Raw genomic sequence first — 57,671 nt, forward strand, 5'->3', positions numbered from 1 at the left:
AAATTGTACACTTTTCTTACCAGAGTAGAATGTTAATTTTTGCCCGTTGATATCCTTTAAATTAATTGTAATAGGCTGAGTAGTTCCCGCCTCTTGGGTAACATTACCCATCAAAGAAAATTTTAAATCTGGATTATTATTGATTTGGAAACCAATACTTTGGCCTCTGATCTCATTTTTTCCTTTCAAATTTGACGAAATCCGTATGTAATCCTCTTCTCCCAGATACATTAGTCTTCCAGTTAGATTGGCTACACCCTTTACAAAATCATCTGAACTATTGAGTACAGAGCCTCCAGACAATCCAGTAAGTTTCCCTTTAAATTCACCCATTATTCCTAGCTCAATAGATTGCCCTGAAACAGAAGCATCAAAGTCTTGAACAATATTTCCATATAAATCCAAAACAGTCAATGTATTAATCCCTGTAAATGCTTTTCCAATTATTTGAGGATAAGTGATATCGACCTGAATACTAGCTACTGAACTTGGCTTAACGTCTATCCATAATCCTTCACTAGTTGAAATAGTACCATCGGTAACTTGGACATTGACCTTCTCTGCTCGATACAAATACAGATCAAGTACCGTCTCACCTTTGATGAATTTTATCTTTAAAGATTCATTGAAATTATTCGACTGATCTCCATACAGCCCATTACTATTTACATTGGGATTGTAAGCAGTATTAGGAGACTGACTCGCACCCGAAAAAACTAAATTGACATCAGCATATCCACCTTTAAAATTCGTATCCAATAAACCATTTTCATCTACTGCTCTAATTTTAATAGTCTGAAAAGTTCCTGCTATTTGTAACCCATTCCCAACAATTTCAAAATGGGTTGCCGCTAATGCCGTGGACGAAGGAGATAAGCTGGTACTTTTTGAAAAAGCAGAAATGGAAATTAGACACAAGCCCATTAGCCATCTTCCAGCAAGGCTGGAGAAAATAGCCATTTTTGCCAATGCATAGCAAAAGCTAATCTTCCGATTGTTAATAATTTTATTAGTGGCAAACATCCATCAAACGATTCTACTCGCTGGTACTTAATTTCAGGATTCTGGTAGCAGATACTCTCTTGTTTGGAATAAATTGAATCCCTTTATCGGGTATCTAGGATATACCAAACCCTGAAAACAATAAATATTCCTTGTGACTCAAATGAATTAATGGCAATTTCATTTTACCATTATTTCAGGACCAGGCTGAAAAAAAATGAACCTATAAATTCCAAAAGAATTTATCTAGAATAGCCGAAAAAATGCATGAAAAGTGGCCCAAAGGGGCTTGAGTTTTAGAACACATGGTATAAATTTTTAGTGGTTAGCGCTTTTTAGCAAGGCTAAACTAGAAAATACAAGCCTTTCTTCCAAGTAAATTTCAATAAAATTTGTACTCATTTATTTGGAGTGGCAGTAAAATTCTTAATAAGTCCCGATTTGCATAAAAACATTTTTTTTATACCTTTGGCACATGATTATGCATTCAACTACTTATTACTATGCTTATTATTACGCAGGATATTCATCCTGCCAATAGGCTATTGTAGGTATAGATTTAATTTAAACTTATTATGAGCCGGCCCCAAGTCGGTTTTTTTGTTTTATGAGCTTTCACATTTCTCCCGCTTCTCGATTAGAGGTAGTCAAGGAATACTACTTTTCTACCAAGCTAAAGCAAATAGCTGCCTTAAAAGCCTCAGGTATCCCTGTGCTAAATCTTGGCATAGGCAGCCCCGATCTAGCTCCTTCCGATGCCACCATCCAGGCATTGGTAGAAAGCGCCCAGAAAAAAGAAAATCATGCCTACCAAGCCTACCAAGGAATTCCAGCATTGCGTACGGCATTTGCTAATTTTTATCAGAAGCATTATCAGGTAAACTTAGACCCTAATGGGGAGATCCTCCCTTTAATCGGCTCTAAAGAGGGTATCATGCACATCGCCATGGCTTACTTGGAAAAAGGGGATATTACCCTTATACCCAATCCTGGATATCCTACCTATCAAGCCGCATGCGCGCTTACCGGCGCGGAGGTGCAAAGCTATGAGCTTACTGAGGCGAATGGTTGGCTGCCAGATTTGGTGGAATTGGCCAAACGCGATTTATCCCGGGTTAAAATCATGTGGGTCAACTACCCTCATATGCCTACGGGCGCCCAAGCCAATGTAGCTTTTTTTGAGAAACTCCGCGATTTCGCTCTGACTCATTCCATCTTATTGGTCAATGACAACCCATATAGCTTTATCTTGAATCAACATCCCAATAGCATGCTGAGTATTCCTGGCATGAAGGAAGTGGCGATTGAACTCAATTCCCTTTCCAAATCCCACAATATGGCTGGATGGCGCATTGGGGCAGTGCTGGGCCAACAAAAATTCCTTGCTCCCATTTTGACATTCAAATCAAATATGGACTCTGGTATGTTTTTACCGCTCCAAGAAGCAGCTGTAAAGGCATTGGAGTCAAATGAAGTGTGGTTTGCTCAACAAAACAAGATCTACGCTGCCCGACAAAAAGTCGTATTTCAATTAATGGATTTATTGGAATGCAGCTATGACCCAAATCAAAGCGGCATGTTCGTTTGGGCGAAAGTACCGAGTAAATACAAAGATGGCTACGAACTTTCCGACAAAATTTTGGACGAAAATGCCGTATTTATCACCCCTGGAGGCATATTTGGAAGTCAAGGAAATGCTTATATCCGTATTTCACTCTGTGCTCCCATTTCCCTTTTTGAAACCGCTATTCAACGTATAAAAACTCAATCGAATGGAATCTAATAAAGTAGTTGGCATATTAGGTATTGGATTAATTGGAGGATCCATGGCCTTGGGTCTCCGACAAAGTGGATGGGCTAAAGAGTGCATCGGCATAAATACCAATCGTCCAAACCAGAAAAGGGCTTTGGAATTGGGCTTAATCGATCGTCTATTGCCTATGAAAGAGGCTTTGGAAGTGATCGATGTATTGATTTTAGCTACACCTGTGGACAATTTGGTGGAACAATTACCTCAAGTGTTAGACCAATTCAATGATAAACAGATTGTGATTGAAGTTGGATCTACCAAAAGCCCCATCTATGAGGCTTTGAAAAACCATCCTAAAAGAAAGCAGTTTGTTTCTACCCACCCCATGGCTGGAACAGAGTTCTCCGGTCCGGAAGCTGCTATTGAAGGTTTGTTCATCGGTAAGCGCTGCGTGATTTGCGATGCTGAATTGAGTGATGCTGAGGCTGAAAAAACCATTGAAAGTCTGTATCAAGATGGCCTTCAAATGAACTTGATTTACATGGATTCCATCAGTCATGATGTTCACACGGCATATATTTCACATATTTCACATATTTGTTCTTTTGCTTTAGCCAATACGGTTTTGGAAAAGGAAAAAGATGAAAAGCGCATTTTTGAATTGGCCTCCACGGGTTTTGAGTCTACCGTTCGTTTGGCTAAATCATCCCCAGAAACATGGATTCAGATATTTCATCAAAACCAAGAAAACCTCTTGGATGTGCTAGATGAATACATCAATACCCTCCTAAAATATAAAGGTTTAATGCTCTCTGGTAGTTATGAAAAACTCAAGGAAGAGTTGGCCAAGGCCAATGACATAGGCCGAATTCTTAACCGCAAATAAACATAAAAGCTCCAGACATCTTTCGACATCTGGAGCATGTTTGTATTGCTGATGAAAGCGTAATTAAATGTAAAACGTTTATAAAAAAACCGATTAATTCACCGATTAATTGCCTTTAGGCGCTCGGTAAGCAAAAGGTTTCCAGGTATTATTTTGTGAATTAATGTCTGGGAAAACATGATCTGGATCTATCGTCACAGACTTAATCGGTAAAGTCGTATTGGTTTTAAATTCCCAAGTTCCGCCTCTTTGCCAAATTTCTACCGGGAAGGTATAGCGCTCCTTTTTACCATCAGCCAACTCCACTTCAACGATACCCGGCATAATCATCTTATCTAAATTTTTAATCGTAATGATGGCTCCATTGGCAGGGTTTTGGTCGATGTAAACCACTTCACTGACACTTTGATCCAATTTCCACAATTCAAAAAACCATTGTTTCCAAAACCAACCTAAATCCTCCCCAGCACCATCTTCCATGGCATGGAAAAAGTCATAAGGCGTAGGATGCTTGAATGCCCAATTTTTAATGTAATTTTTGAAAGCAAAATCAAAACGATCTGGCCCTAAAATATGCTCACGCAAAATCTTTAATCCAAAACCAGGTTTGTTATAAGCTTCCCAGCCTAAATTTCTAGGTTGAACCACGTCCGGAATCGTCATAATAGGATCCGCCGTCTCCCTAAACATAGGTTTAGCAATTTGATGCATATCAAACTTCCTATTTTTATACTCCCCATTGTTAAAGGCATCAGTCGAATAGAAATTGATGAAGGTATTAAATCCTTCATCCATCCATGGGAATTTACGCTCGTTGGTTCCCACAATCATCGGAAACCAGTTGTGTCCAAACTCATGGTCAGTAACTCCCCACAAAGCGGCTGTTTGATCTTTAAAACCACAAAATATGATTCCAGGATATTCCATACCAGACACAATTCCCGCTACGTTAGTGGCAGTTGGGTAGGTATACTCATATAGCCATTTAGAATAGTACTCAATGGAAGCCTTCACGTATTCCGTCGATCTTGCCCAAGAATTCTTCCCGTCAGATTCTACCGGATAAACAGAAACTGCCATGGACTTTTTACCACTAGGTAAATTAATTTTGGCAGCATCCATGATAAAGGATTTGGAAGTGGCAAATGCCACATCACGTGCATTTAAACATTTAAACTTCCATGTCAAACGATCCTTAGCTGGTCGAGATGCAGGATTGGTCACTTCATCTGCCCCACGAATAATCACTGTGGTTTCTGAGTTGGCTGCCGAATTCCAACGCTTTAATTGCTCGGCAGTAAATACCTCAGAAGGGTTAATAAGTTCCCCGGAACCCACAACAATATGCGAAGCAGGCACATTGATGGAATATTCAAAATTGCCATATTCCAAATAAAATTCACCTGCCCCTAAATAGGGCAATACGTTCCATCCCTCGATATCATCATACACACACATACGAGGGAACCATTGGGCCACCTGGAATATCATGCCATTCTTTGTGTCCTGCAATCCCATGCGGTCAGAGGCATTTTGTGGAGAAGTAAATGAATAGACAATTTTAATCTTAGCAATACCTGTTTTTTCAGGCATAGCTTGCGCCAGACGAATCTGCATGCGGGTATCCTCCACGATAAATGGTGTCGCTTTCCCATCTACCCATACACTTTCTATCTTGTAACCTCCATCAAAACCTACGTTGCCAAAGCGCCCGCCAGAGATAGGAGTTGTTTTCCCTCCTCTTGACTGCGTATTGAAAGAATTCTGATCTAATTGCAACCAAAGAAAATTCAGCTTATCTGGGGAATTATTTTTGTAGGTAATCTCTACCTCACCAGAAATCTTTCTTGCCTCCTCATCTAAAGTTGCCAGAATCTTATAATCGGCTGAATTTTGCCAATAAGATGGGCCGGGAATTCCCGTTCCTGAGCGGTAAGGGGAATTTGACTGGTAGTTCCAAAGAGGATGGAACAAATCATAAGCACTATAAGAAGATTTCGTTTGTGCCCATGCAGTCCATGAGCAAGTCGATAATAGGAATGTTAAAACGAATAGTTTTTTCATATTTTTCATAGATTCTTAGGACTCAAATACGGTTAATACTTCTGTATCTAATAAGCGCTTATTTAAACCTAGCGCCTTAGGAACTTCATAGTGATAGAAGAATTTCATCGTATGTAATTTATCCTCATAAAATTCCTTTTCTGCCGCAGCCAAGGACTTGTCTAATGCCTGAGATGCTGCTGTTCCTTGCTTTAACCATTGCCAAGCCACTACCACCAAGCCAAATAATTCCATATATAAAGTGGAATCAGCTAGGAACTCTTCGGCCTTTCCTTCCGCCGCTATTTTTAATTTATGCTGGGTTACCTTAGCTAGTTTGGCCACTTCTTGCTCTAATTCTTCCGCATAGCGTTGAATCGCGGGTTGCTGTTTTGCCGAACTAATATCTTTTTGAATCAAATCCACCAAAAGCTTCAAGGCTTTACCTTGATTAGCTGGCACTTCTCTTCCCAACAAGGTTAAACCATGTATACCTGTAGTACCTTCATAGATGGACATAATCCGTACATCGCGAGCCATTTGCTCTAGTGGAAAGTCCTCGGTATAGCCATAACCACCTAATACTTGAACACCCTGATTTACGGCTTGTAGACCCATTTCAGCGGGATATGTTTTTGCTACAGGCGTCATTAAATTTAATAGTGTATGGTAATTGGAGGCCTCTTCGCCATTGAGGCATTTGGAATAATCCTCCCAAATAAAACATTGGAACAATAATCCCATGGCACCTTCCACAATGGCCTTTTGGAAGTACAACATACGCTGCACATCTGGGTGGTTCTTGATTAAAGTAGGTGGAGTCTCCGGATCTTTATTGCTTAACTTACGCCCCTGAGAACGCTCATGGGCATACTGCTTGGAGAAATGATACGCTGCCGATGCTATGTAAGCTCCTCCCATACCCACTCCTAAACGAGCCTCATTCATCATTTGGAACATGTAGGCTAATCCTTTATTAGGCTCACCTACTAAGTAGCCGATGGAATCACCTTTATCTCCAAAAGATAAATGCAAGGCTGGCGTTCCCTTTTGACCCATTTTATGATATAGACCCAAGGATACTACTTCATTGGAAACCCATTGCCCATTTTCTTTCCTGCGCTTGGGAACTACAAAAAGTGAAATTCCCTTAGTTCCTTTTGGTGCTCCCTCCAAACGCGCCAGCACCAAGTGAATGATATTTTCAGAGAAATGATTATCACCTCCTGATATAAAAATCTTTTGTCCTTTGATGGAATAAGTCCCATTTCCTAAATCCTTCGCTTGGGTAGAAACATCGTTCAAGGAACTTCCTGCCTGCGGCTCTGTCAAACACATGGTGCCTGTCCATTTGCCATTCAGCATATTAGGAACATAGGCTTGTTTCAATTCTTCTGAACCAAAGGAAGCAATCAAGTGTGCAGCTCCGTTGGTTAAACCCGTAAACATGACGATGGAATTACTCGCTGCCCCACGGATGAACTCATGGGCTCCAGCTACAGTACTTGGCAATTGCTGCCCCCCTTTTTCATAAGAAAATGTCACCCCTATCATACCTGATTCCCCCATTTCCTTCACATAAGCTTCCGTAGAGGGATGTACGTGCACCGTGCCATCAATCAATTCGGCAGGCTTTCTATCTGTATCTACAAAATGTGGCCGCAAATAACGCTCGGCAATGGATTCCGCAGAATCCAGCACCATGTCAAACATATCTGGAGTATAATCTGCGAAATAAGGGTAAGAACACAATGAACCGTAGTCCAATACTTCTTTCAAAATAAAGTCGAGATTCCGACGATCATATTCTTTTGCCATATTGCTAAAAATTAGGAATCCAAAAATGCAGAAAAAAAATATATTATGCAAGCATACTATTTCTGAATTTAAAATAGAAGAATTCCGATAAGCCCAATGGTTGTTTTTTAGCAATTTATAATATCCCTTTGATATTCAAATTGATGGATTCCGGTAAAATGAGGATTGATCAATGAATAAATAAATTCTTGGCTGGACTTACTTGTTCCAAAGAAATAACTGAGCGGGGGCATTGTTTTTGGCCAAAACGAGCAAGGTTCCTTGCTTGGCCGATTTAACTTTAGCCATGCCTCTGACTTGACCCAAGGTCTTAAAACCTGAATCTTTAGATTTCATGGCCTCAAATTTTCCTTTCCCTTTGCCCAATAGCAAGAGGCCATAACTGGCATCCAACCTGCCCCATTCAGGTAAGTTGTCAAAGAAATTTCCAGCCAATAAAATATCCAGCTGTCCATCTTGATTAAAATCTCCCGTCTCGATTGCCCTCACTGGGGAAAATTGGGCCTCTACAGGCATAGGTACTAGCCTGAATTTTCCTTTACCGTCGTTAATCATAAAGGATGATTCGGTGCTTGTTATTTGTTTGCTAATCATATCTTGACGCTGATCTGCATCAAACAAATCTTCTATGGTTTTATTGGCGTAATCCTTATACTTGATAAATTTCTTCTTAATGGAAGGCAAAGCACGCTGAATTTCTCCCTTTAGTACCATTGGGTAGGTATTCCCATCCTCGGTAACGCATGATATAATTTGTTCATAGGTTCCATTTTTGTCGAAATCATTCACATGCAAATAGGCCGGATGCTGAACGGAAGCCTTAATCTTGGAATTCAGACCTAGATTCCCCAAAATCAAATCCTGGTCACCATCTCCATCCAGATCAGCTACCTTGATGGTATTCCATAAACCGGCAGAGCCAGCTATATCAGTTTGCAAAGCCAATTGTTTTCCCCGAATGTTTTTAAATACTTGGATGGGACCCCAATCCTGGGCGATAACCAAATCTAACCATTGGTCTGCGTCCACATCCACCCAGGCGGCATCCGTCACCATACCCATTTCTTTCAATTGGGGCATAATCTTGCTACCTGAATTGCTGAAAGCCCCTCTTCCGTCATTCAAAAACAAATGACTAGTGGGATTTAAGCCATACTTGGTGGAAATTAAGCGCGACCCGACAAACAAATCCAAATCTCCGTCCTGATCAAAATCCCCCACGGCTACGGATGATCCATTCTCAAAAATGGAGGGAAATCTGTTATCTCGTTTAAATTGGCCTTTGCCATCGTTCATATAAAGTACATCACGTAATTCAGGTGCTTGAATAGGAAATTCATTACTTCCTGTCACGACAAACAAATCCAGATCACCATCCTTATCGGCATCGAAAAACAAAGCATCTGTATTCTCTGATGCCTTATCCAATACAAAATCAGCTTGCTTAGATTCTTTAAAAGCACCTGTAGGCAACTGAACAAACAATTTTTTCTCTTGTCCTGCTGCACCTCCCAAATAGATATCATCTAAGCCGTCCCCATTGACATCACCTACCGCCAAAGCAGGCCCCAAAGTAGAATATTTTTGCTTCAATAATACATCGCGGTCATAATCATTGAACACACTTTCTTGATGCTGGTAATTCAATTTTCCTGCACTTACATCGGTAAATAATCTTTCCTGTTTTTCGGGTTGCTGCATCCATTTTCCCTGAGCTGATGCTTGATCCAATTCCAACAATTGGTCTATTTTAGGCTGTTTAATCACTTGATAGCTATCATCTGGCCAAACGATTTTCAAGGAGTCTACCTTGACTTCATTCCCCAATCCAAAAATCAATTGATGATCACAGGAAGACTGAAAACCACGATTGGGCATTTGCTGTAAGACCTGAATCTTACCTGCTTGATACATGGTGAGGGTGGCTCCTATTCCATGAATATTTTTAGCTTTCCCCTTCAAGGAAATACGCAAATAATGATGCTTTAAATTCTCCGAGGTCTTATTCTTAAATACTGACAGTGGAGCATTCACATTATTGACCACCAAATCTACATCCCCGTCATTGTCCAAATCCCCATAAGCCGAGCCATTGGAAAAACCAGGCCCCTCCAATCCCCAAGCTTTAACCTGATTGACAAACTTTAAATTGCCTTGATTCTGAAAGGCATAATTGGGAATAGGGACAGAAGATATTTTATCCGTAAATTCCTTGTAATCAAACTTCTTTCCATTGAGCATTTGCTGCATGGTATTTCTATCTCCCAAGAAATCCACAAAATCCTGATCCGTCAAATCCTTGGCAATGCCATTGGCCACAAAAATATCCTTCTTGCCATCATTGTCCATGTCAAATATCAGGGCTCCCCAACTCCAGTCGGTGGCATGAACACCTGCCAACTGCCCCACTTCACTAAAGGTCCCATCTCCATTGTTGAGATGCAGGTTGTTTCTCATGTATTGATACCAAAAACCTTGTTTCAGTTTCAATTCCATCAAGTTATGCCCTTCAAAAACACTGGTGGTTTTCAATCGCATATCATCACCCGGAAGCATGTCAGTTACAAAAATATCCAGGTTACCGTCATCGTTGATATCTGCCACATCAGCCCCCATAGAACTCATGCTGATATGAGGCATGGACTTTTCCAAGTCCTCTTTAAATGTCCCATTTTGCTGGTTGATGTAAAGGTAATCCCTCTCATGAAAGTCATTGGAAATATAGATATCTGGCCAATTATCATGATTGACATCGCCAATGGTAATACCAAGTCCAAAGCCTATCAAACTCCCATAAATACCTGCCTGCTCTGATACGTCTGAAAACTGTATTTTTGATCCCTGACTATCATTTCTAAAAAGCTTGTCCCCACCCAATTTATCTCGCTGTTCGCGGAAATTCATGTAGCCCAATTTACCCACAGAAATAAAGCTGTTATTAAGTAAGTACATATCCAAATCCCCATCACGGTCATAATCAAAAAATGCCGCATGGGTAGAATAGCCTCCATCGACCAATCCGGCCTCCTGGGCTATTTCCTTAAAGTGAGGAACTCCATTTGTAATGCCTTGATTTAAATATAATTGATTCCCTCGCTGGTCTCTGGATCCCGAATTACAGACATAAATATCCATGAGTCCATCTGCATTTACATCTGCAAAAGTTACTCCGGTAGACCAAAATTTTTTACTAGTAATTCCTGCCTGTTGAGAAATATCCTCAAACTGCATTTGTCCCTTATTCAGGTATAATTTATTATCCTCAAAATTGGAGGTCACAAACAAGTCCGAAAGGCCATCGTTATTTACATCGCCTATGGCAACTCCGCCTCCATTGTAAAAATTTCTGTAATTAAAAATATTGAAACTTTCAGTATCTAAGCTACGGTTGACAAAATCAATTCCCGTGGCTGAGGCTGGCAATTCCTCAAACAAGGTATCTTGATTTTTGGTGCAAGATTCGAGGGACAAAAAAATAAGAAACAAGCCTAGAATGCGATACATAAATCTACAGACAATACCTTTTTAAATCCTATGGAACTGGATCATATCCACTTCCTCCCCAGGGATGACAACGTGAAATCCTTTTAGCGGCAAGTTTAGTTCCTTTCCAAATTCCATACTTGATCAAAGCCTGCTTAGCATATTCAGAACAAGTGGGGCTGTACCGACAGGCATTGGGTAAAAATGGGGAAATCATTCCTTGATACATGCGAAGCAGTAACAACATGAAATACTTGATCAGATTCGAAATTATTCCCATTTGATTAAATGATACACCAAATTACGCCTTTTTCATTCAATTTTATAGGTTTTTATACGATTTGAGTTGAATTAACTGCACATTTCTACTATATTGTGTAGCATAAAAAGACATTACATTCATGAAATTGAATCTTCCTAAATCCATCTTTTTATTCGCCCTAAGTGCATTTATTGGGATAGTGTCTTGTTCTCATCAACCCGGACACCTGTTTGAGTTCAGTTCTGCCGCAGAAAAAAGAAATGATAGCATAGCTGCCTTATATAACCCAACAGTGGCTCAACAGAAGGCTGTTAAGTTAGATACCTTCTTTCAAAAGCTTCATTCCAAAACAGGTTTTAATGGAGTAGTGCTCATTTCTCAATACGGAAAAATTATCTATAAGAAAGCATTTGGATTTGCCAATTACTTCACGAAAAACCCCTTAACCACACAGACTCACTTTCAGTTGGCTTCAGTTTCCAAGCAGTTTACTGCCGTGGCCATCATGCAACTGAAAGAGAAAAACTTATTGAATTACGATGACCCTATTTACAAGCATATTCCGAACTTCCCCTATGATTCTAGCATCACTATACGTAGCTTGTTGACCCACCGATCGGGTTTACCCAATTATGCTTATTGTTTAGATAAATATTACGACAAAAAAAATCCGCTTACTAACAAGATGGTGGTAGATATGATGATTCGTTTTAAACCGAGGATTGATTATCGACCGAATGCGAAGTTTAGTTACAACAATACGAACTATTTACTTCTAGCACATATTGTAGAACGTTTAAGCGGGGAGGATTTCCGAGCCTATTTAAAAAAGCACATTTTTGAGCCAGCAGGTATGAGTAATACCTTTGTATATGACCCTCTACATCCAGAGATGTTAAAAACAGCAGCCACTGGATATTCTCCAAGGCGCGGCCAACCAGCAGTCGTGGGCTTTGATCATTTGGATGGAGTGGTTGGTGACAAAGGAATTTATTCCACGGTAGAAGACATGCACCGCTGGGATATGGCCTTAAATGACGAATCTATTGTAAAATTTAATACCTTAGAGGAGGCATTTTCACCTCAGCATCGTACACCAAACATCTTGCCGAAGAACTATGGGTTTGGTTGGCGTTTAACTCAATTGGATAATGGAGAATGGTTAACATACCACACAGGTTGGTGGCATGGTTTTAAAAATTATTATTTGCACAATGCCAAGGACAATTCGGCCATCATCATTTTAGGTAATATGGCCAATCATTCTTTGGGTAGAGTAAATATCGTGCAATCAATCCTTTACCCAGAAAAAACAGCCTTATTTATGAAAGGTGAAGCGCTTCCCATGGAATTTACAGGAGGAATATAATTTAATATAATTGATATGAAACTCAAAACTACTTTAATCACCTGTTTGGCCTTCCTGTGTTTAAGCACGATGGTATGGGCTCAAGATGATGATGCCATCAAAAGCACCGTCAATGCCTATTTGGACGGTATCACAAAAGGTGATACGGCTTTATTGGGAAAGGCCTTCCATCCCACGGCTATTTTGCGCACATTTAATAATAACACCGGAAAGATTCAAGATTTCCCTGTTAGAAACTTTATTAGAAATACGCCAGCGGGTGGAGCCAAAGCTAGCACTAAATTAATTTCCTATGCCTATGCAGGAATTTCTGCCACGGCTACGGTAGAATTAGAATTCCAAGATTTCAAGTACATCGACTTATTGAGCTTGTTGAAAGTGAATGATGAATGGAAAATCGTTTGCCGAGTGTTTAGTCGAGTAGACAACGATGTTCAACTTAAAAGTTCTGCAGGAGCAAGCACCAAGGCCCCTGCAGCTGCTGGCAAGAAAGTGGTTAAGCCTAAAAAAGATGATGGCTGGTAAAATGCCAAAAATGTGTACAAATAAAAAGGGTCTGACAATGTCAGACCCTTTTTTATGATGTTTAGGTATTCCTACCAGTAAATTGGACCCTTGCCTAAATACTTTTCTACGATTGGCTCGTAATAAGGTTTTAACTCTTGGTAATCTGGAACCTTAGGAGATTTGGTATACAAATCATATTTATTGAAGTCTTTAATCCATTCTAAATATTTTTCGTCCTCAGCATTCATAAACTGCTTATACGCACCACCTGTATGCCATGGGTAGAATGAATGGTAACGAATCATGACCATACCCTCGTGAGGAATTTTATTGTCTTTATGATTTTTCAAAACTTGGTACAGATACTCATCATGTCCCCAAGCCAACTCCAAATTATCTAATCCACAACCAGGAGAATAAATACCTAAATCTGTATTGTATAAATCCACTAAAGAATCTGGATTCAAAGAATTAAATTCTGGATAAACACATGAATCTGGGAATTTGCATCCAACGGCAAATACATCACCTACTAAACCCCACTGCTCTGCTTGAGAAGTTCCGTCCTCATCGCTTCCGAATAGATACATCGCTTTTCCCAAATCATGAATTAAACCTACCAATTGCATCCAATCTGGACGTCCTTCGGCACGTAAACCCTCTGCTGTTTGCAATAGATGAATGACATTAGGAAGATTCAGGTCTGGATCACTTACGTCAACCAAAGCATTTAAACGCTCCATCATTTCCCATAAATCCATCGGACGCTCGAAAGTTAAATACTTCTTCTTCATCCTTTGAACATAATCGTAAGTCTGACGGGAACGCATCTTTCTGTAATGCTCCTTTACGGCAGCCGTAATGTCTCCTTGCTCATAATTTCTAAATTCGCTCTTCTCCTTGGCAATTGTAGTTTCCATAGTGCTATTCATAATTTGGTGACCCAAATTACAAACTAAGATGTTAAAAATAAAATTAGGGATGTATAACTGATAAAATTATTGCAGAGATTAACATAAGTAATCCAAGTATAAAAAATACGTTTGGGCTCAATACAGGCACAGATTGATCATTTAAAGAGGCCTCATAGGGTTTTTCAGACAAATAACGAACAGGAATTTCCTGACCAATCTCATAATTTTTCATAATGCCTCTTTCCGCTTCCCGACGGAACTCCAAGCCATTTACTTGATATGAAACAATAGGAAAATAAATAGGAAAACGACCGGCGTGATCACCACGGGCATATCTACGAGAAATTTCTACTACACGGCCATAGGTTAATTTACTGTGCTCTATCCATTCTTTACGCTTTTTGTAAAGTCGGCCACCTACTAGCAAAAGTACCAAAGCTATCAAAGTAAACAAGGCCATGAACAAGGTAGTTGACCCCTGAAAATTTCCCGTTGGCCTAGCTGAAATCAAAAAGATGAAGTTTAATTCCATTTGATAATGTACAATAAAATGTATTTTAAAGCTCGATTATTGGCCAAACTAACAATAAAAATGACTGAAAATCAAATACTTAGTCCTTCCGAAGCAAATGCCTTTCATTTCAATTTTTAAGCATTTTTTAGCCTTTTTTTATTCAAATTGAATTTCGAGGTTTAATTTTCTTGATTTGGAAGCAAAAAAATGAAAAATAGACCTTAGGGAAGTTTAAATTTATCTAAATCATGTCCAAAAAATATTTTTTAAAGGAGATAAAATTCATTCAAATTTGTATTTTTGGCACACTCAAAAACAGCTAACAATGAAAAACAGCACTCGAATCCAACTGATGGTAATGATGTTCCTTATGTTCTTTTCATGGGGGTCATGGTATGGTCAAATGAGTAAATACCTTTTAACCACGCTACATGCCACGGGAGATCAAGTAGGTAATGCCTACACTACCTTTTCCATTGCCTGCATTGTGGCTCCATTTTTTGTAGGTTTGATAGCTGACCGTTTTTTCTCCGCCCAAAAAGTCATGGGAGTTTTAAACATTTTAGGTGGAATTATTTTGTATTTCTTGAGTCAAAATAATGATCCTGAAACATTTTTCTGGTATATCCTGGCCTATACGCTTAGCTTTGCGCCCAACTTGGCTCTATCCAATTCGATTGCCATGAATCAAATGAACAATCCAGAGAAAGAGTTTCCGAGTATACGAGTAACGGGAACGGTGGCTTGGATAGTGGTAACCAACATCATCGGTTTTTTTGCCTTAGGAGATCAGGTTGCTATCTTCCAAATTTCCATGATTAGCTCGTTTATACTAGGTATATATGCTTTTTTCTTACCAGATACTCCACCTAAAGCTGATAAAAATGCTTCGATTGGACAAATCATTGGATTAGATGCTTTACAATTATTCAAGGATCGTTCTTTCTTGATATTCTTTATTTCTTCCATCTTGATTTGTATTCCATTGTCTTTTTATTATGCCATGGCCAATCCTTCCCTGACGGATTCTCACATGCAAAATGTGGAAAACAAAATGTCATTTGGGCAGGCTTCAGAGGTTATATTCATGCTGTTAATCCCTCTCGCCTTCAGTCGTTTGGGTGTCAAAAAAATGTTAATTGTTGGGCTTATTGCTTGGGTAATTCGTTTCCTTTGCTTTGGATATGGAGATGGTATTGACACAGAATGGATTTTATTTATTGGTATTATTTTACACGGGGTTTGCTATGATTTCTTCTTCGTCACTGGACAAATTTACACTGATCAAAAAGCGGGTGAGAAAGTAAAAAATGCTGCGCAGGGTTTAATTACCTTGGCTACTTATGGTGTTGGAATGGGGATTGGCTCAAAACTATCGGGTATTGTTTTAGACCACTATACAACTGATGGGGTGCATGATTGGCAAGCCGTTTGGATGGTTCCTGCGGCCATTGCAGGACTCGTTTTAGTATTGTTTATCTTATTCTTTAGCGATAAAAAGGATGAAAAACTAGCTTAGGTATTTTTAACTTTCCGAATCATCCAAAATAAGAGTAATGGACTGAGGCGCTTGACAAATAAACCAAGAGCCTCCAGTTTTCCACCGATAAAGAATTCTTTCTTTTTAGCAAATACTGCCTGAACTATACCTTGGGCGGTAACATCGGGATCTAAACCTTTGGCTTGATTGGGGTCCATTTTACCGTATGCCTCACCATCTTCATTCATAGCGTTTAAAGAAATATTGGTTTTGATATAACCGGGCAAAACGGTACAGACATGAATTCCCAAGTCTTGAGTTTCAGCACGAACAGCATCAAAAAATCCAATCAAGGCATGTTTTGATGCTGCATAGGCCCCTCTTCTGGGAGTACTGATACGCCCCGCAACCGAAGCTATAGGCACAAATATGCCTGAGGATTGCTTTTTAAATACCGGAAGTAATTTCTGAGTAAGTGCGACAATGGAGAAAAAATTGATTTCAAATAGAGTTCTATAAACTTCTAATTTTGTGTTTTCGACCATAGATCGCTGGCTGACACCGGCGTTTAAAACCATCACATCTATCCTTCCATAGCTAGCCAATACCTTTTCCAACATGGATTCATGAACTTCCAAATCTGTCATGTCAAAAGGCAAGACTAAAACTGAACCAGCTTGCTGAAGACAACCAGTGGCCACCCTCTGTAATTCAGACTCCCTTCTTGCAGACAAAACCAAATGAGCACCCTCTTCAGCGAAAGCTTTGGCTAAAGATTCACCAATGCCAGAAGAGGCACCAGTTATCCAAACAACTTGTTGGGAAAATTTCATGATTAAGAAGCGTAGAAGATTTGTTTACTCTCTAATTCTCGGAAAAAGTCAGCCATGGGATTAACCTCAAGGCGAAGCAACTTTTGCCAAAGCCGAATGGCCTTGGTCATCAAACCGCTTTCAATTAAAAACCCATCATGTCCATATAAGGAGTCAATGACTTGAAAAGAAGCCCCAGGTATATGTTTAGCTAAATATTCCTGCTCTACAATTGGGAAAAGAGCATCTGATTTAATTCCAATCACAAGGGTTCTAGCTTTAATAGATTTCAATGCTCTCACCACTCCCCCCCGATTTCTTCCCACATCCTGGGAGTCCATCATGTTGGACAACACATAATAGGAATAAGCATTGAATCTAGCTGCCAATTTCTCGCCTTGGTATCTTTGATAAGAAATAGCCCGCAAGGCTTCGCCCGTCGTATTTTCTTGTCGGGCTTGAGTTACCTGATAGGTTTCATAATTTCGATAGGAAATCAATGCTGTGGCACGTGCTGCCTTCATCCCCTCTATTCCAGCACGAGGCTGCGATTCCTTCCAAGTGGGATCCACTTCAATGGACATTCTTTGGGATTCATTGAAGGCAATCCCCCAAGGAGAATGCACGGCATTGGTTGCAATTAATATCAAGTTTTCAATTAAATCTGGTTGCATAATGGCCCATTCCAAGGCCTGTTGCCCACCCAAAGAACCTCCAATGCAGGTTTTGATTTTATTGATACCTAAATCCTTTCGGAGTAATTCGAAACTTTGAATCACATCCCGAATAGTCACATGCGGAAAGCTGTGGTAATAAGGTTCACCCGTCAGAGGATTAACAGATAACGGTCCTGTGGAACCATAATGTGAACCTAAAATATTGCAGCAGATGATAAAATGATTTTCGGGATTAAACAATTTACCCAATCCTACCAAACCTTGCCACCAATCAGATACTTCATAACTTCCGGTAAAGGCATGACATACCCAAACGACATTATCCTTTTGGGCATTTAATTTACCAAGGGTCTCATATGCTAGTTGGATAGAAGGTAGCTCCCCGCCCATTTCAAGGGCAAAAGATTGGGAAGAATGAAATACTTTGAACTCTGCTTGCATGTAACATTCGTTTATATTTCCCTAAACAGGCATTTGCCCGGGGTAGGAATTAGCACCTTAGTTTTTCAACTGGTTGCCAGAAGTTCATTGAGCCTAGTCTCTCCCTTCTTCTTTATAAATCAATGCTGCCTTTGAGATTGATTCTGGACTGCAAAGTAAAGAATGAAATAGAATAAATCCAAAAGCCAAGTAGAATTGTCAACTTGAATTCAGGTATTGGCAAATTAGGATGCTCTGGGGTTTATTTAGTTCGGATTCTTTTGGCGGAGGAAGTTCAGGAAGTAAGCACCCGGTGGGTAGTTCAGGTGATGTGGGTTGACGCAGTAGGTTTCAGGCAAGGGCGCGCGAAGGGGACAAGGCAGGGGGCGGACTGGGCAGGGGGCAGGGAAGATTTGTCAACTTTCAAAAAGTTGACAAATCTAAATCTAAATTACCTTTTCGAATCACCTCTTCTAATCTATTAATTGATAATTACTAACGAGAAGTTGATACTAGAGTAATTCTTTGTTTGAAGAGATACGATAATTATAAGACATAATGCAGATATTTGCACCATGCTTAAACTCATCAGCTTTTACGGGGGGCTAGGTCTCATACTTTGGGGAATACATCAAAGTAGCTGGGCTAGTTGGCTGCATCCAGATATAGCATTCATTTGGGCCTTTTTTTTCTTTTTGGCTTATTTTAGTCATGCATTGCATCAAATAGGTTGGAAAAATGATCGAGAAAAATTCATCCCATTTCACATGGCCTCTTTAGCCATACGTTTCATCGCAAGTCTATTGTTTATTGGTGTTTTTGGATATACAGGTACTCCAGAAATGATACTTTTTGTAGGCAATTTTTTTGTACTCTATTTATGTTGTACAAATTTTGAAATAATTGGTTTGCTTCGTAACTTGCGACGTTTTTAGAAAAGCCTTAGGTAAAAAGCCCCTAAAATTCTTTTCTACATCCAGCTAATCAGCGAATTAGCCCCATTAATCAAAGAAATTAAAGAAAAAGCGAGCATTAAGATGTCGGGTAAGTCCATTTTCAAAAAAGTGTATTTTTCAAATATAATCCTCGGATTATTCATTTCCCTTTTCAGTTTCTCCGCTTGGGCTAATGAGCCTGCTGCTGCAGAAGCTACTGAGCATGCTCCTCAACAAGAAGAGAAGTTTGATGCGGGTAAAATGATTTTACATCACATTGCGGATGAACATGAATGGCATTTTTTCACTATCGGTCATTTCCACGCCACTGTACCGCTCCCTTGCATCGTATATAGAGAATCAGCTGGTTTACAGGTATTTTCTTCTTCCAATTTCAAAAATGAGCACCACGAAGAGGTGTCCTACCAAGGCTTAAAATTAGAGCATGGTAAAATTCATGCGGAGAATGGAGAAAAAGTTTATGATATTTCCATCACTAAAAACGTAGCTTCTTTACTTATTTCGGCTGTTTTATTGTTGACCATATTCATTGGAATTGGTAAAACATACAAGGAAAATCCTCACCGCGCACCGAAAGGCATTCAATCTTTATTTGAGCCTATCATCATTTTTGTTCGCGATGAAATTGCCAAAAACAATATTGGAGAAAAACACTACCGCCGATTCATGCCTTATTTATTGACAGTATTCTTCTTTATCTGGTTCAATAATATGTTAGGTTTAATTCCTGGTGGAGCTAACGTAACGGGAAATATCGCCGTGACAGCTATTTTGGCCATCATTGCGTTCTTTGTTACCAACTTAAATGGCAAAGCCACTTATTGGACACACGTTTTTGCCATGCCAGGTGTTCCCAAATGGATGTTGATCATCATGACTCCCGTGGAGATCGTAGGTGTGTTCATGAAGCCATTTTCTCTCATGGTTCGTTTGTTTGCTAACATGACTGCGGGTCACATTATCCTATTGAGCTTAGTTTCCTTAATTTTCATTTTTGAAAATGCAGCGCTAGGAATTGCCGTGGTACCGTTCTCCTTATTTATGAACGTGATTGAATTGATTGTTGCTTTCATTCAAGCCTTTATCTTCACCATGTTGGTATCTACTTACATTGGTGCGGCTATTGAAGAGCATCATCACTAGAATTTGTATTTTAATTTTTATTCATAAACCCAATTAGTATGTCTCTTTTATCAATTTTAATGGAAGTTTCTGTAGGAACTGGTCTTGCAGGTGTTGGAGCTGGTTTAGCTGCCGTTGGTGCTGGTTTAGGTATCGGTAACATTGGTGGTTCTGCTATGGAATCTATCGCTCGTCAGCCAGAAGCATCCGGAAAAATCCAAGGTGCGATGTTGATCGTAGCTGCTTTCGTGGAGGCGGTTGCTCTTTTCGCTGCAGTAATTTGTTTATTGGTTACTTTAAAGTAATCTCAAACAGGGTCTGGCCTAGGGTTAGCCTAGGCATTTGATTCACCTAATTTCAAACGCAATTTGATCGCAATAGGCATCAAGTTGCGTTTTTAGAAGATTTTAACATCTTAATTATACACGAGTATGGAGTTAATCACCCCAGAGTTTGGACTTATTTTTTGGCAAGTTCTAGTATTTGGAATTTTGTTCTTTCTTCTAGCAAAATTTGCTTGGAAGCCTATTATTCAATCTTTGCATGAGCGTGAAGAGTCGATTGACCAAGCCATCAAACTTTCTGAAGAAACTAAGAAAGAAATGGCTGAGCTTAAAGCTGGAAACGAACAGTTATTAGTATCTGCCCGTGCTGAGCGTGATGCATTAATTAAGCAAGCGAAGGAATCTGCAGATGCCATGATTGCTCAAGCTAAGTTAGACGCTCAAGCAGCTGCCAATCAAGAAATTGAAAAAGCTCGGACGGCTTTTGAACAAGAGAAAGTAGCTGCAGTAGCTGCTATCCGTAAGGAAGCCGCTAGCCTATCGCTTGACCTAGCAGAGAAAGTATTAAAAAGCCAATTGAAAGACAAAGCTGCTCAGGAAAAATTAGTATCTGAGTGGATTGCTGATGTCACTTTAAAATAAGAAGCAACACCTTAAATTTGATCAAATGTCTGAGTTAATTGTTGCCCATCGTTACGCTAAATCTTTGCTAGATTTAGCCATTGAAAAGAAAGTGGTGGAAAATGTTTACCAAGATATGGTAAACTTCCGCGAAACTTGCAAGGGCAGTAAGGAATTGGTTTTAGCGTTTAGGAGCCCTATTATCAAACATGGAACTAAAATGACTATCCTGAGTAAATTATTCAAGGATAAATTCCATGAAGTATCTTACTCCATTTTCGAAATCATAACTCGTAAAAACAGAGAAGAATACTTACCCGCTATTGCAAAACAATTCATTGAATTATATACCAACTACAAAGGAATCCAGAAGGCAGAAGTTATTACTCCATCTGCTTTGACGGAGGAACAACGTAACAAAGTAATTGCCATTGTAAAAGAATATTCTGGAAAAGATGTGCAATTACAAGAATCCATCGATGAATCATTAATTGGAGGTTTCGTATTGCGAGTTGGCGACAAACAAGTAGACGATTCCATTCGAAGGAAACTCAACGATTTAAAAGTATCTTTCGCTTCATAACATCAAAAGCCTTGTCAAACAAGGCTTTTTTTATCTAATCCCGATGAAACGTTTTTGCCTATTAGCTGGATCTATCTTAGCCACCTTGTCCGTTGCCATTGGTGCTTTTGGTGCCCACGCATGGAAAACCTATCTCCTATCCACCCAACGATTGGAAACATTTGAAACGGCAGCTAGATATCAAATGTACGGCGCCTTGGCCCTGTTATTATTGGGGATTTGGCAGATAAACTCTGGAAATAAGTTTTTAAAGTGGGCTTCCTACCTCATCTTAGCTGGAAGCGTCATTTTTCCCGGTGCTTTGTATTTAATTTGCATTACTCAACAAAATATCTGGGGAGCAGTGGCACCATTGGGAGGACTAGCCTTTATGGCTGGATTTAGCTGCATGGCTATCGCAGCCTACCAAAAAGCCTAGTGGCGCATCACTAATTCTAAACTACTCCAAACTATTTCACCCATCGTTTTGCAATTCAAAAAACGATCATCATTATAATGCCTGGCCAAATCTAAGCGCAATTGCTCCACATTTTCCGTGGGAGCAATTTCATCCTTGGCCATCACAGTCATTAAATCATAGACCCGCTGGCTTTCTGACTTCAAACGACTAGCTATCATGGATCGCTCTTCAATTTGGTACTGCCAAACGGATTCTGGAGTCATGTATTTCATCCCCAATTCTACCAATCGATTGTTTTGCTTAAAATACTGAGGTAAATAAACTGAGCGTTTCCCCTCATAACATTGTTGGTCAAAATCAATAGGTCTTATGCGGTAATAAATATCGTCAAAATCAGGAGTGGTAATGACCACATAATTGGTACTATGCATGTCTCCTAATAATTGTACCAAACAGCGCTCATTAAACTTAACAAATTCCTTAGCTAAGCGAATGGGTGATTCCAAATCATTCTCTAAATCTTGTTTGAGAAAAACATCCCCTGGAACACCTGCAATATGCTCCTCTACCAAGGTATTATCATAAGTCACATAGTTGATTCGATTGGGAGAAAGAATATGCTCCAATTCTAAACCATACACCCGTGAGGCATCCGCTATTTTGATATAGAAATAATCAAAAATATCATTTACCTTATTCACTATACGTATTCTAAAAGGATGCGTATTCCCATACGTACAATAGTCCACCCGATCAATCACCAAGTGCTTAATAACCCCTTCATTCCCATCTGTCTTTAAATCAGCATAAATATTTTTTAGAGACTCATGTACTTCCTCTTGATCTGCCTGCGAATAAAAAACTGTTTCCCAAAGGGTGTCGTTCCCATTTTTGTCATATAAGGTTATAGCATTATCATAGCGCAATAAATCCTGGTAACTGATATTCATCGCATGCTCACGACCATACTTGTGCAAGTAGCGCCTCAGCTGATGATTTATCCGATATAGGTTTTTCTTACGTGATATTAATGCCATTATTCTTCTATAAAATCCAATGACTTACCAAAGGTCTCTTTCAACTGACTTACTGACCAAATCGCCGCAGCAAAACATAATACTCCTACCAAAGCGGCTGCATGAACCATACCTACTGAAGGTATCAAAAATTTAAATAGTAAACTGATGGGAATCAAAGCTCCACGCACAAAATTGGGTACGGTGGTCGTCACCGTCATCCGCAAATTCGTGCCAAATTGTTCGGAAGAACTGGTCAAAAATACCGCCCAGTAGCCTCCAAAAAATCCCAAAAGTGTAATCATAACATTGCCATAAACTACCGAAATATCCGACATCGCATACAAGAAATAAATGGTTAATACCCAAGCAATGAGTAGATAGATCATCACGGCTTTATTCCTACTTTGTAAGAACTGACTCAAATATCCACTCGCAAAATCACCCACCGATAGGCCCAAATAACAATACATAATGGCATCTCCTCCTGTAATAACCCCCTTTAAACCCATGCCCTGCAAAAGTTCCGGGGATGAAAAGACTAATATCCCAATGATGTACCAAATAGGTAAACCCATTAAAATACAGTACAAATACTTTTTAAAAATCTTCCCATGCGAAAACAATTGAAAGAAATTACCCCGCTTGACATCCTTCTCCAAATCCAAAAACATTCCCGACTCAAAGGTCCCCAATCGCAATAATAACAAGGCTAAACCCATTCCTCCTCCTATGTAATAACAGGTTCTCCACCACTCTGGATCTGAACTAAAATTAGAAACGATAGGCGCAAAAATGGCCCCAGAGGCACCCACTCCCGCAATAATCAAGGTACCAATTCCACGCTTAGAGGCAGGTAAGGTCTCATTCACTAAAGTTATTCCAGCACCTAATTCCCCTGCTAAACCAATCCCCGCCAGAAACCTTAGCCAGGCATAAGTATCTAAATCATGAACTAATCCATTTAAAGCATTGGCCAAAGAATACAAAAGAATAGAGCCAAACAAAACCGATTTACGACCTTTTTTATCTCCATAAATACCCCATAAAATTCCACCTAGCAACATTCCTCCCATTTGAATATTCATCAAAGTAAGGCCTTGATTGAGTAATTCAGGACCTGAAAGACCCAAACTTTTTAAACTGGGATTACGGACAACAGAAAATAGGATTAAATCATATACATCCACAAAATAGCCTAGCGCGGCTACGGCAATCAATAGTTTGACTTTTGAGCTTAGTTTTTCTTCAATCATAGGTTTATGGTAAATTATCTGGAAAGCATATCTGAACGATGTGAATCTAATTTCAGAAATATAAATAATAGTATGGTAAATGACCATAGGGAAGAACCTCCATAACTAAAAAATGGTAAAGGAATACCCATGATGGGCATCAAACCTATCGTCATCCCAATATTGACTAAAAAATGGAAAAATAAAATCCCAACTACTCCATATCCATAGGCGCGGGCAAAGCGTGACCGCTGCTGGTCTGCCAAATACATAATTCGCCATAGGAATACCACAAATAAAAGGATTACCACCATGACCCCAAAGAAACCATGCTCCTCTCCAATAGTACAAAAAATAAAATCAGTACTTTGTTCAGGCACAAAATCAAATTTGGTTTGTGTCCCTTGCAAATAACCCTTTCCCCAAAAGCCCCCTGATCCGATGGCTATTTTAGATTGAGTCACTTGATATCCCAAACCCCTCGGATCAAAAGAAGGGTCAATCAACACTTTAATTCGATTTCTCTGATGCTCTTTTAGTACTTTATTAACTGCTAAATCCACCAAAAAAACCATCATCATAACTCCCGCAATAAAGAGCGCCGCTTTCACATATGTTTGCCTCATGCGTTGAATGTAAATAGGTGACATGCCAATGATACCCCCTACCATTAAAATTAAAACCAGTAATATAGTCCAAGGACTCAAGAGTAAAGCAGAAACAAAAATGACCACAGAACCAACAAATATGCCAGGGTATTCTCCAGGTAATCCCTCTCTGTAAAGTAAAATTAAAAAGGAAGCAAAAACGAGTGCTGAACCCGTTTCATTAGAGGCAATAATTAATAGCATCGGCAAGGCAATGATGACACCCACTACCCATTGATTTTTCCACCTACTCAAATTTACTTGAGGTTCATTTAAATACTTAGCTAGAAGTAAAGCTGTGGCTGTTTTAGCAAATTCCGCCGGCTGAATGGTAATGCTACCCAGCTTAAACCAAGAATGTGAGCCGTTGATGGTGACTCCTAAAAAAGGCACTAGGACCAAAAGTAAAATAAAGCCAGCATAAATGATGGGGGCAAATGCTTCAAAAAAGCGAAAATCAATGGCAAAAATTATGATAATCAGGACCAAACTAGTACCCATCCAAATAAGTTGCTTGCCTGCATTGGAATCGTAAAATTTGGCATCAAAAATCCAGAGAGGAGACTCAGGATTATACACCGCGGAATAGATATTCATCCAGCCAGCTATGACAAATAGCGCATAAAGGGATATGGTAATCCAATCCACTTTAGATACTAATTGATTTTGCTGACTCATTTTAAAGTATCTTTTTTAGTTTTTACAGGTTTTGGTCCAGTTACCGACAATACATTCGGAAGGTAACTCTTATTCATGAATTTCTCCTCCACGGCCTTTCTATCCACTTTTCCTTTTAAATATTTCTCAATGATGAGCGAAGCAATGGGTGCCGCCGCAAAACCTCCAAAACCGGCATTCTCCACAAATACAGCAATGGCAATTTTGGGGTTGTCTTTCGGTGCAAAGGCAATGAAAACGGAATGATCTTCCCCTTTGGCATTTTGAGAAGTACCCGTTTTACCGCACATAACGATGTCAGGAATTTTACCATCTCCGCCCACCGTACCATGCAAAACAGCATCCTTCATTCCTTCGATAACCACTCCAAAGTGCTTGGAATCTATGCCTACTGACACAGGTGTTTTATAAAATGGATCCACCTCTTTCTTATCGCCAATAGCCTTCACAATATGCGGAGGAATATACCAACCTCTGTTGGCAATAATCGCAGCCACATTCGCCATTTTTAAAGGATTCACCACCAACTCTCCCTCACCGATACTCAAGGAATAAATGTTGGAAAACTTCCACGTATTTTCACCTTTATACACCTTATTGTAATAGTCTACATTGGGTAAAATACCTTTTTTCTCATTACCTAAATCCACACCCAACTTTCTTCCAAACCCAAAATTGGCTACTAGCTCAGACCAGCGTTTTAAACCTTGTGCTGAACGCTCATAGGTATTTCCTTGGGTCCCATCATACAATATTTTTCTAAAAGCATGATAGAAATAAGGGTTACAAGACCATTGAATGGCATTGTGCAGATCATTATGAGAAGTATTGTGGGAGTGGCACTTGACAGGTGCACCAGCATGGGTAAAAACACTCCCTGGTGTAATAATGCCTAATTGAAGACCCACCAAGGCTTGGATTAATTTAAAAGTTGATCCTGGACGATAATAGGCGGAAGGAGGTCGATTTAGTAATGGCTTCATTGGATCCAATGCCAAATTGCGGTAGTATTTGGAAAAATTTCTTCCAGCCAAAAGACTTGGGTCATAGGATGGCGCAGACACCATCGTTAAAATTTCCCCTGTACTCGGTTCTATGGCCACCACTGAACCCACTTTGTTACGCATTAAACTATCCGCATATTCCTGCAAGCGAATATCCACACCCGTGTAAAGATTCTTCCCTGCAATGGGCTGAATATCCAAACTCCCCTCCTTAAAATCTCCCTTTTCCACTCCATTACTATTCACCATGCGGTATTTCACCCCCCGCTGACCCCTCAAATCTTCCTCATAAAAGCTCTCGATTCCCGACACCCCGACATAATCCCCTTGTCGGTAATAATCGTCTTTTTGAGTAGATAAAGAAGTAGAATTAATCTCTGCCACATAACCCAAGGCATTGGAGAATGCCTTAGATTGATAAGTTCTAAAGGCCGTGGTGGTAAAAGTAAATCCAGGAAAATCCACCATAGCATCTTGCACTCGGGCGAAGTCCTCTTTCGATAAATGCTTTAAAAATAAGTAAGGCTTTACCCTAGAATAAGCTTTTGCCTGCTTGCATGTAGAATCAAAATATGCCCTTGTGATGCCAAATAGCCGACAAAACTGCATGGTATCTCGCACACGAGCCTTCCTGGGCGTGATGTACAAATCGTAAACAGGCGTATTGTAAACGATTAATTTATTGTTTCGATCATAAACCTCTCCCCGAAAAGGAACTTGAATAATTTTCCTGATGGCATTGTTATCGGCTGCCTTCTCATAACTATCATCTATGACCTGAAGAAAAAATAACTTACCTATAAACACCAGGCCAATGATGATAAAGAACAACAATAGAATTTGTCTACGACCCTCAAACACCTAAAGAAAACATTAACATGAAAAATCTCAGCAATTTACAGAAATATCTCGGCTTATAAATCGAGCGAATTGCCAATTATTTTAACAAACTTCGAATCAAACCGAACATGGAAAAGACGATGGAGCCTAATGAAAAAACGATTGTCATCCAGGGTTTGCTGAATTGAAAGTAAGCATCCAAATACCTGCCCAGCCATACTCCTAATAATATGGTGACCAACATCTGAAAAGCGGCTCCCATGTATTTTTGATAGGGGTTCATAAGTTAAGATTAAATTAATCACAAAGCCATGCTAAATTTATCCCTTTTTCGTTGAGATAAATTGTAAATTTGAACAATTTTGGATTTCCACATGCATATAAGATTTTGGCTTCTTGGTTTATTGGCTCTTGTGAGTGCTTGTTCTCAACAAAGCACCAAGCCTGCTGCGGTGGCATTCCACAACCTCAACGCCAAATACAATGCGATTTGGCAAGCCGATCGAATCAAAAATACGATCCAAAAGAAATTTTGGGAGGAACATAAGGAAGACTACCGAGCAATCCTCCCCATACTTCCAGCTGTTGATTCAACTTTTGGACAGCAACATGCCTCCGAGATTGATCAAGTAATCAAAAAGGCTTCACTAGTCATTGATCGCCACCAAAACTCCCATTTTATTGATGATGCCTATTCCTTAATAGGCTGGGGGCGATACATTAAAAAGGATTTTAAAAATGCGGTGGAGACATTTAAGTTTGTGAATTCGATCGACAATGACCCTCGTTCGCAATTCACTTCCTTACTTCATCTGTATCAAATTTATACTTTTCAACACGATTTCGTTTCGGCAGAAAAGGTATCGGAGTTTATCCAGACACTAAACCTCAACCGCGAACAAAAGAATTCTTACTTGTTGGCTAGAGCTTTTTATCATCAAAACAAAAACGAAATAATTCCTACCATTGCACTTTTAGAGGAAGTTATTCCTTCCCTCAAAGCTGGGGAGGAAAAAGCCCGTTTATTCTTCATTCTTGGGCAAATGTTTGAATCTCAAGGGAAAAATAAATTAGCCTTGGAAAACTTCGCGTTAGTTAAAAAAAACAAGGCTAGTTACGAATTACAATTCCGGGCTACTTTAGCTGTTCACCAACTAAACAATGATGCAGTAGAACTGGAAAAAATGATTCGAGAGCCTAAAAACGCCGACCTCGTTTCAGCTATTTATGTCGCTTTGGGGCAGATGTATTTCAAAAACAAAGAATACGAAAAAGCCAAAAATTATTGGACAAAAGGTGGTAGTAATGGAAGTGATCGAGGGGAAGTATATTTGCAATTAGGAAACCTGTTTGCTTCTCAACTAAAACAATTGGATGAAGCAGCGCTGTATTTTGATAGTGCTGCTACCTATCTTTCTCCCAATCATCCGGCCCATGCATCCGCTCAAAAACTTAAAGCTACATGGTCTAACTATTTAAAATTAAGTCAAGCCCTGAGCAAAGAGGATTCATTGCTTCATTTAAGTCAAATGTCTTTGGACGAGTTAAGCTCCCTTTACCAAAAGACCCATAAAAAACTGGCCAAGAAATCGGATTCCTTGAATAATGCGAAGATACCCCTGGCCAGCCAAGTGAGCTTTACTAGAAGGCCATCTACTCCTGAACAACAAAGTTTTTACTTTTATAATGATCAGGCCAGAATTCAAGGTCAGCAAGAATTTAACAACAAATGGGGCGTGAGAACTCTGGAAGATTTTTGGAATCGAAAAAATAAAAATAACAACCTGAATAGTCAGATTGTCAACCTAACTCAGAACAATCCCAATCCTTCCAATGAAAATTTGAAGCCTTTATCCACAAGTACTGAGAATAAGGATTCCCTGCAGATTTGGCTCAATTCAATACCCAAAAGTGCTCAAGAGATAGCCCAGGTAAAAAAACGTCAAGAGGAGGCTCTATTTGAATTAGGGAAATTTGTCCAATTAGAAATCGGAGAAAAAGATCAGGCTCGTCAAATTTTGAAAAAACTGTTGGCCAACTATCCTGGAAGCACACATGAGGCAGAAGCACTATATTTATTGTATTTAAGCAGTCCAAAAGAATCACCCGAGCAAAAAGCCTACAGGACTAGCCTATTTGATCGCTTCCCCACTGCTTATTTCAAGCAATTGATACTGAAAATTGAAAATGGAAGCTTGACAGAAAGCAATGAATTGGCAGCACAAAAAGCTTATGAACAAGCCTTTACACAATTTAAATCTTCCAATTTCACCGAAGCATCGCGACTGTGTCAACAAATCTTGCAGCAGTTTCCGGGTAGTAACTTAGAAGATAAAGTCGTATTTTTAAAGGCTCTTTGTTACGGAGGACTAAAAGAATACTCCAACTATCAAGACAATTTAAAAAACTTCATACAAGCTTTCCCAAAAAGCCCATTAACAACGGAGGCAGAAGCATTATTAAATGCTTATTCCAAAAATAAAAACTAATATGTTCGAATTTGAAGAGGGAAAATATCTAAAACTGATTCGATTTACTTATAAATTCTTATTGGGTTCTACCTTGTTTGCTGTGCTTTTTATTACAGCAGTCAATTTTAATTTTCTTTGGCTTTTTGGCGGAATGCCTAGCTTATATGAGTTAGAAAATCCTAAGAGCCAAGAGGCTTCATTGTTAATCTCGGAGGATGGCCAAGAAATTGGAAAATACTTCCGTGAAAATCGCCACCCAGTGGAATTTGAGGAATTATCTCCTGCCATAATCAACACGCTCATGGCCACGGAAGATGCTCGTTTCACTACCCACTCCGGTATAGATATGCGCTCCATGATGCGTGTGGTGCTCAGTATGGGAACCTCAGGTGGGGGAAGTACTATTTCCCAACAATTAGCCAAAAACCTGTTTCACACACGCTCGATTGAATTTGGTGAAGACGATCCTCTATACATGGGTTTACTCATGAAGATTGGAGGTCTAAAGACCGCTATTGCCAAAGTCAAAGAATGGATTTTAGCCATCAAATTGGAAAGACGCTATACCAAGCAGGAAATTATGGCCATGTACTTGAACGAAGTTAGTTTTGGTAATAATGCCTATGGCATACAAGTGGCTTGTCGGACCTATTTCCAAAAAGACGTCAAAACGGTCACACTTACAGAAGCTGCCACACTGATTGGTTTATTACAAAATCCATCTTTATATGACCCACGCATCCGCCCAGAAAAAACCTTGGAGAGAAGAAATGTAGTTTTAGGCCAATTAGCCAAGTACGACTATATTTTAAGAGATGAAGCCGAGCGTTTGATGGAAACACCTTTAAACTTAAAGTTTAAGGTAGAAAACCAAAACACTGGAGCAGCACCTTATTTCAGGGAAAGTGTTAGAAAACAAATTTTGGCTATCATCAAAGAAATAAATGCCGATAGACCTGAGGATCAACAAATTAACCTGTATACTTCTGGACTTCGTATCTATACCAGCATCGACTCTCGTATGCAAAAGTATGCTGAAGAGTCGATTCAGGAGCACATGCGTGCGGAACAAGGTCTATTCAATGCACATTGGAAAGGGAGAAATCCTTGGGTCAATGAAGAAATGAAGGAAATCAAAGGATTCCTGAAAGATGCCATGAAACGGACAGATCGATACCGTGAATTGATGGCGGCCTATAACAATGATGAGTTTAAAGTATGGGAAGAACTGAACAGGAAGGTAAAAATGACGGTTTTTTCCTACCAAGGCGACATCGATACCACTATGAGCTCAATGGATTCCCTTAACTATTATAAAAGAATATTGAACTGCGGTTTTATGGCAATGGACCCAACTAATGGCCATGTGAAAGCCTGGATCGGTGGTATCAATTATAAATACTTCAAATTTGACCACATCACACAGAGTAGAAGGCAGCCGGGGTCTACCTTCAAGCCATTTGTTTATGGAGCAGCCATAGAAAATGAATTAGCCACTCCTTGCGATGAACTCATCGACGAGCCTGTCACCTTCGGAGAAGAAGATGGATTGACCACTGGAACATGGACCCCTCAAAATTCAGATGGGAAATACAGCTACGAAAAACTAAAGCTTCGTCGGGCCATGGCCTTATCCATCAATACCATTTCAGCCAAATTAATGAAAGAAATGGGGCCTCAAAAAATTGCTGATTTTGCGCACAAGGCTGGAATTACTAGTCCTTTATACGAAGGCCCTTCCCTTTGTTTGGGAGCCTCAGAAGTATCTGTATTTGAGCAGGTGGCTGGTTATAGCACCTTTGCCAACTTAGGAGAAAGAATTGAGCCTATCATGATTTTGAAAATAACTGATAAGGTGGGCAATGTGCTTCGGGAGTTTTCTCCTACGGCTAAAGCAGCCATTAAACCGGAAACAGCCTACTTAATGACATATATGTTGCAGGGTGCCGTTCAAGAACCCGGAGGAACTGCCGAGGGACTTAAAAGAACTTCCATTGTGGCAGAGAATGAAATTGGTGCCAAAACAGGTACCACTTCCAACTACTCTGATGGTTGGTTCATGGGAGTCACTCAAAAATTAGTAGCAGGCGTATGGGTAGGTGGAGATGATCGTAGTATCCACTTTAGAACCTTGGCCCTTGGTCAAGGAGCCAAAATGGCCATGCCAGCCTATGCTAAATTCATGGAAAAAGTATATTCCGACCAAACTTTAGCCATTGAAGGCTATCGAAAAATGCCATTTTTAAAGCCTGAGAAGTTTGTATTTGATTTCACATGCAGTGGTAAAGTAGGCATCGATTCATCAGCAATACAAAATACCAATGTTCAATAATATGCGTTTTTTTGCCGCCTTATTAGGTTTAACTTTATGTATTACCGCTTGTCAAGAAAGTAAAGAGGAAAAAAGTGCCCGATTAGCCAAAGAAACATGCTCCTCTTGTCACAAATTCCCCGATCCCTCCTTGCTCGACAAAAAAACTTGGAAAGAGGGAGTTTTGCCTGAGATGGGCTATCGCTTGGGTATCGGTGATCGCTTTCAATTGATGACCCGTATTTCTGAGGAGCAATATCAAAGTGCCATGGCGATGGATATCTATCCATTAGACCCCAAAATTAGCGAGGAAGATTGGCAATCCATCGTGGATTATTATGTAAACAATGCTCCCGAAAAACCCATACCTCAAAAGAAGAGAAGTACAATCAGCACCTCTACCCTGCATTTTAAAGAAGAAACTTTAATTTCTAAAAAAGATCCATTGGGTGTGGTGATTTCATTACGGATTGAACCGACTAAAGGAGAAGTTTGGGCAGGAACCAGAAATCGTACCTTATGGGTACTTGATTCCAAAAAGCAAATTAAAAGAACCGTAGAAACTAACAGCCCGGTAGCATTAACACAAATGTTGGCGGGAACTCCCTACCTTCTGGCCATTGGTAAAATGTATCCAAATGATGAAAAAATTGGCACCATGTATTCCATCAATCCTCAGGGAAAATTGCTTGCTCAAATTGATTCACTCAAGCGACCAGTGGATGTACAGATCAGTGATTTTAATGGCGATGGAGTTCAAGATTTCGTCATCTGTGAATATGGATTTGAAAGAGGTCAATTGACCTGGGTTGATGGGAAAAATAAAACTAGACATGTGTTAAAAGCACAAGCCGGAGCCCGCAATGTGGTCATTAAAGATTATACGGGAGATGGCAAACCTGACTTGTTAGTTTTAATGGCACAATCCCGAGAAGGAGTTTCCCTATTCATTAATAAAGGACAAGGAATCTTTGTGGAAAAACCCCTTCTTCAGTTCGATTCGGTATTTGGTAGCAGTTATATGGAAGTGGCTGACATGAACCAAGACGGCCACGATGACATCATCGTTTCCAATGGGGATAATGCCGACTATTCTCGTTCAAAAAAGGCATTTCATGGCGTTCATGTGTACTTAAATGACGGAAGAAATAACTTTAAAGAAGGCTATTTTTATCCGTCTTATGGCGCCTCCAAAACCGTCGCAAGGGACTTCGACCAGGACGGAGATTTAGACCTAGCGATGATTGCATTTTTTGCTGAAAATGACCAGGGACGAAATGAAAATTTCTTATACTTCCAAAATCAAGGAAACATGACCTTCCAAGTGAGCAATTTAAACATTGGTAATGGCGGTCATTACATTTGTATGGATGCGGGAGATGTAGATCAAGATGGGGATATTGATATTGTCTTAGGTAACTATCAATTTGGTGCTGTGAAGCCAGGAACCCAACTGACTCCTGGACTTCAACTGACCTATTTCAAGAACCTAATTCGCTAATTTAGCGCCTTGAGGAACATATCCTTGAGCCAATCCACTTTGGCTTAGGTAAGAAGCACCATAGGTCCACCAAACTTTTTGTTTCTTGCCTAAATACTCATAGGTGAAATCTTTGGGAGCATTGACCAATGGCATAAAACTCTTCACAGGCTTAAATACATGTATTTCGCCTCGGTTTTGCAAAGCCAAAAAGCCCAATTGATTCTTACCTAATTGAATGCTTACCAAGGATTTAGCATCCTTTGGTACAAACAATCCAGAATTAGGCTGATAAGTAAATTTACCTTTGCCATTTCCTAATAATACCCCACCATTAGAAGCATCATAACGCCCGGTGGACACCTCATTACCAAAGTTATTTCCGACATACAATACATCTAAAAATCCATCTTGGTTGATGTCCAATACCTGCATACCGTTCATTGCAGAAACCTGTGCCATGGCAGGTAATTCATGAATAGCAAATTTACCCTTACCCAAATTCTCTATATAAACTGAGGCGTTTTCAGTAAATGCTACTTTGGAAGATTTTTTCTTCTCTGTATCAGTAAACATATCCTCTTGCTTAGCCTTACCGAAATCCTTGTAATAAACATAGCGCGCACGGGTAGCATTCAGCTGTTTATGTGTATCATCTTTTCCAAACAATGGATATGATTCATAAAGACCTTTCGGACCTTCAAAATACACAAATGGGAAAATATCATATAAGCCATTACCATCTAAATCCCCATGTACAATTTCCACTGGTTGCTTAGGATTAGCTCGCAAAATGGTGTTCTTACCCATATTTCCAGCAAGAAAATCAAGATCTCCATCCTGATCAAAATCAGCACTAGTGATAGATGCCCATAATCCAGTAGCATTCTCCAATCCTGTTTCAGAAAGTTTGACCAATTTAGCCTTCTGATTTTCAAAAACTTGGATAGGTTGATATTCACCAGCTACCACCAAATCCATCCATCCATCTTGATTAACATCAGCCCAAACAGCATCGCAAGCAAGAGCCTCCTTTAATAAATCTGGAGCCCAAGTAGCCGTGGCATCAGTGAATTTAATTTGACCTAGTTTGGAATCATTTCGTAATAATCTGGAAACCGTTCCTTTAGGATATTCAAAAGGCACATTTCTACCGCTAACAAATAAATCCAAGTCCCCATCACGGTCAAAATCAATGGCCCTTACGCCGGAATTACTCTCGACAAAACTAGGTAATGCCTGACTATCCAAGCTAAAATTCCCTTTTCCGTCATTTTTATAAATGACATCTTGAAAACTTGGTGAATTTGGCTTATCCTCTGCACCCCCGCGAGCGATGTATAAATCTAAATCACCATCTTTATCCAAATCAGCTAATAATGAACCTAAATCCTCTCCCATTTTTTTAGGTTGGTCCAATGCACCATCCAATGGCTTCGAAGTAAAGCGACCGTTGGCCTGTTGGGTATAAATAAGTCCAGAATAAAACTTAGAACCACCAACAAAGAAATCCTCTAATCCATCGCCATTAATATCCCCAACCGAACAACCAGGTCCTAGCTGTGAAAGCTTAAATGGCAGGAGAATTTGGAAGTTGAAATCTACAAAATCATATTCTTTATGTACATCTGTCAATTGAAGAGACTGGCTGATATCTTCTAACAGCGGTTTAGGCTGATCAAACATGCTTTGAATAGGCTCTTTAGCATCCGATTCCTTCACAGTAATCACCTTATTTTTTCCTGGATTTTTAATCACCTGCATGGAATCATTAGGCCAAAAAATGCGCATTTCTTTGATGGCTAATTTGTTACCTAAGCCTATGTGAGCCACGGTTTCCACACTGGATAAATATCCACGATAAGGCGTATTTTCATAATAATATCGGGAACCATCACTGAAAATTGCTTCAATCTTCGCTCCGAGGCCTAATAGATTTTTAGCCTTTCCCTCAAACTTAACTCGTAAATATTGAGACTTTTCCTTGTCTTGTTCGATGGTGTTATTGCGATAAACAAAAGCCTCATCATTGATATTATTTACCACATAATCCAAGTCTCCATCATTATCTAAATCGCCATAAACCGCACCATTAGAAAAGGATGCTACATTAATACCCCAATTAGCACTTACATCATCAAATTTCAATCCGCCCAAGTTCTTGAAAGCATAATTATTGATTTTAATTACTGGCAATTTCTCCAACATGATGGCCTCTGAGGTTAGTCGTTTGGATTCAGCCTGATAAGACATGAAATCACGATCGGTTACGTCTTTAGGAAAACCATTAGTAATCAATAAATCGCGATAACCATCGTTGTCAAAATCCGCTAAAGAGGGGCACCAGCTCCATTCGGTTTCAGCCACCCCAGCCATTAAACCTATCTCTTGGAAAGGATAGGGTTGACCATTGGGTTGTTTACCTGCATTTAATTGCAGGGTATTGCGCATATATTGATAAGTATATCCATAAGTATCACTATTCAAATAGGTTTGGTAATGATTTCCTGGTGCCAATTGCTTTTTGCGATCATTGCTTTTAGGCAACATATCCAAAGCCACAATGTCTGCCAAACCATCATTGTTAATATCTGCCACATCATTACCCATAGCACTGAGGCTGGTATGCTTAAAATAGATCTTAGATTGATCCGTAAAAGTTCCGTTTTGATTATTGATATACAAAATATCATCAGAAACATAGTCGTTAGTTACATAAATATCCGGCCAATTGTCCTGATTGATATCACAAATATTAATACCTAAACCGAATCCTTCTAAGTTAATTCCTGCTTCTCTAGATACATTGGTAAATACAGGATGTTTTAATGTTTCTGACCAATCATTTCGATACAATCTATCAGTATTAGGATAGCTTCCATCCGTTACTTTTGGACGAAAAAGGGACGGAAACTCTGTGATTTTATCGGTTAGGACATACAAATCTAGGTCTCCATCTTTATCATAATCAAAAAATGCAGCATGTTGACTGTGCCCAGAATCGTTGATTCCATATTCCACGGCCATTTCCTTGAAAGACGGAATACCATTTTTAATACCTTGATTAACAAACATTAAATTTTCACGGTCCTTATCTCCATTTTTTAAGGTTACGGATACATAAATGTCCATCAATCCGTCGCCATTGATATCTACCACACTCACACCCGCACACCAACGATTTTTAGTGTCAATGCCCGCTTGCTTGGATACCTCCTCAAATTTCATTTCACCTTTATTCAGATATAAGGTGCCATTTGCTTGGTTACCCGAAAAGAATAAATCCAATAAGCCATCATTATTAAAATCGCCCATACCCACTCCACTACCATTGTAAAGGTATTCATACTTCAAAATACTCAAAGTGTCATTTTCGACTATTTGATTGGAAAAATGAATACCTGTCTGGTCACTAGGCAGAAGTTCGAAGGTGGTTTTATTTTTACAGGAGCTAAAACCAATAAAAACAAAGCTAAGAAAAAGTAGTTGGCGCATTTTCATCATATCAAAATTGGTAGGCTAAAATTAAAAAAGGTGGGAACAAGTTCCCACCTTTTTAATAATTAAAAATATACTATTAATAACTAGGGTTTTGCTTCAAAATAGAAGTTCCCTGGATATCAATTTGAGCTTGTGGAATAGGAAGGAATTCCTTACCAGTAGTGAATTTAGCTCCCCCAAACATCGTTACTAAGTTTTTAGACTCGTAAGTTAAATACGCATTTAACACTTTGTTCGCATCACCCCAACGAACTAAGTCGAAGAATCGGTGACCTTCTGTTGCTAATTCTAACATACGCTCCATTTTAAGTGCTTTCATTGCCTCATCTGCGTTAGCAAATGCAGTATATGGTGCAATTACGTAGTTAGCTTCTAACTCTCCAGTTTTAGCATTTTTAACAAAGCTAGCTGGGTTAGCAGCACGGTTACGTACTTGGTTGATATAACCTAAAGCAGTTGCTAAACTTCCACCACCTTTGATTTCTGCTTCAGCAGCCATCAACAATACATCAGCATAGCGAATGATGTTGTAGTTCAATGTAGCATATCCACGAGTCCAACCAGAACCATCTGTCAATGTATTTTCCTGAGATTTGTAATACACATATTTCTTAGGAGAATATGGACCTGCATAAGTCTGGTCACGGATCCAGTTTTTACCTGGGTGCTCGATCCAGTCTAAGTATTGAATACCGCGACGACCAATAGTGTGGTCAATACGTGGATCCAATGGGCCTTGATCTTCAGTAAATGGATCGTTAGAACCAATTTTGTAATCATGCTTTACTGCATTTTCAGGTGCATTGTAGGCAGGCTGTCCGTCAACTTCAGTCAATAAAGGCAAACCATCTTTAGTACGGTAAGCATTAGCTAAAGTGAAAGAAGGCTGGAAGAATCCGCAGCAGTTACCTGGACCATCTGGACCAGTGTTGTATGGATAGTTCAATACGTCAAATGCGTTTGAGTTATTTACGTTACCCGTATTCATAGATGATTGAATAGCAAATACAGCTTCTTCGTTATTATCGTTAGCTGCATTGAATACATCTTGGAATCTAGGCACTAAACCATACTTCTTGCCATTGGTAGTTTTACCATTAGCAATAACAGTAGTGAAGATAGCTTTAGCTTCTGCAAATTTACCTTGGTATAACAAGGACTTACCTAAGTAAGCACCTGCAGCCCATTTATTAGCACGACCCGCTGAAGACTGAGTCTCAGGCAAGTTGTCATAAGCAAATTTGAAGTCAGCATCAATTTTACCCCAGATATCTGGAGTATTGGCTACTTTCTCAATTCCCTTACCGTAGTCTAAAGTCTCGTCTACATAAGGTACAGAGTTAAACAAACGCTTCAATTCAAAGTAGAAGTGGCCACGTAAGAAACGTGCTTCTCCGATGATACGAGTTTTATCAGCAGCAGAAAGAACCTTCGACTCGTTGGCTAAATTAATAGTAGCATTTGCACGCGCAATACCTTCGTATTTTGCTTGCCAAGTACCATTAATATCACCAGAAACAGGTGAAGACTCATAACGCTGAATTGGGTTGATGGAAGTAAAGTCACCCGCATCGGTTCCTTTATTGTTCTCACCACCTAAGATAGAACCCCAAAGCCAGTTGTTTGAAGCAGCTACCTGAGTGAAGTTTTTCGCAGCTAATGCTGAGTAAGCTCCAATCAGAGTACCTTCCACACCAGCCTTAGAAGTCAATTGCGCCTGAGCTAATGAACCCGTTGGCAATACCTCTAAAAACTGATCCTTACAAGCGAATGTCAAGGTAAATGCAGATGCACTTACTAAGGCTAATCGTTTTAAAATATGATATTTTTTCATTTTATTTTAATTTAAATTGGCTTTCGCGGATTAAAATGACAAGTTGATAGCAGCGTTGAATGAACGAGTAACAGGGTAGTTACCAACGTCAATACCAAAACTAGTATCTGCAGCACCACCAACACCTGGATCTAATCCCTTGTATTTAGTGAATGTCAACAAGTTATTAGCAGAAAGTGTCAACTTGGCACGCTTGATACCTAGCTTAGAAGAAAACTTCGTAGGAATGTTATATCCTAATGAAATGTTCTGGAAACGGATGTAATCTCCATCTTCTACGTACCAAGAGTTCTCAGCACCTGAAGTAGAGATGTTAGATGCTGACTCCCAAATTGGAGCTAAAGCATTGTTTCCTAAAGCTGGAGTCCATGATTGCTTAGCACGCTCACCTTTACCAGAACCTTCGAATGTTCCGAAGAAGTCAGTAAACCACTTAGACTGGTTCCAAATTTTGTTACCAGCAGAAGCATATACGTACATGTTCAAATCAAATGCTCTGTAAGTCAAACCTACGTTGATACCACCAGTGTAAGTTGGAACTGGAGAACCTAAATAAGTACGGTCAGCAGGAGTGATTTTACCATCTCCATCCATATCAGCATAACGGAAACGACCGACACCAGCACCAGATTGAGCAGGAGCAGAAGTAACTTCAGCAGCAGTATTGAAATAACCCAATACTTTGTAGCCATAGAATGAAGATAATGAACGACCAATTTCCATACGGATTGGAGTAATACCACGGAATGCACCACCAGTTAAGTTAGTGATACCTGGAGCGAATGCTACGATTTCGTTTTTCAAGAATGAGTTATTGAAAGTCAATTCGTATTTCAACTCACTAGTGATGTTACCACGGTTAATGATTTGGAAGTCGATACCTTCGTTACGCATTTTAGCTACGTTAACTGATGGAGCAGATGCGTTTGGTCCAACAACCGCAGGAAGTGGTACGTTGAATAACAAATCACGAGTATCTTTTCTCCACAAATCGAATACCAATTCCCACTTACCGTTTAAGAAAGTAGCATCAAAACCGATGTTGGTAGTCTCAGAAGTCTCCCACTTAGCAGCAGGGTTACCTATACGAGAACGGATATAACCTTCATTAGCACCAGAGCTTTGTCCGTCAATTGGATAGAAAGACAAATCACGTCTTGCAGCATATAAGGAATATTGGTTAGCTGGGTCCACGTTGTTTGAGTTACCCATTTCACCCCAACCTCCACGGATTTTCAAATCAGTGATTGCAGGAAGATCCTTCATGAATTCCTCTGAAGTCACACGCCAAGCTGCAGAGAATGCAGGGAATACACCATAACGGTTTTGAGCACCGAAACGAGATGAACCGTCACGACGAACAACGGCTGTTAAATAATACTTCTCATCGAAGTTATAATCAGCTTTACCGAATAATGAGTAGAAGTTTACTCCGCTGAATAAGTTTGAGTTAACTACTGGCGATTGAACAGCGTTCAAAGTAACGAAGTCTAAGTCCATTGAGAATGGATTGATACCTGATCCTGAAATGCTACGTCCACGTCCTGTGTTCAATGACTCTAAACCAACTAAAGCTTTAATACCGTGCTTTCTCCACTGATATTTGTAAGCTACTGTGTTAGAGAATACCCAAGCAAAAGAATAACCAGATCCTTCTGAGAAGCTATCTGAAGCCTCTGGCTCAGAGTCTCCCAAATATCTGTAGTTATAGTTTACGAAGTATGAGTTGTTGTATTGACCTCCAATGCTAGATTTGATGATCAAATCTTTAATTGGCTCAACTTCCACATACACGTTACCTACCGCATTAGCGTTGTAGTTTTGGTCATTGATTTGGTTGGTCATTAATTGTCTAACTGGGTTACGTGGGTTGTTAAAACCAGCAGCTCTTGTAGACGCAAAACTTCCAAAATCATCACGCACAGGAATAACCGTTGGCATACGATAAGCAGATAAGATCACTGACTCATCACCAGCGATACCTAGACCACCGTTACCACCTGATTGACCTCTTACTGAACGGTAAGTAAACTGTAAGTTCTCTCCGATTCTAACATGCTTTCCTAAATCAAACTCAGAGTTAAAACGAGCTGAATAACGACGGAAATCATTTTCCAATAAAATACCTTGTTGCTCTTGAGCAGACAAACCAATATAGAAACGTCCATTGTCAGTTCCACCACTGAAACCTAATGAATGACGCTGAGTAGTACCGAAACGAGTAATCTCGTCATACCAGTTAGTACCCGCTAAATTTGGACGAATAACAAAAGTCGTTAATGGATTAGCAGCATAGGCAGCTTGAGCTGCAGCCATATCTACTGCTCCTCTTACACCATTTTGTCCATTGAAGTGCAAATATGTTGGTAAAGTAGCTTGTGCTGAAGTACCATATTGTGGGTGAGAGTAAGACACTGCAGTTCCGTTAGCAGCCGCGTTATTACGGTAGGCTACGTGTGTCCAATCAGCCTGCTCTTGTGGAGTCAACATTTTTGGAGCACCATTTACGTTAGGGTCTGTTCCACCATATAATCCATCATAAGTAATTTGTAAAGGTTTTTTTCCTTTTGCACCACGCTTGGTAGTGTAAACGATTACACCGTTAGCTGCACGAGCTCCATAGATAGAAGCGGCTGCAGCGTCTTTTAAAACAGTAGTACTTTCAATATCATCTGGTGATAAGAAATCAGTAGATCCTACTGGTACTCCATCAACAATGTACAATGGTTCGTTACCACCGAATGCACCAAAACCACGTACACGAATGATACTGTTGGTACCTGGCTGACCGTTTGTGATCAAAGTAACACCGGCCACACGACCTTGTAATTGTTGTTCAACGTTTCCTGAAGGGGCAATTTGTAAGTCCTTGGCCTTAACAATAGATGCAGCGGCTGTGGACTCTTTTTTGTTGGTTACCGAGTAACCTGTAACGATAACCTCACTCAATTGGCTAACATCTTCTTCTAATGTAACCGAAACTGAGGCTTGAGAACCTACAGATACTTCTTTTGTCTTGTAACCTACTGCAGAAATGGACAAAACAGTGTTTGCAGATTTAACTGAAATCGAAAATGCTCCATTAATATCAGTAGTGGTTCCTGTATTGGTTCCTTTTACCAATATACTAACGCCAGGGATACCTTGTGAATCGGTACCAACCACTTTACCCGAAACCTTGCGGTCTTGAGCAAATGACGCAAAGCTCCCTAGCACCATAATAGCTAGCAAAAAGAAGCTTTTGAAATTTTGATAATATTTGTGTTTCATAAGTAATAGTTGATTAATTATTTATTTAAAATGTTGCGTTTGAATAATCGCCCTTTTTTAAATCATCGGACCTCCTTTCGTTTTATAAGTGTTTAGCGTTTAACATTTAAAGGAAAGCAAATTCTTGAAATATTTACATTCATTTAATAGTCACTTAGAAATCGGCACCCTACTAAATGATATAATTCTTCTAAGAACTAAACTATCCTTAACTATCCTATAGCTTAGAATACCTCCAAATATGTGTAATTCAATACTAATCTGCAAGCAATAAATGCAAATTTTTAACGGTATTGTATTATTTATTGGAAAATGCACTTAATAAGCAATTTATTATATACTTATGATACATTGAGACATTGTTATTAATTCATTAAATCTTGTTTAAGCCCTGTTAAACAACCTGCATGAACTTTTGTAGCAAAAAAATAAACTAAAAAAGCAAATATCTATACGTAAAAAGGTTCATATTCTTAGAAAAATACAAAAATAGATTTTCAAAATGATTTATTAAATTTGAGCTATGAATAGCTTCGATCCCAAAAGCATATTACATTCCCTACCCGAGGAACCTGGAGTGTATCGATACTTCGATGCAGAAGACCATATCATCTATATAGGGAAAGCAAAAAATCTAAAAAATAGGATCAGTAGCTATTTTGTTAATCCTAAAAACCATGATACTAAAACCCGTCGGCTCGTTCAACAAATTCAGAAACTAGAATTTACTATCGTACACTCTGAATTTGATGCACTTTTATTGGAAAATACGCTAATCAAGCAATTTCAGCCGAAGTACAATATCCTTTTACGAGACGACAAAACTTACCCTTTTATTTGTATAAGTCATGAGCGATTCCCACGTATTTTAACAGCTCGAAGAATCAATCATGCTCAAGGTACATTTTATGGACCTTTTGCCAACCCAAAATCCATGAACACTTTGCTGGAAATTATTCACCAGCTATTTCCTATCAGGACCTGTTCATTGAACCTCAAGCAAAATGCCATCGAGGAAGGGAAATTTAAAGTTTGTCTAGAATACCATATTGGCAACTGCAAAGGGCCGTGTGAAAATCTGCAAACTGAAGAAGATTATTTACAATACATTGAACAGATCTCCCAAATACTAAAAGGTAACTATCAAAAGCCCAAGTTGTATTTCGTTGAAAAAATGCAAGAGGCTGCCGACAAACTAGCATTTGAACAAGCACAAGAATGGAAAGAAAAATGGCAGCTATTGGAAAACTTCCAAGCTAAATCTACCGTTGTTAATCCTGCCATTCATGATGTAGACGTATTTTCTATTGTTTCAGACGAACAGCTTTCCTACATCAATTTCATGAAAGTAAACAATGGAACCATTGTACAATCTCAAACTTGGGAAGTCAAGAAAAAATTAAAGGAGGACGAAGCCGATGTCTTAACCATGTTAATTTGGGAAAAAAGAGAGGAATTCCAAAGCAGCGCCAAAGAGATTATCAGCAACATTCCCATGACCATCGAATTTCAAGGAGTCAAAAATCATATCCCACAAATGGGCGATAAAAAAAAGTTGCTGGATATGTCCTTAAAAAATGTACTTTATTTTAGAAAAGAAAAGGCCGATAGAAAAGCTGCAGAGGAAAGTGGAGGCGACCGAAAAATGCGGGTGTTACTCACCCTGAAGAATGATTTGCATTTGAGTAAATTACCCCAAAGAATTGAATGTTTTGATAATTCCAATTTACAAGGCTCCCACCCTGTATCTGCCATGGTCTGTTTCATTCAAGGAGTTCCTGCTAAAAAAGAATATCGCCTTTTCACACCCAAGACCGTAGAGGGACCCAATGACTTTGCTACCATGACAGAGGTAGTCGGTAGAAGGTACTCCCGTTTAATAGAAGAGGAAGCTAACTTACCCGACTTAATCATCATCGATGGAGGGAAAGGACAACTTAGTGCTGCCTGCGATGCGCTGAAATCCATAGGCATCTACGGACAAATTCCCATCATTGGTATTGCCAAACGTTTAGAGGAGATTTATTTTCCTGAGGACAGTTTGCCACTGTACATCGACAAAAAATCAGAATCGCTTAAACTCATCCAACAACTAAGGGACGAGGCACATCGTTTTGGTATAACTGCACATCGAAATAAACGGAGCAAGCATTTTATTGTAAGTCACTTAGAAGAATTAGATGGCATCGGAAAATTAACTGCCCAAAAATTGTTGAAAAAATTCGGAACTATTAAAAATATCCATGAAGCACCCATGGAAGAACTCGAAAAGGTTTTGGGAAAAATGAAGGCTTTGAGCCTAAAACAACAAATCAAAGATTGGGTAGACTAAAATCTCGATTTCTCTGAACCCAGATCAATGTGTTTAAATTGACGATAAACTTGTAAAATAATGGCTAGGGCAATGGTCATTTCACAGACACCTACCACCAATACAAATACAGAAAAAGCTAGTCCTTGGATTCGATCATCATGACGAGAAAAAGCAATCAAATTCAGGTTTGCCGCATTCAACATCAACTCTATCCCCATTAGAACAAAAATCATGTTTCGCTTTAATAGCATGATGGCTAATCCCACTGAAAAAAGTAAGGCGCTCACCATTAAAAAATAAATCAAAGGTATCTCATTCATGATGCTTCGCAATATAGGTGGATCCAACCAATGCTACCAATAAAAATACACCGACTAACTCAAAGGCAAATGAATACTCCGTCAATAAAGTTAAACCTAGGTAAGTCAATTTAGAGGACTTTTGAGCCTCATCGGAATACATAGCCCAAGTAATGGACGAACGAGTCAATATCCAGATAATCCCTAGGAAGGTCGAGATACTAATTGACATTGCCCAAAAACGGCCTGATTGCTTAGTTTCTAAATCATTTTGCATTTCTGCTCTTACTTTACCGGGTTGTTGCGTCAGCATGATTCCAAATAATATCAAAATCAGGACACCTCCCACGTAAATCAATAAATGAGAAACCGCCATCACATCAGCATATGCCATGACATATAATCCCGCTAAACCCAACATACATAAAAACATGGACAATGCAGCATGCAATAAATTTTTTGTCCAAGCCATAGCTAGAGCACTTGCAGATGTCAACATGGTCAAGACCAAGAAAGAGGCAATCATTGGGCTCATGATTCTGTTTGTGGGGGCTTAGGCTTAAAGCTAGGTTTAAATGCAGGTTTGGCCACAGGCTTTACTTCCTCCGCGGGTGATGATTCAGCACTAGCATCTGCCTTCGGCTTGAAGCTAGGTTTAAATGCAGGTTTGGCCGCAGGCTTTACTTCCTCCGCGGGTGATGATTCAGCACTAGCATCTGCCTTCGGCTTGAAGCTAGGTTTAAATGCAGGTTTGGCCGCAGGCTTTACTTCCTCCGCGGGTGATGATTCAGTACTAGCATCTGCCTTCGGCTTGAAAATAGGTTTAAATGCGGGTTTGGCCACAGGCTTAGTCTCCTCTACTGGAGCCAACGCAGCATTAGCGCTGGATTGCTTCAAAGCTTCTTTCTCTGCTACAAACTGCTCGTACATTTGCTTTTTTTCAGCCGCTTGCTCCGGACTTAAATTGGCAAATGAAAAATTATGCTCTTTAACATCAAAAACAGAAAAATCATATTCCGAAGTCATGGTAAGACATTCAGTAGGACAGACTGTCGTGCACAATCCACAAAAGCAGCACTTCGACATGTCAATATCAAACTTGGCAGCATATAAACGAATCGGAGAACCATCCGAGGTATAACCCACTAGACCTGTGGCTTTAATAGGTTCTATTTCAATGCAATCGACTGGACAAACCTTCACGCATTTGTCGCAAACGATACAATCATCCATTTCATTATGCAATTGATACCGTCCATTAACGGGCGTCGGAATTTCCTGATGCGGATATTCTAGGGTAAAAACGCCCTCATTCGACTTAAAATAATCTGCATGTTGTACGTTTTGGATAGTCCTTTGATTTCGAGCATTCCAAGCGTGCTTCCAAGTCAAAGCCAAGCCTTTGCGAGTACTTGAAATGGCCGATTTAATTTGCCGAAAATAAAGACTTAGTGCAGACATAGCTAGAAATAAATTGCAGGGAAAAGTCCTGGATCAGACTCTCTCATCATTTCATATACGGTATCCACCACATTTTCAACATTCGGTTTGGAGAAATAATCTCCATCAGAACTGTATGCTGGACGATGTGGTGGCGAAGACAAGCACCTAGCAGCCGTATCTAGCCAAGCGAAGGCCCCTTGTTTATCTAATACTTCCTGCATCATGTAGGCAGTAGTTCCTCCGGGCATATCTTCATCGGCAAAAAGTACTCGATGTGTTTTTTGTATGGAGGCCGCGATACTATGTGTACGGTCAAAGGGCAATAAAGTCTGCACATCGATCACTTCCACAGAAATTCCCATACCTGCTAAATTCTCAGAAGCTTCCATGACAATGCGACACATGGAACCATAAGTAACCACCGTAATATCTGTTCCTTCACGTAATACCTCAGGAACACCCAAGGGAACTGTAATTTCAGATAAGTTATCCGGTAAAGCTTCTTTTAGGCGATACCCATTCAAGCACTCAACCACAATTCCAGGATCATCTCCCTTTAATAGGGTCCGATACATCCCTGCTGCTTGCGTCATATTTCTAGGGACGCAGAAATGTATTCCTCGTAATCCATTAATCAAAACGGCCATCGGACTACCCGAATGCCATATTCCTTCCAAACGGTGCCCACGGGTTCTTAAAATCATCGGAGCCTTTTGTCCACCTGCAGTGCGGTAATGCAAGCATGCCAAATCATCTGACAAAACAGGAAAAGGATAAAATATATAATCCAAATATTGAATTTCAACAATTGGTCTTAGTCCACGCATGGAAGAACCTATCCCCTGCCCCACGATGCTTACCTCTCGAATGCCCGTATCCGTAATTTTCAAATCACCAAAAACCTCTTGCAATCCCGCTAAGGTCTGATTCACATCCCCAATTTTACCAACGTCTTCCCCCAAAATAAACACCCGAGGGTCTTCTAGTAGATAGGCAAAGGTTTTATTCAAAATTTCCCGACCATCTATCAAAGTAGGATTTTTGGAATAAACAGGTTTGATAGGATCAACTAATAAAGGCGAATGCTCGGATTGACTGATTTGATGTGAACTGAATCTACGTTGATTTCTTTCCTCCAATTCGCTCAACCATTTTCTAAGTAATTTCACAGCAGGACCTTGGTACACCCGAAATGCCCTCAATGTTTTTCTTCCTGCACGTACCAAATCACTGAATATTGGATATGGCAATTGTTTTAATTCATTCAAAATGGGCGACAAAAGATTAGCCTCATTGGTAGACTCCATTAAATTTTGCGCAATGCGCAAAAATACTTTTTTATCTGGCTCAATAGAAGCCATATAAGCTGCAAATGCCTCTTTTTGATATTTTCTAGCCTCTAGTACAGCGGCCTCATCGATGGCTTTCAATTGCTCCTCAGAAGCCATTCCTTGATCCAAAATCCACTGCCTGAAAAGCAAATTGCAATCCATCTCATGTTCCCAAGCCAAACGCTCAGAGGATTTATAACGTTCATGGGAACCTGAAGCCGAATGCCCTTGAGGTTGAGTACATTCCATGACATGCACTAAACATGGCACAAATTCCTCTCGGGCCAAATGGGCCGCTCTTTGATATGCCTGAATCAATCCTGGATAATCCCAGGCTCGTACTTGAATAATTTCAATTCCTTTCTCCAGCTCATTGCGCTGAAATCCAGCTAATGCTTTGGAGATGGATGATTTCGTTGTTTGAAACTCTATGGGCACAGAAATACCGTATCCATCATCCCAAACAGAGAATACTATGGGTACTTGCAAAACACCTGCGGCATTCACACATTCCAAAAACATCCCCTCAGAAGTTGACGCATCACCGATGGTGGTAAAACAAACTTCTTTACCATCCTTGGAAAACTTGGATTTATGTTCGGCTAGATCTTTCCTAAATTGATACATTTTGGAGGCGTACGCAATTCCTAAAGAACGCGGAATTTGCATAGCCGTAGAAGATACCCCTGCGACAGAATTATATTGATTAGTTTGATCTAACCACTCTCCAGCCTCATCTAACCAGCGCGTAGCATGGTGATTATTCATTTGTCGACCAGCCGAATGAGGATCAAAATTCCGATCAGGATGACCGTATAATTGGGCAAAATACTGTGGCCAAGTTAAATCTCCAATGGCAATTCCAATCGTTTGGTCTCGATAATACCCAGAGATATAATCCCCTAAACGCATGGATCTAGCCAGGGCAATTTGACATAATTCTTTACCGTCACCATAGATACCAAACTTCGCTCTACCAGAAAAAACTTCCTTACGCACGAGCAAGCTACATTGTCTGCTGATGACTGCCAAACGGTAATCTTCCAACACATGGTCTGGATTGAAATCAATCTCAACGCGTGAAAATTGTTTGGTTTTGGATATAATCAATGGAAATTCATTAAAAATTGCAAGGTAAAAATACGATAAAATAATCGTGAGCCAAATACCCAGTCATTCAATTCTTACATAAAAAATAGGTGATTTTTTTTGCTGAATCTTAGCTTTGTTTTAGCTTTGCTAAACACACATTGAAAAATTTCAAACAAAGAAGCATGAAAAAATTAATTGGTATTTTGGCTTTGCTAGTAGGTTTTGCATTTCAATCCAACGCCCAAGGAACTTTAAAATTCAAAAAAGAAAAGCATGATTTCGGTACCATCGCCGAAGGTGTTCAAGCTACCTATAGCTTTGAATTCACTAACACAGGAAATGCTCCAGTAGTCATTTCTAATGTTCAGCCATCTTGTGGTTGCACCACACCAGATTGGACAAGAGAACCCATTATGCCGGGTAAAACTGGTAAGGTAACGGCCTCTTACAACTCGACCGGTAGACCTGGAAATTTCAGTAAAACCATTACGGTAATCAACAATGGTTCTACATCTCAAATCATTTTGATGATTTCAGGATCTGTAAAACCGAAGGCCTAAAATTTATTTTCCCTTAAATAAAAAAGCCTCCTAATTTCTTAGGGGGCTTTTTTTATGTTAATCCCGATTGATTAGAGCGTCATAGGCTCTTTTTTGGGTAAGTCCATTAATCCAGGATGCTATTTTCAAAACATCCTTTGCTGGGACATGAGACATAGGTGCCATCTCTGTAGCAAAATCTGGCCAATTCTTAGGATTTGGCTTATATACCAATGATAAAATTTGCTTATCACTGTACTTGCGCTTAGAAATATCTGTGAAGGATGGACCAATCAATCTCTCCTCACGGGCATGACAAGCCACGCAAGTATGCTTTTTTAATAAGGCCATAGCCTCATTATCGGAAATTATTGTACTCGGCTTGCTAGATTCAACTTTGCTTACCTTTTTCTCAGGCACAACCTTTTCTAGCAATGGAGCATTGCTCATGTTTAATTGAAGTTTTTCTCCAGCAGGAATCTGGTTAAGTGTATAATAGGCTGTTTCATGTAGCAACAAATCTCCAGCTTCATTTTTCACTCCCGACAATTTAAATTCGTGGATAAAATATTGACGGATATTATCCAGCACGATTCTAACCTTCTTTTTATCAGAGGAAACTTCAATTCCCTTTATTCCGACATCCTTGACATCAATAATCGGACTTCCATATTGATGCTGGTATTTATAGATATAAGACCTAATCGCATAAGATGCCGCCTTCTTAACTGAATTAACATCTACTGCCTGGGTAAAACTTATTTCAAATCCATCGGGTCTTGCCTCAATCATATTGATTTCAAATGGGGTTATTCCATTCCAAACCAAGCGTTGTAAGCCAAAATTGTCTTTACCTGTGGATCCCCATCCACGAGAGGTCATTCCTACAAACATACTTCCATCCAAACCAAAGCGCTCTCTCAAAATACCTGATTGGAAACCCTCACGGTAATTGATACAAAATCCTTGATAGACTCCATTTACCTTTTCCAATCCCATTCGCATTACTTTAGATTGCCCTTGGTCAGCTACAAAATACTGGCCAGGGAATGGACTGAACTTCCCTTTGGTGGTATCTTGTAAAATATCCGATGTAGAAATTCCCATGATAGCATGCGGAAACCACACAGCAGGTAGCTTTAAATTTTTCACTTTTTTGGCAGCCTCAAACATCGGTGAACCATTGTCTGGAATCTCTTCCAAAGTCAATTTGAATGGACTATTAGGTTCTTTGGCCCATTTCAATCCCCCAGGATTACCCGCAAAATCTCCCTTGGCCAAGTGCGTCACACGTCCAGAACCTACCCAGTCGCCCTGGTTTTCCCCATAAAAAATATCACCCTCTTGATTAATGCTATAACCCGCAGGTGAGCGTAATCCAGCCGCAAAAGGCTCTAATTTCCCATCGGGGCTAATCTTGACTAACCATCCTCTCCATTTAGCAAATTTACCTTCGCCAAAACCTACCCAAGCCAAATTCAAGGTAACCCACATATCTCCATTTTTATCAAAAACAGGACCATAAGTGTATTCATGATAGTTGCCAGACAGCTGAAATTGATAAATAGGCTCATAACGATCAGCCACTCCATCGCGATCCGTATCTGTCACTTTGGTTAATTCACCCCGCTGTGAGCAATAAAAAGCCCCATCCTTATATGCCAATCCCAAAATCTCATGCATACCACTAGCAAATCGTCGGTAATAGGTCTGATGACTTTCCTTTTGGTAAGGATTATCAATGATCCAAATTTCTCCTCGTCTAGTACTAACTGCTAGTCTACCATCAGGCATGGTGGCTAAACCTCCTATTTCCAAATAAATATCTTGAGGAATGGGTAATGTTTTTATTTCATAATAATCCTTTTCTGTTTTTGCCGCTGGATTTTGTGCCATGACAAACGTGGAAATGAATAATAATAAGATACTAACTGACTGTTTCATATTTAAATTAGGTTTACCAGATCACTTGATATGAGATACTATTTCCTTGCACTGGAATTCGCGCTTGCTGCCTTCCGTTTTCCAACCGTTGGATAGACTCCATAGGACCATTCCATTGAATGAAGTAATGTTGACTATCCACCGCTAACAATCCTGATTGAATTTTTTCTATGCTATTGCTCGTTGTCAACACTAAGTCCAAAGCTGGATTTGTCCCTTGAGTTGATTTCCAGGACAATGTTCTCGTCCAACCTGTGCCAGAAGCATTAGGCACCCAAGTATCTTCTAATAAAAGGTCATTCCATTGGTACATGTAAATAGGTCTACCCTGCAGAATACGATAACCCTTATAAACCCATGAAGCCTGGTTTATAGAATCTGGTTGCGCTTGACCTGAGGGTACCAATGGGAATTTACCGTCTAAAACTTGATTTAAACCCATAGGCTCTGCCGTCTGTGGCTCACCACGGTTCTCCCACATTTGAGTGGCATTAAGAAACTTACCTCTCCAAACTTGTAAAATACTTCCCTGATTTAAATCATAGCTATAATGCACTCCAGCAGGATCTCCTACATGAATCACGTGAGTCTTTTTAGTTCCTTGATGAAAAGCAAATGAACGCTGAAAAACGGGTTCTGCATCTGCCTTTACCTCAATTAAACCTACTGCTTCTTGGTCTGGCAAAGAGGTTCTAGCATGCAATGCGACCACATGCGATCCTATCCGTTTAACAAATAATCCCAAGGCTCGATTTCCCCAGGAAAAGTCCTTGCTAAAACTCAATTTAAAAGAATGCTTTCCGGCTGTTAAGTTCATCGACTTGCTCACTCGATCAGAATACCAATAATCTCCTTGATTCAATGCCTGGCCATCCACTTCCAAACGTCCCTTCCCTGTCCATTGGCTAATAAATTCATAGGTATCCGTTTCTGGAACATGTAATTGTCCCTCATAAACTAAAAGAAAATCTTTTTGTACCTTAATGATTTTTCCTGTTATCTCACTGGCTTTGCCTTTAAGTAAAGCTGTGGCATTATTGGCCTGAAGATTCGTAAATGCGCCTTCATAATAACTATAATTCAAATCACTTATGCTTACCGATGGCTTTTCATAAGTTTCATATTTGATATTTTTAAAGGCAATAGGACCGTGATCACCTTGGATAATGATGGGACCTAAAGCTGCCTCTTTATCGAATAATGCCCCTCTTGTCATACCAGAAACTTCGATATTCTCCTGGATTAAAACTCCATTCAAAATCACTTTTTTAAAGATTGCATTTTGAATCTTTTTGCCAGTAGCATCAAATCTCGGCGATTGGAATTCTATTTCAATCGTTTGCCATAAGCCTGGAGCTTTACAAGCATTTTGTCTAGGGGCATAACCCTCATAGCCTTCATTTCCCTTTCCTCGGGTATCATCCCAGCGCTCATATATTCCACCACAATCTCCAAATTTCATGCGCTGTTTTTTCGCATAAGAATCAAATAATTGTACTTCATATCGACCTTGTAGATAGATCCCGGAGTTTGCGCCTTTGGGCAACATAAAATCTAGCATCAAGCGAATATCTCCATGGTTTAATTTGAATTTTAAATCATCTGAACGCTTGTACTTACCATTTCTAAGCGTATTTACCAATATTCCTTTTCCTGGCGAAACCTGAAAAGAAGTATCCGAACTACTGGCTATAACGGATTGTTCAACAGTCCAATTAGTACTCGGATGATCAAATGCACTTAAATCATGGAGGGCTATTTCCTGCTGAGCCCAAGCTAAACCGGGCCATAACAAGAAGAGTAAGAGTTTTTTCATTTTAAACATTAGGTTTGGGTAATCTTGGGGTTGAAAATTTATTTCTACCAAAAAATCAATTGGCAACTTCATCGGCACAATTGGGAATATGGTAGAAAATTTATGAGAAATATAAGAATTTATAAGTTAATTTGAAGACCATGTACCCTAAAAACAATGCCAAATAAAAACATTCGATTCAAACCCATCTTGCTTCATGTCATCTTCTGGACATGTTTTTTGGCTTTGCCTTATTGGATGCGCCCTAGTCCCAACACTACAGACCCTCAGGCCTTACAGCGATACAATTCTTGGACCTTATTTTTTGTAGCTTTCGCTTTTACTAATATGCCGTTTTTCTATTTGAATACGGAAATCCTAATTCCAAAAATATTAAAGAAAAGGGGAATCATCTTATATTTAATTTTGCTTTCCATTGCCATCCCTGGTATGATTTGGGTGTATTATCAACTACAAGAATTAATCATTATTTCAGATCATGTAAAAGGTAGTCGAGGAGGTGGATTTAGAAGGGGGCCATTCATGGGTACCATATTCCAGCTTTTATTCATCATTGCCATCGGGGTTTCCTATCGATTCCTTTCTGATAATTTAAAAGAAAAGGAAATTCAAAAAGAAGAAGAAAATGAGCGATTAAAATCGGAACTATCATTTTTGAGATCTCAAATCAGTCCACATTTCATGTTCAATGTGTTGAATAGCATCGTTTCCTTATCTCGTAGAAAACCAGAAATGGTGGAATCTGTAGTGATTAAATTGTCCGAATTAATGCGCTACATGATTTATGAAACTACTGATGCGAAAGTGGCCATCAGCAAGGAAATGATTTACTTGGAAAACTACATTGAACTACAAAAAATACGTTTTGGGAATGACATTGAAATTACCTTCAACCACCGATTATCTGACACTCCCAATTCCATTGAACCGATGTTATTAATCCCTTTCGTGGAAAATGCTTTCAAGCATGGTGTAGGTATGGTACTCAATCCCATTATTGAGATTACACTCTTGGATGACCGCGAAAAATTGTATTTTGGTGTTCGTAATAAAGTAAGCTCTCAAGTCAGTGAGAAAAAAGATGATAGTTCAGGAATCGGTTTAGCCAATGTAAAACGCCGATTAGAATTACTTTATCCTGATCAGCATCAACTAAAGATTACGGAAGAGGGAGAATACTACCAAATAGAATTAGAAATCCATCATACCTAGTTATGTCAGAAGAGGAATCAAACGAAAAATTTGCTGAAGTTCCATCCACCATTTTGCGTTGTATAGCAGTGGACGATGAAAGTCTGGCTCTCGACTTATTGGAAGATAATATCGCTAAAATTCCATTTCTAAAATTGGAGGCTCGTTGCCGTAATGCATTTGAAGCCATGGATTATTTGCAAAAATTTCCCGTTGATTTGATTTTTTTGGACATTCAAATGCCAGGATTGACAGGTGTACAGTTTTTGGAAGGCATGACCCAAAAACCCATGGTAATTTTTGTTACTGCCTACCAGCAATATGCCATAGAGGGATTCAATTTAGATGTGGTGGATTATGTATTGAAACCCATTTCTTTTGAACGCTTTCTTAAAGCCACAAATAAGGCTTTGGACTTCTATAAAAGCAAGAAATCATTAGGATTAAATACGGCAGATAGTACTAAATTAGAATACATTTTTATACATGCCGATTATTCCTTAATGAAAATCATGCTGGATGATATCCTGTATATAGAGGGCTTAAAAGACTACATCAAAATACATTTGAAAACTCAAAAATTCCCAGTAGTTTGTCGGATGACCATGAAGTCCATAGAGGAAAAACTACCTTCAAGCGATTTCCTCCGAATCCATAAATCCTTCATCGTTTCCTTAAAAAAAGTGGAATCCATTCGAAATCAAAAAATAAAAATCGGTGAAAATCATATCCCTTTAAGTGAAAATTACGCGGAGCATTTTTACCAAACTATAGGCTATCAAAAACAATAGCACTTTGACCATGGTCATTTTCTGAGCGGAGTAAACCGGGATCCTCAGAAAAAATGTAACTTTGGTTTTTGGTAACATCAACCTATGTCCATACTCAAAAAATTAGCTGGCGAAACGCTTTCCTATGGATTCAGTACTATCCTGGGGCGCTCCCTCAACTTTTTATTGGTATTCGTACACACTTGGGCATTTTTACCAGCAGAGTTAGGTATCAATGTAAAGCTATATGGTTACATGGCCATTGCCAATATTATATATACCTATGGCATGGAAACCGCCTATTTCCGCTTTGCCAAAGAGGCACATCAAAAGTATTACAACATCATCCTTTCTGCTATTATTCTAAGTTCTGGCCTGTTTACCTTGATTTTGTTTCTATTTTCAGACCCCTTGATGGCACAGCTGGGTTATGCAGGGAAAGGCGTATTTTTGAAGTGGTTGGCTTTGATTTTGGCTATTGATGCCATCACAGCCATTCCTTTTGCTCGTTTACGACTGGAACAAAAAATCAAAAAATTTGTCTTGGCAAAAATCATTTCCATCTTGATTAATGTTGGCCTCAATTTGTTTTTCCTTGTGGGATTAAAACCGCTACATGATGGCCTTTGGGGAGCTAATTGGCCTCATTTCCTTCATGATTTATACGATCCTTCCATTGGAGCGGGTTACATTTTTTTAGCCAACTTATTAGCCAATGCTAGTTTGTTTTATTGGCTAGGTGCTGAATTCAAATCCTTCCAATGGGAATGGAGTTGGGCGGAATTTAAATCACTTTGGATTTACTCCTACCCCATAATGTTCATGAGTTTGGCCGCCATGTTTAATGTAATGTTTGATCGATTATTATTAGAAGAATATTTACCAGAAGGGTTTTACCCAGGTCAAAGTTCCCAAGATGCTTTGGGTATCTATGGCAATTGCTACAAGCTTTCGGTATTTATGAGTTTGGCGATTCAAGCATTCAAATATTCAGCAGAGCCCTTTTTCTTAGGACAAAAGAATAGCAGTAACAGTAAGGAAAATTTAGCCTTGGTAACTCATTGGTTTGTCATTGTATGTACCTTTCTTTGGGTAGGTGTTTCTTCTAATTTATTTTGGATTCAACAATTATTTTTGAAGAGAGCAATCTATTGGGAGGGTATCGGTGTAGTTCCCATTTTATTGTTAGCCAACCTCCTTTTGGGAATTTATTACACTCAGTCTGTCTGGTTTAAGCAAACCAATAAAACCTATATGGGCACTATAATTACTCTGGTAGGACTAACTGTTACGATATTGGGGAATATCATTTGGATACCCGTATACGGATACATGGCTTGTGCATGGTCGTTTCTCTTGTCGAGCGCTATCATGACCTTAATGTGTTATTGGGGCGGACAAATTTATGACCCAACCCCCTACCGATGGAAAGAGATGCTCTTATACTTAGTGCTAGGGGCTTTAGCGATCATTTCTGGACGATTATTGGTGGATATACGAATTCCTAAACTACTTAGTCAGAATGTGGGCTTATTGTTGCTTTTGCTATTTATGATGCTCAAAGAATTAGACTGGAAAGGCGGAAAACCCAGTATTAAAATCAATTAATATTCTCCTACCTCATGAAGCAGGACATTAAAATGCAGTACTTGAGCCTCCGACTAAAAATTAGTCAGATGTTAACTCGTTTGCAGGAAAATGAAGGCACGATTCATGATTTACAAAGGCAATTACAGACTGCTCAGGAAAAGTTAGATTGTAAAACAGAAGAGCTAGCTAAGGCCCAACGTCGCCTAAAAGAATTGGAGAAAAACTTTAAAAAATCAGATAAAATTGTTAAAATTGTAGTTAATACAGATAACACAGCGGTCCCGACTGCTGAATTGAAGGAAAAGTTAGAAGAATATATCGTAAAAATAGATCAGTGTATTGAGCAATTGCGTCAACCATGAGCCAAAACCTACCGTGTAATCTTATTTTGGGTATTCAAACCATCGCCATGAAGGTTGATCCATTGGAAGAGGCATGTGTACGAAACGCAGCCAATTTGGTTAACAAATTAGTAAAATACTATGAACAACAGACCAATAGTTCAGACCCCAATGCTGTCATGGCTTTGGTTGCTTTGGATTTAGCCATGTGTGGCTTAAAATTTGATGAACAGCAGCGTTCATTAGAATCCAAGGTACTGAATGAAAACAAGCAATTGTTAGAATTGACTGATTTTTACGCCTTGTAATCCCACTTTTTCTTGATTCAGTCAGAACGGAGCCAACGTATAAAAAACCAAAGGTTCCATGATATTAGAAATAATGATAGCCATCGTCTGTTTAGCAGGTGGCGTATTTACTGGAAAAGTTTTCTTTTCTAAAGTGAATAAAAACATAGAGGAAGATGCCAAAAGGAAGGCGGATGATATCCTCAAAAATGCAGAAATCGCTGCAGAAAATCTCAAAAAAGACCGTATGTTGGAAGCCAAGGAAAATTTCCTTCGCTTAAGAGCTGAATTTGAGGAAGATACTCAGGGTAAAAAAGCTATTTTGGTTGAAAATGAGCAAAAATTGCGTGAAAAAGAGCGTCAATTAAATCAACAACAAGAACAACAAAGACAAGCAGAGCAGGAATTGAATTCTCAAAAACAAAGTTTGCAATCCAAAGAAGACAATTACCGCAAAAAACTAGAGGATGTTGAGAAAAAACGTCAAGAGGCCGAGGCCATGTTGGCCACACAAATCAGTCAGC

Annotated in this window: 45 protein-coding genes and 1 riboswitch (2 of these 46 cut by a window edge); of the genes, 22 read left to right on the top strand and 23 right to left on the bottom strand. The window is 39.4% G+C overall.

Features of this window, described 5'->3' with window-relative positions; translation table 11 throughout:
* Window positions 1–960, bottom strand: partial view of a T9SS type B sorting domain-containing protein gene (locus ESB04_RS03990; protein WP_129026429.1) — the 5' end (the start) only. The gene continues 8,619 nt to the left of window position 1, outside the view; only the first 960 of its 9,579 coding nucleotides appear in the window; it begins with the start codon at window positions 958–960; the stop codon falls past the left edge of the window.
* Between the two features lie 649 nt (window positions 961–1,609).
* Between ESB04_RS03990 and ESB04_RS03995 the strand changes: the two genes are divergently transcribed.
* Both ESB04_RS03995 and ESB04_RS04000 read left to right on the top strand, forming a co-directional pair.
* Window positions 1,610–2,785: a pyridoxal phosphate-dependent aminotransferase gene (locus ESB04_RS03995; RefSeq protein WP_129026430.1), complete on the top strand. Its 1,176-nt coding sequence runs from the start codon at window positions 1,610–1,612 to the stop codon at window positions 2,783–2,785.
* Window positions 2,775–3,638, top strand: coding sequence for a prephenate dehydrogenase (locus ESB04_RS04000; protein ID WP_129026431.1), 864 nt, complete (start codon window positions 2,775–2,777; stop codon window positions 3,636–3,638). Before ESB04_RS03995 ends, ESB04_RS04000 begins: the two co-directional genes overlap by 11 nt.
* A 105-nt stretch (window positions 3,639–3,743) precedes the next feature.
* Here ESB04_RS04000 and ESB04_RS04005 read toward each other — a convergent pair whose 3' ends face one another.
* From ESB04_RS04005 to yidD, 4 genes are all read right to left on the bottom strand, one after another.
* Complete coding sequence (locus ESB04_RS04005) at window positions 3,744–5,702, bottom strand: M1 family metallopeptidase (protein WP_129026432.1); 1,959 nt, start codon at window positions 5,700–5,702, stop codon at window positions 3,744–3,746.
* 15 nt (window positions 5,703–5,717) lie between these two features.
* On the bottom strand, window positions 5,718–7,499 hold the full coding sequence (locus ESB04_RS04010; RefSeq protein WP_129026433.1) for an acyl-CoA dehydrogenase: 1,782 nt from the start codon (window positions 7,497–7,499) through the stop codon (window positions 5,718–5,720).
* A gap of 198 nt (window positions 7,500–7,697) precedes the next feature.
* Window positions 7,698–11,003: a VCBS repeat-containing protein gene (locus ESB04_RS04015; protein ID WP_129026434.1), complete on the bottom strand. Its 3,306-nt coding sequence runs from the start codon at window positions 11,001–11,003 to the stop codon at window positions 7,698–7,700.
* A 28-nt stretch (window positions 11,004–11,031) separates the two neighbouring features.
* Window positions 11,032–11,229: a membrane protein insertion efficiency factor YidD gene (gene yidD / locus ESB04_RS04020; RefSeq protein WP_205749469.1), complete on the bottom strand. Its 198-nt coding sequence runs from the start codon at window positions 11,227–11,229 to the stop codon at window positions 11,032–11,034.
* Between the two features lie 154 nt (window positions 11,230–11,383).
* Here yidD and ESB04_RS04025 point away from each other — a divergent pair, with 154 nt between their 5' ends.
* Both ESB04_RS04025 and ESB04_RS04030 read left to right on the top strand, forming a co-directional pair.
* On the top strand, window positions 11,384–12,613 hold the full coding sequence (locus ESB04_RS04025; RefSeq protein ID WP_129026435.1) for a serine hydrolase domain-containing protein: 1,230 nt from the start codon (window positions 11,384–11,386) through the stop codon (window positions 12,611–12,613).
* A gap of 15 nt (window positions 12,614–12,628) precedes the next feature.
* Window positions 12,629–13,138, top strand: coding sequence for a nuclear transport factor 2 family protein (locus ESB04_RS04030; protein WP_129026436.1), 510 nt, complete (start codon window positions 12,629–12,631; stop codon window positions 13,136–13,138).
* A 71-nt stretch (window positions 13,139–13,209) separates the two neighbouring features.
* Here the strand turns inward: ESB04_RS04030 and ESB04_RS04035 are convergent, their stop codons facing one another.
* Together ESB04_RS04035 and ESB04_RS04040 are read right to left on the bottom strand one after the other, a co-directional pair.
* Window positions 13,210–14,040 (bottom strand): inositol oxygenase family protein, encoded by an 831-nt coding sequence (locus ESB04_RS04035; RefSeq protein ID WP_129026437.1) that lies wholly within the window; start codon window positions 14,038–14,040, stop codon window positions 13,210–13,212.
* Window positions 14,041–14,095: 55 nt separating this feature from the next.
* On the bottom strand, window positions 14,096–14,566 hold the full coding sequence (locus tag ESB04_RS04040) for a DUF3592 domain-containing protein (RefSeq protein ID WP_129026438.1): 471 nt from the start codon (window positions 14,564–14,566) through the stop codon (window positions 14,096–14,098).
* Between the two features lie 307 nt (window positions 14,567–14,873).
* Between ESB04_RS04040 and ESB04_RS04045 the strand changes: the two genes are divergently transcribed.
* The gene (locus ESB04_RS04045; protein WP_129026439.1) at window positions 14,874–16,067 is read left to right on the top strand and encodes a nucleoside permease; all 1,194 of its coding nucleotides are present in this window, start codon (window positions 14,874–14,876) and stop codon (window positions 16,065–16,067) included.
* Here the strand turns inward: ESB04_RS04045 and ESB04_RS04050 are convergent.
* A complete protein-coding gene (locus ESB04_RS04050; protein WP_129026440.1) occupies window positions 16,064–16,861 on the bottom strand; it encodes an SDR family oxidoreductase in 798 nt (265 codons plus the stop codon). The two genes, ESB04_RS04045 and ESB04_RS04050, sit on opposite strands and share 4 nt — an antisense overlap.
* A gap of 2 nt (window positions 16,862–16,863) precedes the next feature.
* On the bottom strand, window positions 16,864–17,958 hold the full coding sequence (locus ESB04_RS04055) for a homoserine O-acetyltransferase family protein (RefSeq protein ID WP_129026441.1): 1,095 nt from the start codon (window positions 17,956–17,958) through the stop codon (window positions 16,864–16,866).
* A gap of 8 nt (window positions 17,959–17,966) precedes the next feature.
* Window positions 17,967–18,079, bottom strand: a riboswitch (SAM riboswitch).
* Between the two features lie 433 nt (window positions 18,080–18,512).
* Between ESB04_RS04055 and ESB04_RS04060 the strand changes: the two genes are divergently transcribed.
* From ESB04_RS04060 to ESB04_RS04085, 6 genes are all read left to right on the top strand, one after another.
* Window positions 18,513–18,872 carry a hypothetical protein gene (locus tag ESB04_RS04060; protein WP_129026442.1) on the top strand — a complete coding sequence of 120 codons (360 nt, stop codon included), beginning with the start codon at window positions 18,513–18,515 and terminating at the stop codon, window positions 18,870–18,872.
* Between the two features lie 102 nt (window positions 18,873–18,974).
* Entirely contained in the window at window positions 18,975–20,036 is a 1,062-nt protein-coding gene (gene atpB / locus ESB04_RS04065) for a F0F1 ATP synthase subunit A (protein WP_129026443.1), read from the top strand.
* Between the two features lie 38 nt (window positions 20,037–20,074).
* The gene (gene atpE / locus ESB04_RS04070; RefSeq protein ID WP_129026444.1) at window positions 20,075–20,320 is read left to right on the top strand and encodes an ATP synthase F0 subunit C; all 246 of its coding nucleotides are present in this window, start codon (window positions 20,075–20,077) and stop codon (window positions 20,318–20,320) included.
* A 126-nt stretch (window positions 20,321–20,446) separates the two neighbouring features.
* On the top strand, window positions 20,447–20,941 hold the full coding sequence (atpF, locus tag ESB04_RS04075; RefSeq protein WP_129026445.1) for a F0F1 ATP synthase subunit B: 495 nt from the start codon (window positions 20,447–20,449) through the stop codon (window positions 20,939–20,941).
* Window positions 20,942–20,966: 25 nt separating this feature from the next.
* A complete protein-coding gene (gene atpH, locus ESB04_RS04080; RefSeq protein WP_129026446.1) occupies window positions 20,967–21,503 on the top strand; it encodes an ATP synthase F1 subunit delta in 537 nt (178 codons plus the stop codon).
* A 43-nt stretch (window positions 21,504–21,546) separates the two neighbouring features.
* Window positions 21,547–21,921: a DUF423 domain-containing protein gene (locus tag ESB04_RS04085; RefSeq protein ID WP_129026447.1), complete on the top strand. Its 375-nt coding sequence runs from the start codon at window positions 21,547–21,549 to the stop codon at window positions 21,919–21,921.
* On the opposite strand, the gene ESB04_RS04090 is transcribed toward ESB04_RS04085, so the two are convergent.
* From ESB04_RS04090 to ESB04_RS04110, 5 genes are all read right to left on the bottom strand, one after another.
* Entirely contained in the window at window positions 21,918–22,940 is a 1,023-nt protein-coding gene (locus ESB04_RS04090; RefSeq protein ID WP_129026448.1) for a hypothetical protein, read from the bottom strand. The genes ESB04_RS04085 and ESB04_RS04090 overlap by 4 nt on opposite strands.
* Window positions 22,940–24,175, bottom strand: a complete 1,236-nt coding sequence (locus tag ESB04_RS04095) for an MFS transporter (protein ID WP_129026449.1) — start codon at window positions 24,173–24,175, stop codon at window positions 22,940–22,942. The genes ESB04_RS04090 and ESB04_RS04095 overlap by 1 nt, the downstream gene beginning before the upstream one ends.
* Window positions 24,176–24,189: 14 nt before the next feature.
* Window positions 24,190–25,479, bottom strand: a complete 1,290-nt coding sequence (gene rodA / locus ESB04_RS04100) for a rod shape-determining protein RodA (protein ID WP_129026450.1) — start codon at window positions 25,477–25,479, stop codon at window positions 24,190–24,192.
* A complete protein-coding gene (locus ESB04_RS04105; RefSeq protein WP_129026451.1) occupies window positions 25,476–27,344 on the bottom strand; it encodes a penicillin-binding transpeptidase domain-containing protein in 1,869 nt (622 codons plus the stop codon). The genes rodA and ESB04_RS04105 overlap by 4 nt, the downstream gene beginning before the upstream one ends.
* 76 nt (window positions 27,345–27,420) lie before the next feature.
* Entirely contained in the window at window positions 27,421–27,606 is a 186-nt protein-coding gene (locus ESB04_RS04110; protein ID WP_129026452.1) for an AtpZ/AtpI family protein, read from the bottom strand.
* A gap of 91 nt (window positions 27,607–27,697) precedes the next feature.
* Between ESB04_RS04110 and porW the strand changes: the two genes are divergently transcribed.
* The 3 genes from porW to ESB04_RS04125 are packed head-to-tail and all read left to right on the top strand — an operon-like array spanning window position 27,698 to window position 33,606.
* Window positions 27,698–29,812 (top strand): type IX secretion system periplasmic lipoprotein PorW/SprE, encoded by a 2,115-nt coding sequence (porW, locus tag ESB04_RS04115; protein WP_129026453.1) that lies wholly within the window; start codon window positions 27,698–27,700, stop codon window positions 29,810–29,812.
* A 1-nt stretch (window position 29,813) separates the two neighbouring features.
* Entirely contained in the window at window positions 29,814–32,126 is a 2,313-nt protein-coding gene (locus ESB04_RS04120; protein ID WP_129026454.1) for a penicillin-binding protein 1A, read from the top strand.
* Window positions 32,116–33,606: an FG-GAP repeat domain-containing protein gene (locus tag ESB04_RS04125; RefSeq protein WP_129026455.1), complete on the top strand. Its 1,491-nt coding sequence runs from the start codon at window positions 32,116–32,118 to the stop codon at window positions 33,604–33,606. The genes ESB04_RS04120 and ESB04_RS04125 overlap by 11 nt, the downstream gene beginning before the upstream one ends.
* On the opposite strand, the gene ESB04_RS04130 is transcribed toward ESB04_RS04125, so the two are convergent.
* From ESB04_RS04130 to ESB04_RS04140, 3 genes are all read right to left on the bottom strand, one after another.
* Window positions 33,595–37,080, bottom strand: a complete 3,486-nt coding sequence (locus tag ESB04_RS04130; protein WP_164969588.1) for a VCBS repeat-containing protein — start codon at window positions 37,078–37,080, stop codon at window positions 33,595–33,597. The two genes, ESB04_RS04125 and ESB04_RS04130, sit on opposite strands and share 12 nt — an antisense overlap.
* Before the next feature lie 82 nt (window positions 37,081–37,162).
* Window positions 37,163–38,920: a RagB/SusD family nutrient uptake outer membrane protein gene (locus ESB04_RS04135; RefSeq protein ID WP_129026457.1), complete on the bottom strand. Its 1,758-nt coding sequence runs from the start codon at window positions 38,918–38,920 to the stop codon at window positions 37,163–37,165.
* A 30-nt stretch (window positions 38,921–38,950) separates the two neighbouring features.
* Window positions 38,951–42,190, bottom strand: coding sequence for a SusC/RagA family TonB-linked outer membrane protein (locus tag ESB04_RS04140; RefSeq protein ID WP_129026458.1), 3,240 nt, complete (start codon window positions 42,188–42,190; stop codon window positions 38,951–38,953).
* Between the two features lie 523 nt (window positions 42,191–42,713).
* Between ESB04_RS04140 and uvrC the strand changes: the two genes are divergently transcribed.
* Window positions 42,714–44,522 carry an excinuclease ABC subunit UvrC gene (gene uvrC / locus ESB04_RS04145; protein ID WP_129026459.1) on the top strand — a complete coding sequence of 603 codons (1,809 nt, stop codon included), beginning with the start codon at window positions 42,714–42,716 and terminating at the stop codon, window positions 44,520–44,522.
* On the opposite strand, the gene nuoK is transcribed toward uvrC, so the two are convergent.
* From nuoK to ESB04_RS04165, 4 genes are read right to left on the bottom strand one after another with little or no spacing between them, the layout of a single operon-like run.
* The gene (gene nuoK / locus ESB04_RS04150; protein ID WP_129026460.1) at window positions 44,519–44,824 is read right to left on the bottom strand and encodes an NADH-quinone oxidoreductase subunit NuoK; all 306 of its coding nucleotides are present in this window, start codon (window positions 44,822–44,824) and stop codon (window positions 44,519–44,521) included. The genes uvrC and nuoK overlap by 4 nt on opposite strands.
* Window positions 44,817–45,338 (bottom strand): NADH-quinone oxidoreductase subunit J family protein, encoded by a 522-nt coding sequence (locus ESB04_RS04155; RefSeq protein ID WP_129026461.1) that lies wholly within the window; start codon window positions 45,336–45,338, stop codon window positions 44,817–44,819. Before ESB04_RS04155 ends, nuoK begins: the two co-directional genes overlap by 8 nt.
* A complete protein-coding gene (locus ESB04_RS04160) occupies window positions 45,335–46,264 on the bottom strand; it encodes a 4Fe-4S binding protein (protein ID WP_129026462.1) in 930 nt (309 codons plus the stop codon). The genes ESB04_RS04155 and ESB04_RS04160 overlap by 4 nt, the downstream gene beginning before the upstream one ends.
* Window positions 46,265–46,266: 2 nt before the next feature.
* Window positions 46,267–48,687 (bottom strand): alpha-ketoacid dehydrogenase subunit alpha/beta, encoded by a 2,421-nt coding sequence (locus ESB04_RS04165; RefSeq protein ID WP_235832173.1) that lies wholly within the window; start codon window positions 48,685–48,687, stop codon window positions 46,267–46,269.
* A gap of 164 nt (window positions 48,688–48,851) precedes the next feature.
* Here ESB04_RS04165 and ESB04_RS04170 point away from each other — a divergent pair, with 164 nt between their 5' ends.
* The gene (locus ESB04_RS04170) at window positions 48,852–49,229 is read left to right on the top strand and encodes a DUF1573 domain-containing protein (RefSeq protein ID WP_129026463.1); all 378 of its coding nucleotides are present in this window, start codon (window positions 48,852–48,854) and stop codon (window positions 49,227–49,229) included.
* A gap of 57 nt (window positions 49,230–49,286) precedes the next feature.
* Here the strand turns inward: ESB04_RS04170 and ESB04_RS04175 are convergent, their stop codons facing one another.
* Window positions 49,287–51,152, bottom strand: coding sequence for a hypothetical protein (locus ESB04_RS04175; RefSeq protein ID WP_129026464.1), 1,866 nt, complete (start codon window positions 51,150–51,152; stop codon window positions 49,287–49,289).
* 13 nt (window positions 51,153–51,165) lie between these two features.
* Window positions 51,166–52,968 carry a family 16 glycoside hydrolase gene (locus ESB04_RS04180; RefSeq protein ID WP_164969589.1) on the bottom strand — a complete coding sequence of 601 codons (1,803 nt, stop codon included), beginning with the start codon at window positions 52,966–52,968 and terminating at the stop codon, window positions 51,166–51,168.
* A 156-nt stretch (window positions 52,969–53,124) separates the two neighbouring features.
* On the opposite strand from ESB04_RS04180, the gene ESB04_RS04185 reads away from it, so the two are divergent.
* The 6 genes from ESB04_RS04185 to rny all read left to right on the top strand — a co-directional run.
* Entirely contained in the window at window positions 53,125–54,180 is a 1,056-nt protein-coding gene (locus ESB04_RS04185; RefSeq protein ID WP_129026466.1) for a sensor histidine kinase, read from the top strand.
* A 2-nt stretch (window positions 54,181–54,182) separates the two neighbouring features.
* A complete protein-coding gene (locus ESB04_RS04190; RefSeq protein WP_164969590.1) occupies window positions 54,183–54,950 on the top strand; it encodes a LytR/AlgR family response regulator transcription factor in 768 nt (255 codons plus the stop codon).
* An 84-nt stretch (window positions 54,951–55,034) separates the two neighbouring features.
* The gene (locus ESB04_RS04195) at window positions 55,035–56,537 is read left to right on the top strand and encodes a lipopolysaccharide biosynthesis protein (protein WP_129026467.1); all 1,503 of its coding nucleotides are present in this window, start codon (window positions 55,035–55,037) and stop codon (window positions 56,535–56,537) included.
* Window positions 56,538–56,551: 14 nt separating this feature from the next.
* On the top strand, window positions 56,552–56,881 hold the full coding sequence (locus ESB04_RS04200; RefSeq protein ID WP_129026468.1) for a hypothetical protein: 330 nt from the start codon (window positions 56,552–56,554) through the stop codon (window positions 56,879–56,881).
* Window positions 56,878–57,168, top strand: coding sequence for a cell division protein ZapA (locus tag ESB04_RS04205; RefSeq protein ID WP_129026469.1), 291 nt, complete (start codon window positions 56,878–56,880; stop codon window positions 57,166–57,168). The genes ESB04_RS04200 and ESB04_RS04205 overlap by 4 nt, the downstream gene beginning before the upstream one ends.
* Before the next feature lie 58 nt (window positions 57,169–57,226).
* Window positions 57,227–57,671: the beginning of a ribonuclease Y gene (rny, locus tag ESB04_RS04210; RefSeq protein ID WP_129026470.1), read on the top strand. The gene runs 1,133 nt beyond the window's last position; the window shows 445 of its 1,578 coding nt (coding positions 1–445); it begins with the start codon at window positions 57,227–57,229; its stop codon lies beyond the right edge, outside the window.

The sequence above is a fragment of the Aquirufa rosea genome (genome assembly GCF_004118285.1).
Classification (GTDB): Bacteria; Bacteroidota; Bacteroidia; order Cytophagales; family Spirosomataceae; genus Aquirufa; species Aquirufa rosea.

Coding starts and splice junctions, on each gene's coding strand:
- ESB04_RS03995 (WP_129026430.1), top strand. CDS start 1,610: ATGAGCTTTCACATTTCTCCCGCTTCTCGATTAGAGGTAGTCAAGGAA.
- ESB04_RS04000 (WP_129026431.1), top strand. CDS start 2,775: ATGGAATCTAATAAAGTAGTTGGCATATTAGGTATTGGATTAATTGGA.
- ESB04_RS04005 (WP_129026432.1), bottom strand. CDS start 5,702: ATGAAAAAACTATTCGTTTTAACATTCCTATTATCGACTTGCTCATGG.
- ESB04_RS04010 (WP_129026433.1), bottom strand. CDS start 7,499: ATGGCAAAAGAATATGATCGTCGGAATCTCGACTTTATTTTGAAAGAA.
- ESB04_RS04015 (WP_129026434.1), bottom strand. CDS start 11,003: ATGTATCGCATTCTAGGCTTGTTTCTTATTTTTTTGTCCCTCGAATCT.
- yidD (WP_205749469.1), bottom strand. CDS start 11,229: ATGTTGTTACTGCTTCGCATGTATCAAGGAATGATTTCCCCATTTTTA.
- ESB04_RS04025 (WP_129026435.1), top strand. CDS start 11,384: ATGAAATTGAATCTTCCTAAATCCATCTTTTTATTCGCCCTAAGTGCA.
- ESB04_RS04030 (WP_129026436.1), top strand. CDS start 12,629: ATGAAACTCAAAACTACTTTAATCACCTGTTTGGCCTTCCTGTGTTTA.
- ESB04_RS04035 (WP_129026437.1), bottom strand. CDS start 14,040: ATGGAAACTACAATTGCCAAGGAGAAGAGCGAATTTAGAAATTATGAG.
- ESB04_RS04040 (WP_129026438.1), bottom strand. CDS start 14,566: ATGGAATTAAACTTCATCTTTTTGATTTCAGCTAGGCCAACGGGAAAT.
- ESB04_RS04045 (WP_129026439.1), top strand. CDS start 14,874: ATGAAAAACAGCACTCGAATCCAACTGATGGTAATGATGTTCCTTATG.
- ESB04_RS04050 (WP_129026440.1), bottom strand. CDS start 16,861: ATGAAATTTTCCCAACAAGTTGTTTGGATAACTGGTGCCTCTTCTGGC.
- ESB04_RS04055 (WP_129026441.1), bottom strand. CDS start 17,958: ATGCAAGCAGAGTTCAAAGTATTTCATTCTTCCCAATCTTTTGCCCTT.
- ESB04_RS04060 (WP_129026442.1), top strand. CDS start 18,513: ATGCTTAAACTCATCAGCTTTTACGGGGGGCTAGGTCTCATACTTTGG.
- atpB (WP_129026443.1), top strand. CDS start 18,975: ATGTCGGGTAAGTCCATTTTCAAAAAAGTGTATTTTTCAAATATAATC.
- atpE (WP_129026444.1), top strand. CDS start 20,075: ATGTCTCTTTTATCAATTTTAATGGAAGTTTCTGTAGGAACTGGTCTT.
- atpF (WP_129026445.1), top strand. CDS start 20,447: ATGGAGTTAATCACCCCAGAGTTTGGACTTATTTTTTGGCAAGTTCTA.
- atpH (WP_129026446.1), top strand. CDS start 20,967: ATGTCTGAGTTAATTGTTGCCCATCGTTACGCTAAATCTTTGCTAGAT.
- ESB04_RS04085 (WP_129026447.1), top strand. CDS start 21,547: ATGAAACGTTTTTGCCTATTAGCTGGATCTATCTTAGCCACCTTGTCC.
- ESB04_RS04090 (WP_129026448.1), bottom strand. CDS start 22,940: ATGGCATTAATATCACGTAAGAAAAACCTATATCGGATAAATCATCAG.
- ESB04_RS04095 (WP_129026449.1), bottom strand. CDS start 24,175: ATGATTGAAGAAAAACTAAGCTCAAAAGTCAAACTATTGATTGCCGTA.
- rodA (WP_129026450.1), bottom strand. CDS start 25,479: ATGAGTCAGCAAAATCAATTAGTATCTAAAGTGGATTGGATTACCATA.
- ESB04_RS04110 (WP_129026452.1), bottom strand. CDS start 27,606: ATGAACCCCTATCAAAAATACATGGGAGCCGCTTTTCAGATGTTGGTC.
- porW (WP_129026453.1), top strand. CDS start 27,698: ATGCATATAAGATTTTGGCTTCTTGGTTTATTGGCTCTTGTGAGTGCT.
- ESB04_RS04120 (WP_129026454.1), top strand. CDS start 29,814: ATGTTCGAATTTGAAGAGGGAAAATATCTAAAACTGATTCGATTTACT.
- ESB04_RS04125 (WP_129026455.1), top strand. CDS start 32,116: ATGTTCAATAATATGCGTTTTTTTGCCGCCTTATTAGGTTTAACTTTA.
- ESB04_RS04130 (WP_164969588.1), bottom strand. CDS start 37,080: ATGCGCCAACTACTTTTTCTTAGCTTTGTTTTTATTGGTTTTAGCTCC.
- ESB04_RS04135 (WP_129026457.1), bottom strand. CDS start 38,920: ATGAAAAAATATCATATTTTAAAACGATTAGCCTTAGTAAGTGCATCT.
- ESB04_RS04140 (WP_129026458.1), bottom strand. CDS start 42,190: ATGAAACACAAATATTATCAAAATTTCAAAAGCTTCTTTTTGCTAGCT.
- uvrC (WP_129026459.1), top strand. CDS start 42,714: ATGAATAGCTTCGATCCCAAAAGCATATTACATTCCCTACCCGAGGAA.
- nuoK (WP_129026460.1), bottom strand. CDS start 44,824: ATGAATGAGATACCTTTGATTTATTTTTTAATGGTGAGCGCCTTACTT.
- ESB04_RS04155 (WP_129026461.1), bottom strand. CDS start 45,338: ATGAGCCCAATGATTGCCTCTTTCTTGGTCTTGACCATGTTGACATCT.
- ESB04_RS04160 (WP_129026462.1), bottom strand. CDS start 46,264: ATGTCTGCACTAAGTCTTTATTTTCGGCAAATTAAATCGGCCATTTCA.
- ESB04_RS04170 (WP_129026463.1), top strand. CDS start 48,852: ATGAAAAAATTAATTGGTATTTTGGCTTTGCTAGTAGGTTTTGCATTT.
- ESB04_RS04175 (WP_129026464.1), bottom strand. CDS start 51,152: ATGAAACAGTCAGTTAGTATCTTATTATTATTCATTTCCACGTTTGTC.
- ESB04_RS04180 (WP_164969589.1), bottom strand. CDS start 52,968: ATGAAAAAACTCTTACTCTTCTTGTTATGGCCCGGTTTAGCTTGGGCT.
- ESB04_RS04185 (WP_129026466.1), top strand. CDS start 53,125: ATGCCAAATAAAAACATTCGATTCAAACCCATCTTGCTTCATGTCATC.
- ESB04_RS04190 (WP_164969590.1), top strand. CDS start 54,183: ATGTCAGAAGAGGAATCAAACGAAAAATTTGCTGAAGTTCCATCCACC.
- ESB04_RS04195 (WP_129026467.1), top strand. CDS start 55,035: ATGTCCATACTCAAAAAATTAGCTGGCGAAACGCTTTCCTATGGATTC.
- ESB04_RS04200 (WP_129026468.1), top strand. CDS start 56,552: ATGAAGCAGGACATTAAAATGCAGTACTTGAGCCTCCGACTAAAAATT.
- ESB04_RS04205 (WP_129026469.1), top strand. CDS start 56,878: ATGAGCCAAAACCTACCGTGTAATCTTATTTTGGGTATTCAAACCATC.